Here is a 43,376-nt window from a genome sequence, read left to right as displayed (position 1 = left end):
ACTCAACGTTTAGCACAAGAAGAAGCCCAGCGCCAAGCGGAACTAAAAGCAGAGCAAGAACGTTTAGAAGCGCAACGTGCAGAGCAGGAACGTTTAGCGCAAGAAGCAGAGACTCAACGTTTAGCACAAGAAGAAGCCCAGCGCCAAGCGGAACTAAAAGCAGAGCAAGAACGTTTAGAAGCGCAACGTGCAGAGCAGGAACGTTTAGCGCAAGAAGCCGAAGCTGAACGCCTTGCGCAAGAGGAAGCCCAGCGCCAAGCGGAACTTAAAGCAGAGCAAGAACGTTTAGAAGCGCAACGTGTGGAGCAGGAACGTTTAGCGCAAGAAGAAGAAAACGAACGTCTCGCTATTGCGCAAGCAGAAGCAGAAGATATTGAATCTTTACGCGAAGAAGTGCTTGCAGATAAAGTCGTTGAGCAAGAAAAACCTAAAAAAGAAGGTTTCTTTAGCCGACTGAAAAAAGGCTTGCTAAAAACTCGCCAGAACTTAGGCTCAGGATTTCTTGGTCTATTTCGTGGTAAGAAAATTGATGATGAGCTTTTTGAAGAGTTAGAAGAGCAACTCTTAATTGCTGATGTGGGAATGGAAACCACTACAAAAATTATCACCAGCCTGACCAAACACGCAACACATAAAGATCTTAAAGATGCTGAAGCCCTTTACGGCAAATTACGTGAAGAGATGGGCGAGATCTTAACGAAAGTTGATAAACCATTAAATATTGAAGGTAAAAAACCTTTTGTTATTTTGATGGTCGGAGTTAATGGTGTGGGTAAAACAACCACAATCGGAAAATTAGCGCGACAATACCAAGCTGAAGGTAAATCTGTCATGTTAGCAGCAGGTGACACCTTCCGTGCCGCCGCTGTTGAACAGTTACAAGTTTGGGGTGAGCGCAATAATATTCCTGTTGTCGCACAACATACAGGCGCTGATCCTGCATCTGTGATTTTTGATGCAATTCAATCAGCACAGGCAAAAGGTGTCGATGTTCTTATTGCTGATACCGCAGGACGATTGCAGAATAAATCCCATTTAATGGAAGAGCTGAAAAAAATCGTTCGTGTTATGAAGAAATTAGACGAAGAAGCACCACATGAAGTGATGCTGACGTTAGATGCAAGTACCGGACAAAATGCAGTGAGCCAGGCTAAACTCTTTAATGAAACAGTTGGGCTAACTGGATTAACATTGACTAAACTCGATGGTACAGCAAAAGGGGGGGTTATTTTCTCTATTGCCGATCAGTTTAGTATACCTATCCGTTATATCGGGGTAGGTGAAGGTATTGAAGATCTACGTCCGTTTAAGGCCGACGATTTTATTGAGGCTCTGTTTGCCCGCGAGGAGTAGTTGTAATGATCCGCTTCGAACACGTCAGCAAGGCTTATTTAGGTGGAAGACAAGCATTACAGGGTGTTGATTTCCATCTTCGTCCTGGAGAAATGGCTTTTTTAACGGGTCACTCTGGTGCCGGTAAAAGTACATTGCTTAAGTTAATTTGTGGAATAGAACGTCCTAGTGATGGCGCTATTTGGTTTGCTGGACATGATATTAGCAGACTGAAAAATAGTGAGATCCCTTTTTTGCGTCGTCAAATTGGGATGATCTTCCAAGATCACCATTTATTGATGGACAGAACGGTTTACGACAATGTCTCTCTTCCATTGATTATTGCTGGCGCAAGTGAAGAGGATATTCGACGCAGAGTTTCTGCCGCTTTAGATAAAGTTGGGCTTTTGGATAAAGCTAAAAATTATCCTATCCAACTTTCTGGTGGTGAACAACAGCGTGTAGGTATTGCTCGCGCTGTTGTGAATAAGCCAACGGTTTTACTTGCGGATGAACCAACGGGTAACCTTGATGGTGAGCTTTCAGAAGGCATCATGCGTCTTTTTGAAGAGTTTAATCGTGTTGGTGTTACGGTGTTAATGGCAACACATGATATGTCTTTGATTGAACGCAGAAATTATCGCATTCTTACATTAGGGCAAGGCAGAATGGTGGGAGGACAAAATGGCTAAAGCAAAAAGTTCCCGTAAATCAATGCCAACGCCAGGTGCAAAAACCAAGGCACTAAAAGGGGGAAGACGTGAACAATGGCGTTATGCATGGCGTAATACCATGGCTGACTTTTTGCGCCAACCACTTTCTTCTTTTCTAACGGTAATGGTAGTCGCCATTTCATTAACATTACCTAGCATCTTTTATATTGTGTGGAAAAATGTTTCAACTGCGGCTGAGCAGTGGTATCCCACTCCACAATTAACCGTTTATCTTGATAAATCTCTTGATGATTCATTAGCTGAAGCCACGATCAAAAAAATAGAAGCCCTAGAGAAAGTGAGTGAGGTGAACTATCTTTCACGCCAAGACTCGCTGGTGGAATTCCGTTCTTGGTCCGGCTTTAGCAGTGCGTTAGATATGTTAGAAGAGAATCCTCTGCCTGCGGTAGCAATTGTGACTCCTGTTATGGAGCCAAGTGATCAACAATTGATGGTGAATTTGCGTGATACCGTGGCGAAAATACCCGGCGTTGATGAAGTCAGAATGGATGACAGTTGGTTTGCTCGGCTCTCAACGTTAACTTCATTAGTAGGGCAAATTGCCTTGGTGATTGGTTCATTGATGGTTGTCGCCCTGTTATTGGTGATTGGCAACAGTGTACGCCTCAATATTTTCAGTCGTCGCGATACTATTAATGTTATGAAACTTATTGGTGCAACCGATGGTTTTATTATGCGGCCTTTCTTGAATTGGGGATTAATTCTCGGGTTTATTGGCGCTGTGTTTGCCCTGATTTTTTCTGCTCTATTAGTGTGGAAACTTTCTGATGTGGTAACTCAAGCCGCAACGGTATTTGGGACTTCTTTTTCCATTTCAGGATTAGGATTTGATGAGTCAATTATTCTTATACTCGTAGCGATGACCATCGGTTGGCTTGCTGCATGGCTGACGACAATGCAGCATTTGCGTCAATTTACACCAGAATAATGAATTAGAGCACTTTTATACTTATCTTCTAAATAATGAGATAATGTTTTTTATCAGGCTGGGTTGCGTTAATATCGTCACCCAGCCATTTTATCAACGCCCCGTCTCTGGCATAATAATGCTCGCAATCTTTTCTAGGGACAAGCTAACGATCATGTTTGCTTCTGCATAGAAAAGTACAAAGATATGTAAACATAGATGCGAGATGAACCTTTAATCTTTATGCTGGTCAAATAGTCGTTATGATAAAAACACATCGTAAAAAACCTAACTGACTTCCTATTTAAGCTATATTTATAAGGCTCATCTGTTTTCCCTTACAGTAATAATCTTAATTATTTATTTGATTTTTATGAGGATTTGAATGACAAAAGAAATGCAATCCTTAGCATTGGTTCCGCAAGGCAGCATCGAAGCGTATATACGTGCAGCCAATTCCTATCCGATGTTAACCGCAGAGGAAGAAAAGGAACTCGCTGAACGGCTGCATTACGATGGTGACTTGGATGCAGCAAGAACGCTTATCCTTTCACATCTGCGCTTCGTTATTCATGTTGCTCGCAGCTATTCAGGTTATGGCTTACCACAAGCTGATCTTATCCAAGAAGGTAATATTGGTCTGATGAAAGCGGTGCGCCGTTTTAACCCAGAAGTGGGTGTCCGACTGGTCTCTTTTGCCGTACATTGGATCAAAGCAGAAATTCATGAATATGTGCTACGTAACTGGCGTATCGTGAAAGTCGCAACCACGAAATCTCAACGTAAACTGTTTTTTAATCTGCGAAAAAATAAAAAACGTTTAGGTTGGTTTAATCAAGACGAAGTGGAATTAGTCGCAAGAGAATTGGGCGTGTCAGAAAGTGATGTCCGAGAAATGGAATCACGAATGTCAGCACAAGATATGGCATTTGATATGTCAGCTGATGATAGTGATGACTCACATCCTATTGCTCCAGTACTTTTCTTAGAAGATAAGTCTTCAGACTTTGCCGACGGCATTGAAGAAGATAACTGGGATAATCATGCAACAGATAAACTGACGTCAGCAATTGAAACTCTTGATGAACGTAGCCAAGATATTATTCGTGCCCGTTGGCTAGATGATGATAACAAATCGACATTGCAAGATTTGGCGACAAAATATGGTGTATCTGCCGAGCGTGTTCGCCAATTAGAAAAAAATGCGATGAAGAAATTGCGTTTAGCGATTGAAGATTAATCACATTTCAGATCATGTACACGCTCTCATAAAGTAGAGTATGTTATAAAAGCGATATGAAAATATCGCTTTTTTATTGTCTGGAGAATATAACGTGAAAATAGTTATTGCCCCTGATTCATTTAAAGAAAGCTTAAGTGCGAAAGAAGTTGCAACAGCAATAAAACAAGGTTTTTCACGTTATTTACCCAATGCGCAATATTGTTGTATTCCTATGGCTGATGGCGGCGAAGGAACGGTGACATCGCTGGTGGATGCAACGCAAGGCCATTTTATATCGACACAAGTATGTTCACCTTTAGGTAAACAAGTGACCGCAACTTGGGGGCTTTTAGGGGATAACACCACTGCCGTGATTGAAATGGCACAAGCTTCTGGTCTTCATCTTATTCCCTCATCTCAACGCAATCCCAATTTAACGACCAGTTATGGTACGGGTGAATTAATTAATGCTGCACTTGAAATGGGCGTTAAAAAAATCATATTGGGATTAGGTGGAAGTGCTACAAATGATGCTGGTGCAGGTATGATGCAAGCACTTGGGCTTGGTCTCAAAGATAAGTTTGGTACATCTTTGCCCTTTGGTGGGCTGGCATTAGCACAACTTCACTCTATTGATATCACGACTCTTAACCCTAAACTAAAAAATATTGAAATTGAGCTTGCTTGCGATGTAACAAATCCGTTGTGTGGAGAAAAAGGAGCATCAGCTATTTTTGGTCCTCAAAAAGGAGCGACCAAAGATGATATTGCGCAACTTGATAAAGCCTTACATCATTTTGGTACTTATCTTGAGAAAATGACACAACACAATCTTATTAATATTGCTGGAAGTGGTGCGGCGGGTGGATTGGCGTTACCGTTACTTGCCTTTACGCAAGCAACGCTTTCGCCGGGAGTTGAACTGGTTGCCAAAGCGGTTGAATTAGAGAAATATTTTATTGATGCGGATTTGGTAATAACCGGTGAAGGTCGAATGGATAGCCAATCGGCACAAGGTAAAACGCCAATAGGGGTTGCTCTGCTCGCTAAAAAATATCACCTTCCTGTCATTGCCTTAGTCGGTGGCTATCTACCTGATTATGATGTTGTTCATCAGCAGGGAATTGATGCTGTTTTCTCTATTGTACCGGGTGTTTCTACACTGGATGATGCACTTCATAATGCGCAAAAGAATCTGAGTGAGACGGCTTATAATGTAGCTAGACTTTATACTACTCGTTCTCGTCATACTTCAAGTTGTAGCGTTGTTGACTAATATTCACTTGTCGCCTAGCTACAACTTGAATTATTTAGAATAAGAACGTTATCAAATATTGAGAGCATAAAGATCAGATTGTGGTGATGCACTAAATTGATGATGTGTTAAAAAAGCATGAGCAATATCATACCCGTTTTCTTCCGCTGATAAGCTTATTGCCTGCCAATGGTGAATATCAGGATAGGCAGATAAGCATTGTGTCAGTAAATAATGTCCAACACCGCGACGGCGTGTCACTTCTCTGACCATAAAATCAGAGATAACAGCTTTTTCATCCGATAGTTTAACCCAGCAAGCGGCTAATAATCGTTCGTTAAATCTTGCCACAAAGAGTACATTCTCGTTGTTGATCTCATTTGTTAGAGCTGATTGGTAACGTGTATCTTGCCAAATTTTGCCTAAATCAATATGGTCTTGTTCAGAGAGCTGTGCCAGTTTTTCAATAGTTAATTTCATGAAATATCCTGTTAGTTTGCAGTTTGTTTTTTTTCTTTTAATGAAGACATTAAGGTCTTAATGGTGAAACACAATGCCAAACTCGTTAAGATCACACAAGAATAAAAGACATACTCATAGTTATTGTCAGTCACAAAATAGACCGAAATCATAGGGCCAGCAGCCATTCCACAATAACGAATAAAGTTATAAATCCCCATTGCAGTAGCTCTCATCGAGCCAAAATAACTTGTTAATAATGTAGTGTGCGTTGGCATGGTTAAGCCTAAAGAAAGCCCATATAACACAGTTAAGCCAAGCATGATAGGTAATGAGATTTGCCAAAAGAGTGCAAATAACGTCAACATAGTCAGGTTGATACAAGAGGTAATAATCACACCATATTCAGCGCTAAATAGATGGCAAATTCTACGGTAAAGATAGCTACCTAAGATAAGTGCAATTGACATAGGCATATATAATCCACCTATTTCAGTGCTGTTAAGTTGATAGAGATGAAAGGCAATTAAGGGTAAGAAAACCAGTAGACAAAAATAGTTATAAAACACCATAAAACTCATGACAAATACAGATTTACCCTCAGGTGCCATCAGCACTTGTTGCATTGCTGATAAGCTTTTAAAGGTTTCCTTCTGTTCTGGACGTGTTTCTGGTAAATAAAAGAGATGTGTGGTCAGTAATAGGATACCGATAACAGCCAATAAAATAAAAATGCCTTGATATTGATAATGTTGCGCTAAATATCCACCTAATAAAGGGCCACAAGCTGGTGCTAGTGCTAATAGCATTTGATACGATCCCATTGCTTTTGCGCGATCGTTTCCTTGATAAAGATCGCCAAGAATAGTTGCTGCAACCACGGGAATGGCCGCAATACCGATAGCTTGGATCACACGCCAAAAAATCAATAAGCCAATAGAGTCAGACCAAACACAACCCAATGCACCCACAATAGAAATTGCTAATCCACTGAGTAAAATTGGCTTTCTTCCCCATTTATCGATCAATGAACCATAAAATAGTTGCATAACAGCCATAGCAAAAGTAAATGCAGATACCGTCAGATTAACCAGTGATAGCGTGGTATTAAATTGCTGTTGGATCAAGGGAAGTACAGGGGTATAAATATTTTGTGCTAAAGAGCCTAATAGTGCGCTAAAGCAAACGAGATAAAACAAACTGCGGATTGATAATTTCATTATATTGCCTCTCTTTATCTATTTTGTTTCCGTGGAAACAAAATAGATAATAGCGATATTTTGATTGTTGTAAATACTTTTGGTACTATTTTTTAAATATTTTTTCCAAGGAAACAAAATGACAAAAGAGAATGTAACAACACAAGACTTGCTAAAAGGGTTAAGTGATTTCTTGCATCTTAAAGATGAACATGTCAATGAGGAGCATAAAAAAGTATTAGAAGAGAAGGGATTAGAGAATTATTCACTTACAGAGTTACATGTTATTCATTGTATTGGTGAGGAGAGCATGAGAAATCTGACGACTATTAGTGAATATATGGCGATGACTCGAGGGGCTGTTTCAAAAATTTGTAGCCGCTTACAAAAAAAGGGGGCTATTGAAAAAATAAAGTTGGCAGATAATCAAAAAGAAATATTTTTTATCTTAACTGCTGAGGGAGAGCGTCTTTTTCATGCTCATGAGGTGTTGCATCAACAATCTCAAGCTAAATGGTCTGCGCTATTTGAGCAATATGATCAGCAAGAAAAGCAGGCGATTAAACGCTTTTTTACCGATGTTGTGGATAGTTTTTGTCAGTCGCAATAAATAAACCTGAAAAGAAAACCCCCATATCATGAGATATAGGGGCAAGGTCATTATTTTTTATCTGCAGCGATGCGATTACGGATATTATCAGCACGCTCTTTTGATGGTGGGTGAGAATCAAACATACTTGAATCACCACCACCTAATTTAGCGAGCTTCTCAAAACCTGTAACCAGCCCTGCTGTATTAACGCCACGTTTTGTTAGCAGATCATAAGAGAAATTATCGGCTTCAGTTTCTTGATGTTGTGAGAATTGAGCATTAATTAATTTCTGACCCATTTCAGCTAATTGTGAGCTGCTTAATTGTGCGGCAACGCCACCCGCTGATGCTGCTGCAGTACGTGCTGCAACTGTTGCGTGAGCAACTTGAATTGCTTTACGGGTATGGCCTAAAGCAACATGACCCATTTCGTGACCTAAAACGCCTTCAACTTCGTTATCAGTCATCATGTCCATTAAACCACTATAAACACGAACACAACCGTTAGCCATAGCCCATGCGTTCACATCTTTAGTCATGTAAACTTTGTAATTTACCGGAGTGCCATTAACTTCACTACCTAACGCTTTAGCGATATTATTCAAGCGTTTGGTGTAAGTGCTATTGGCTGGAGCGACTTTATTTTGGGCATCCATCTCTTTACATGCATCATTGGTGAGTGCTTTGATATCATCATCGCTTAATGTTGCAGCTTGGAAAAGTTGGGTTCCTGATTTAGTCAGCATATCGGTATTGAGGTTTTGACAACCAGAGAGTAGTGCTGCTGATACCATCACTGTAGCAAGTAATTTAATTTTCATTTTTTAATTAAGTCCTTTTCTGCTTGGCAGTTTATATAAGTGCAGATCAAATTCGAGCAGAAGAATAACAGTGCTTATCTATTGGTGCAATATAGGCATTTTATGAAAAAAATATTATCTAAATATATGTTTTTTCTTTTCTCAGTAAAAATGTATTATTATTTCTTTCCTTAACATGATGAAAAAACGGATTAATAAATTTAACTTGTTTAAAATTAAGATAATTAATTGGTAGGCTAAGTTTAAAAAGATAAGCTTTGTTGGTTAAATATTATATAAAACATTTAATTGTACTTACTTTAAGTGTAAGTGATGTTGTTTTTTATTTATTTGGAATATTATCAAAATAACACTGCATTTAGTGCGGGTTTTATTTGTTTAATTCTGACAAAGTTTATATTTTTGATATTTATTGCTTTATTTTTAATAAATAGCGATGCTCTACACATCGCTATTCAGATTAAACTGAAAATGAAAAAATGGTATCAATATTTTATGAAACCATTAATTCACTGATGATCATAAAAGGACGATTAATACGTTTTCCTGTTTGCTCATCAAAGAAATGTAGGTTTTCAGGATGAATAGTAAGACCTATTTTGTGGCCAATATTAACACCATGATCGTTCGGTGCGCGAATAACAACGGGTTGTTTTTGTTTATCACAGGTTGTGGCGTAAATTAAAACATCAGCACCTAATGCTTCAATAAATTCAACATCAACATGGAACATAGGATGCTGGCGGCTAATAAGTAAATGTTCAGGGCGTAAACCTAATTTAATTGCTTGATAAGGAAGGTGCTGAGATGAAACAGCAATGTGCCCATCAGCGATTTCAATTACACCATGATTAATGGAAGTGTCTAAAATATTCATTGCAGGAGAACCCATAAAAGTAGCAACAAATACGGAAGCAGGGCTTTCATAAATATCTAACGGTGTACCTACTTGTTCTATATTTCCTTGATTTAGCACCACCAACTTATCGGCTAATGTCATAGCTTCAACTTGATCGTGAGTAACATAGATCGAAGTCGTGGAGAGTTTTCGTTGTAGCTTTTTTATCTCAAGGCGCATTTGTACACGTAATTTTGCATCAAGGTTAGAGAGTGGCTCATCAAATAAAAAGACTTTAGGTTTACGGACAATGGCTCTGCCCATTGCCACACGTTGTCGTTGCCCACCTGATAACTCTTTAGGTTTTCTATCAAGTAAATGACTGATTTCCAGCATTTGAGCTGCATTTGTGACAAGTTCTTCAATCTTTGCTTTTGGTGTTTTTCGATTACGCAAGCCATATGCCATGTTGTTATAAACCGACATATGGGGATAAAGAGCATAGTTTTGAAAAACCATGGCGATATCACGCTCACTGGGTTCGTGTTCATTAACACGCAAATTATCAATAAGTAAATCACCTTGTGTAATGGTTTCTAATCCCGCAATCATTCGCAGTAATGTCGATTTACCACAACCGCTAGGGCCGACTAATACCACCATTTCGCCTTGCTCAATAGAAAGATTTAATTTTGAAATAGCTTGATGACCATTTGGATAACGCTTTTCTAAATCAGTAAGAGTGACGGTTGTCATGTTATTTCTCCGTATCAATAAAGCCTTTTACAAAGGCTCTTTGCATCAGAATGACGATAAAGACAGGAGGCAACATCGCAATTAATGTGGTTGCCATAATTTTATTCCATTCAATAACACCATCGGAAACCGCAACCATCTGTTTAATACCCATCACAATAGTGTAATAGTGGGTATCTGTAGTGATAAGCATTGGCCAAAGATATTGGTTCCAGCCATAAATAAATGTGATAACAAACAAGGCGGCTATATTAGTACGTGAAAGAGGAAGTAAGATGGTGAAAAAGAATCTTATCGGACCCGCGCCATCAATTTTGGCTGCTTCAATAAGCTCTGGGGTGATAGTAAGAAAAAATTGCCGAAATAAAAAAGTAGCAGTAGCGCTGGCAATTAATGGAACGGTTAGTCCTGCATAAGAGTTCAGCATATTAAGGTTAGTAACAACCTCAAATGTTGGCATAATACGAACTTCAACAGGCAGCATTAATGTAAAAAAGATAGTCCAAAAGGCAAGCATACGGCCCGGAAAGCGAAAAAATACAACAGCATAGGCTGATAAAATTGAAATTATTAATTTTCCGATAGTGATCACTAATGCCATGATTAATGAATTCAACAACATACTGTTAATTGAAATCGCACTATTTTGCGTTGTACCCGCTTGTGACAATAGGGTTTTAAAAATACTGAAACCTTCAGTGCCGAACCAAAGAGGCGATCCTGTGGCAAATTCGGTATTTTGATGTGTTGTAGCGACAAGCGCTATCCATACAGGAAATGCGACAGAAAGAATGCCAACAATGAGGATTAAGTGGCAAAAAGCGTGAAATAAAGGTCTGCGTTCAACCATCAGTAAGCCACCTTTTTTTCAACATAACGAAACTGGATCACGGTCAATATCGCGACAATAAACATTAAGATAACGGATTGTGCGGCTGAAGAGCCTAAATCTAATCCTACAAAACCATCGTTATAGACTTTATACACTAATGTTGATGTGCTACTTCCGGGGCCACCCTGTGTCATGGCATGAATAATGGCGAAAGTATCAAAAAAGGCGTAGGCAAAATTCACTACCAGTAAGAAAAAAGTGGTCGGTGAAATAAGCGGAAAGCTTATTGTGATAAAGCGTTTAATAGGCCCACTGCCATCAATAGCGGCTGCTTCTAATAGTGATTTAGGCACAGATTGCAAGGCAGCGAGAAAAAATAAAAAGTTATAACTCACTTGTTTCCATGTCGCAGTTAAAATCACCATCCACATAGCATGATGTGTATTCAGTACGGGATCCCAATTAATGCCTATTTGTTTTAATAATTGGCTTAATACGCCAATCGTAGGATCAAGCATAAATAACCAAAGAAAACCCGCGATAACTGGCGCAATGGCATAGGGTGAAATTAAGATCGTACGATAAAACAGTTTGCCTCGTAAAATTTGCTCAGCAATGCCAGCTAAAACAAGCGCAGATAACATAGAGAGAAAGACAACGCTGATACTAAAAATCAATGTGGTGATTAAACTGTCAAAATAGTAACTATTGCTAAATAAACGCTGAAAGTTTTCGAGACCAACAAACTCGCTACTCAGGCCAAACGCATCTTCTAATTGAAATGACTGAAAGAAAGCTTGCCCAGCAGGCCAAATAAAAAAGATAAGTGTGATAGCCAGTTGAGGAAAAATCAGCGCTAGAGGTAACCATTTTTGTTTAAAATAAATGGATTGAGAAGCCATACAGTATCCAGTAAATCGATAAAAACAGAAGGCGAGCTGTTAAGCTCGCCTGATAAATATGATTATTGAGTACGTTCAAAACGGCGTAATTGCTCATTTCCACGTGTGACAGCATTATCCAATGCAGCTTGAGCACTCTGTTTTCCTGACCATACTTTTTCTAATTCTTCATCAACAATTTCGCGTGTTTGTAAGAAATTACCAAAGCGTAATCCTTTAGAGTTTGCAGTCGGTTCTGAGGTTGTCATTTGTAATATTGCGGTGTCAGCCCCTGGATTTTGCTGATAAAAGCCTTGTTGTTGTGTCAATGCGTAAGCGGCTTTAGTAACAGGAAGATAACCTGTAGCTTGGTGCCAGTCAGCTTGAACTTCAGGACTTGAAAGATAGGTGAAGAATTTGGCGACGCCGTTATATTCTGCATCTGGGCGCCCTGACATAACCCATAACGAAGCTCCACCAATAATGGTATTTGCGGGTTTTTGTACAAGCGTATCGTCATAAGGCAATTGGCTAACACCAATATCAATGCCTTTCATATTCTCTTTAATACCAGCAAAACCGGCGGATGATTCCATCACCATGGCGCACTCTTGGGTATAAAATAGAGGCATTGAATCAGATTGGCGTCCGCCATATTTGAAAATACCTGATTTAGACCAATCTGCCATTTGTTGAATATGAGCAACGAAAGGGGATTTATTAAATAGAAACGTCGTATCTAAGCCATCAAAACCATTATTTTTTGTCGCAATAGGTAAATTATTGCGTGCACCAAAGTTTTCGATTTGTGTCCATGATTGCCATGTGGTGGTAAATCCGCATTTAACACCAGAATCGAGCAGTTTTTGAGATACTGCTTCCATCTCTTTCCATGTCTTTGGTGGCTGCTCTATACCTGCTTTTTTAAAGAGTGTTTTGTTGTAGTAGAGTACAGGTGTTGAACTATTAAAGGGTAATGACATCATTTTGCCGTCGCTAGTGGTGTAATAACCAGTGACAGTTGATAAATAACTATTAGGATCAAAAGGCTCGTTGGTTTTTTCCATTAATTGATAAACAGGATAAATGGCTTTTTTAGCACCCATCATGCTGGCTGTACCGACTTCAAAAACTTGCACAATAGCAGGTTGGTTTTTAGCACGAAACGAAGCTACTGCACTGGTCATAGTTTCAGCATAAGTGCCTTTATAAACAGGCTTTATCTCATATTCAGATTGGCTTGCATTAAAATCAGAAGCGATTTGATTAACTTTCTGACCAAGCGCTCCTCCCATAGCATGCCACCATTCAATTTGTGTTTTTGCGTGTGTAGGTGAAGCAAAGAGTGTCATCGCAACAGCAAGGCCCGTTATTGATTTTATCGACATGCAGTATTTCCTTTTAAATCGAGAGTTAAAGGTGCAATCTAATCTGCGAATTACCCTAAATGTTATTTATGACAAATGGGTGACAATTAAGTGAAGAGTTATTGATGGCATGACTGTCAAATTGCTGTCATAAATGATTGTCATGATGTCGGCACAAATGAAAAGGAGAGATAAATGAAGATAGCTGCTCACCGAGGTTTTTCTGGAAAAGCCCCTGAAAATACACTGGCTGCATTTAAAATGGCGATTGATTTCGGGTGCGAATGGATTGAAACGGACGTGCAATTAACCGTGGATCATGTTCCTGTGCTTATTCATGATAAAACAGTTAATCGTTGCACGAATGGGCAAGGTGCGGTGCGTTTTCATACCTTAGATGATTTACATCGCCTTGATGCAGGAAGTTGGTTTAGTTCACTTTATCAAGGTGAGAAAATTCCTTCTTTAAGACAAGGACTACAGTTAATTAAGCGTTCCGGAACAAAGCTTAATATTGAGCTGAAAACTTGGCCCGACGATGATGTTGAGCGTTTATGTTTAGCGGTTTCTGACATGATAAAAAGTGCAGATATTCCGAATGAGCAAATTCTATTTTCTTCTTTTGATACGCATGCACTTATCGTTATGAAACGATACCTACCTTTTATTCGTAGAGGCCAGTTATGGGATGAGATCCCCGATAATGCGCTAGAAACATTAAAAGCGATTGATGGTTTTAGTGTGCATTGTAATTACAAATACCTTACGCAAGCACAGGCGCAATTGTTAAAACAAGCCGGCTATGAAATTTATTGTTATACCCCGAATGATCCTGAAGAAGTGAAAGACTTTGAGCAATGGGGGGTTGATATGCTAATTACCGATATGCCTGATGTTTATCAACAAGATATTTATGATGTAGCAAAATGAAAAAGTACTAACTATCCCGCTTATTTGTACTGAATAAGGCGTTATTGATCTGTTTGATGACGCCTTTCATCTCCTCTCTTCCTTATTCTATTTACTGAAATTAAATAAGAGAAATATTGAGTAATAGGTGTTTTATTTACATTCTCTGTTATTATCCTGCGCAATTAATGAATAGATATTGTTCAATACGATAATGTTTATCTCATTAAAAAATAAAAATGGGGGAAGTGGTTAGCGATATGGTGACCTTATTAACCCAACCTCTGAGAGTAGAGGTGAATTATTTCTACTTTAATTGCCAATAATATCATTGAGAGTGAAACATGAAAGAACTCGTTGTTGTTGCCATTGGAGGCAATAGTATTATTAAAGACAATGCTAGCCAGTCTATCGCTCATCAAGAACAAGCAGTACAAGAGGTTGCAGCCCATATTAGTGATATGGTGGCTGAAGGGTATAATATTGTTCTTACTCATGGTAATGGTCCACAAGTCGGACTTGATTTACGCCGTGCGGAAGTTGCACATGTACAAGAAGGTTTACCATTAACACCATTAGCCAATTGTGTTGCTGATACACAAGGGGGTATTGGTTATTTAATACAACAAGCGTTAACTAATAAGCTTCGTGTTCAACAAAATAAACAAGCGATCACCCTTATCACACAAGTTGAAGTAGATAAAAACGATCCTAATTTTGTTTCTCCGACAAAACCTATTGGTGCATTTTTCTCTGAACAAGAGATGATGCAATTACAACAAGAAAACCCTCAATGGCATTTTGTTGAAGATTCTGGTCGTGGTTATCGTCGTGTTGTTGCTTCTCCTATTCCACAGCATGTGATTGAATCTAATGCAATTAAATCATTGTCAGAATGTGGCTATGTTGTGATTGCTGTAGGGGGCGGTGGTATTCCGGTCATTAAAAATGAGCAAGGAAATTACCAAAGTGTTGATGCCGTGATTGATAAAGATCTGTCATCAACATTGCTCGCAAAAGAATTACATGCAGATATTCTTATCATCACAACAGGTGTTGAAAAAGTCTGTATTCATTTCGGTAAACCAGAACAAAAAGCATTAGGTGAAACGTCGGTTGAAGAAATGACTCAATATATGCATGAAGGGCATTTCCCTCCGGGCAGTATGCTTCCTAAAATTGAAGCGAGTTTGTCATTTTTAGCTGCTGGTGGAAAAAGAGTGATTATCACAACGCCAGAAAAATTGGTTTCTGCTTTAAAAGGTGAAACAGGAACACATATTGTTGCTTAATCATCTCCATAAGTAATATTTGATTATCTCTTTAATAAGCGCCTTATCTGTTAAAAGTAAGGCGCTTATTTTATCTGTGTATTTTTTATAAATGATTAAATAGAGTGATTGGCGGGATAGGCTTTTGCGTAATGGCGTGGGTTTAATCGTGAAAATAATCCTATCGTAATAATCACTAAAATGGCATGAAACGCCCATGCATAAGTAAAGCTTCCATCAGGTTGGCGCAATAGTACAGCAACCAATGGTCCAAATGCGGCAATAATAAAACCGCCACCTTGCATTAATGCTGATAGTGCACCAGCTTGTGCAGGATCAGGAATATGATCGAGAGCGACAATCATCATCATGGAAAAACATCCTCCTAAGCCACAGCCTAAGAAAATACTCCAAAGATAAGGCGCACTCATGGGGATCGTCATTATTGCGCCAAATCCGATAAATTGGCTTATTAATGTCAGCATCAGCCAAAAACGCCGATCGTGATTTTTAGCCGCTAAAAATGGAATAATTAATGCTGCTGATGCTTGAAAAAGGGAAAGGATAGCGACTAGAGAGCCACTTTGGGCGCCTGGCATTCCTAGCGATTGATAGAAAGGTGCTAGCCATGTCACCACTGAAGCATATCCTGCATTAACACAACCAAACCCTAAGATAAGTAACCCTGTTCTAGGACGCCAGATTAAGGTATTTAGTGATATTTTATTGGCAGAGGTGGCGCTATTTTTAATAGAAAAAAGAATAGCAACAAATGCAAAACCAGCAGGAAGCGCAAACCATGCCAAAGCACTTTGCCAATGGCCATCGGGGGCGGTGAGAATAGGGGAAAGTTGAGCACCTAGTGCGCCTCCCCCCATTAACATGGCGGAATATAACCCCATCATAATAGGTGTTCTATTTCCAAACCATCCTTTAATAATACCAGGAAATACCGCTTGAATATAAGCGACACTTAAACCACAAAAGAGTGCTGTCAGTAATAGTTGATGACCATCAGAAACATAAGCACGAGAAAATGAGCCTATAAGTAGCATCAACATCGCCACTAACAGCCCTTTACGTACTTGGATATAAGATTGTAAAAAAGGAACGATTAATGCACCTATTCCCATTAAAAGCATGGGTAATAGCGTGAGTAATGAGACTTGGCTATAACTCATTCCTGTTGAAGCAATAATATTGTCAATAACAGGGCCTGGGCCAGTTAAGAAGGGGCGTAAGTTTATCCCAACTAAAATAATAGTAAGGACAATCTGCCATGTTTTTTTTCGTGGTAAGGCAGTCATTGTAATTCCCTGATAAACATAAATATTGTCTATTGTATAGACAATATTTGTATAAACAAATGCCTATATTGGTAATTTAAATTTTATTTACAGCGTTTTAATGTGGGGTACGCGCATTGTTAGGAGTGTCAGTAAGGGATATCAAGAAGGTCATTAATGATGGATAAAAAGGCTCATCATAAAATAAGGCAATAAACAGATTTAAAGATGTTTATTGCCTTAATAAAAAAACGAGAGAATAGCTATGTTATGAAAGACAGCTAAATTCACGAATAAGTTGTGCTATTTTTTCTGCACCTTTGTTCGATTGCGTCAATGTAATGGTATAGATTTCACTATTTTTATCAGTAATAACAATCTCTTTAGATATTTTTCCTTTGACAATCACATTCTCAATATCATCGTAAGGAAGATAAAAAGAGTCATATAATTTACTCAGAACGCAGTAAACGCCATCTTCTGTTAAGACAACACCATGATCACCTTTACCAAATACCGTTTCATCAAAATAATAGCGAATATCGTTTTTATTGAATAACGGTTCACCCAATACATTCATCGCTTTTTGATAGAAGTGTATTATTTTTTTATTATCTAAGTCGCTATGATGATAAAAATGTTGGTCTTTATTTGTTTGATATTCAGTCACTTTAGCCAGAGACATATAGGTGACTTCGGATGATGTTTTTGAGGTATTATCTTGCTGTTTAGGCGTAAGGTTTCCCGCAACAGAAGCGGTCACTGCACCAGCTCCTGGCAATATTGAAGTTGTGGTAGTGGTAATTGTTCTGGAAACTTCACGAGTGTAATTGCTGACAATTGTGTCACCACGCACATAACCTGAGACGTTTTGTGTCACTCGAATAGGAGAAGTGGTTGTACTGATCACTGTTCTAAAGGCTGAACGTACTGCTGAAACAATGGTAATAATTAAGATGGCGATAAGAGGGGCAGAGATCCACATTAATGAAAGTTTAAAGAGTTGATCTTTGGTCGATGAGGCTTGTTTTTTTAATCGATTATTGTAGTTAAATGCGACAACAACATAAATAAGACCAGCAATGATACGAGGAATATAATTAATTTCATAACGACTGGCTAATAAATCAATTAAGGGATAAGCCAAGCAAGCATAGAGAATGATACTAAAAATGGCTTCAGGAAAAAGACTTTTTATACTGTCCACGGCCTTGGCAATATTATAAATTATCCAGCCAATCAGGATAATAGGCCCAATAAAAGGAATAATGCTGGCAACAATAATGATCAAAAAGCCTTTTAGTATCCCCCAAACTATCTCTGATGCATGACCTTCAGAAATAAGGAAATAGATAAAATAGGCAACAGATGAAAACATAATAATAGGTAAAGTAAAAAAGGATAACTCCGGCACGATAAAACTAGGTGCCCCTATTAATAGCATGATATAAAAACAGATATTTTTTGATTCATTATTGGAATAGTCAATTTCTGAATTGCTAGACATCATAGTACCTAAAGGGAGAACAATAATGGCGAAGATAATACATGATATTGACTTTTAATAGATACAGTTTAATTACGCATTTTGTAAACCATGATTTAAATAATAAATATTTAATATAAACAAAATATAATTTTTGTTATTTAGGAAGTGTGGGTGAAAAATGTTTCTTAATAGTGTCGTTGAGATAAAATGTGAGATACGACTTTATGTTAATGATTATTATTGTTATATCTTATAAAAAATAATATTGTTTATAACTCACTGATAAAGATAAACATTAACTTTTAGTAAAGGAATGTTTATCTAAATAGAATATTGATACTAGTATTAGAAATAGGTAATTTTACGGTTTAGATCCACCTATATAACTCAATTTCCATTGTTTGATTTGGCTTTTAGGGTTAATTAATGTGAATTCATAGTGTTCAAAATGAGCAAGCACTTTTTTAAACTCAATCGTTGCTTTATCTAAATCCCAAGATTTAGGAAAATAAAAACCATCAAAAGAAATATTTTCTAATTTTGCAATAAACTGATGAATAAATTCATCGAAGCCCGCATAAGTCAGTGCAATTTTACCTGTCCAGTCAATATGAAAAGTATTATTTTTCTGGCGTTGAAAGGTAATTCGATGATTTGTACACTCATCATGACCTAATAAATAAAGACTAAAAGCTGGGACTTCTGCTCTTTCTTCATCCTCATCGGTATCACTATTAATTTGAGGAACAATATCAACATTAAATTGATGATGAATAAAGCTATCAAAATCGAACGGTGTATTTCCTGTGCTGAGTAAAATACCTTGATCGTCAGACCAATAAGTGGAAGAGAGAGTACAGCAGTGATAATTATCCCAAACGATTTGATCTTGCCAGTGTGCAAGACTGGTATATTCTTGTTCATCCTCTGACTCATCATCATCTATATCTGCACAATAATCCTCACCCTCACTTAAATAATAATCAGCACTTCTAAGGTGAAGATCAAACCAAAGTTGCCCATGTTTATCTAATCGTCCAGACCAGGCAAATTCTTTGATTGCATGAGGTTTAGGATAAGCACTATCAATGAAAGTAATGGTATGTGAAGGTGTTGTCATTATTATGGTCTTATTCGTGTCACATTTTTATCACGTAGCTAAAGTGATAAAAATGGACTGAGTTATGATAAAAAGAGGGTAAAGATAAAATACCATAAATTGAGCGATAAAATGGATATCAAATTAGTGAGGATAGAATGTTAACTGCGTTAAATCAGTGGTTACCAATACCTTTATGTCCGATAAATCGAGGTGAAGGTAAGGAGTGGCCACTTATTGATAATCAATACACCTTTCCTCAAGACTATATTGAATTTGTTTCACAATATGGATCAGGACAAATAGCCAATTTTATTACGTTGTTTAATCCATTTAGTGAGGATGACTATCTTAATTTCTTTCAGCAAAAAGAGGCAGTTCTTAAGGATTTTGATTCGTTAATACAGTCTGATCCTGATTATTATACTTTTCATCTGTACCCTAAAAATAATGGGCTGTTACCTATTGGCGAGACAGACAATGGTGACACACTTTTTTGGGTTGTTTCATCTAATGATAGCTGTTTATGGACAATAGCCATTATTCCATCCAGAGCCTCTGAGGTGGAATTTATTGCAGAAAATCTGTCAGGGTTTTTAGAAGGGGTTCTATCAAAACGAATATGTTGCCAGTCATTTCCGGCAGGGTTTCCATCAGAGAATATAACGTTTATTTCAGACAGTTGATGGGTTATTTGCCTATGGGTAATTGAGTTACCAGGTGTGTTGTGGCAAGCCCAGTAAGGATGGAGATGCTAAAGCTAATAAGTGTACCCAACATAACATATTCTGTTAGTTTTTTATCTTGGTCATTTTGTAACTCACCAAATCTAAATATAGATTTGGCTGCTAGTAAAAAACCAATTGCTGCAAATTGGTTTAAAAGAATGAAAGTTAAAATAAGCATTCTTTCCAAATAACCAATAGATTGACCAGCAGAAACGAGCGTTGAGCCTTCCTCTGCGACAGGTGTCCATTTTTTGAGTAACATATAAATAAGGATGGAAATCGGCTTTAAAATAATGATGTAGGCAAGAATAACAATCAAATATTTATAGTTAATGTTTTTAAAACTAAGATCATGGAATATCTGAGTATTTTGATCAATCAATATTATCCATAAAAAGGTAATTACGAATAAATGAAGAGCTTGATCAGTAATAAACCATCTTAAAGAGTTATCAGTATAGGATTTTCCAAGATCAAAAAGATAGTGTGTTATTAATACAGTTACACTGTAAATAAAAATAGAACCAAAACTTATCTCCGTTATTAAAACTAGAATAATAAAGGTTATTCCTCCTTGCAGTAGCGAGTGTAGGTAAAGTTTTTTAGATTTGTAATGTAGAGTATTTCGCGCTTCTATCCATGCTTTAGGTTGTAAATAAAAATCAAAAGCAATATGAGCAATATAGAGAGAAATAAGAAGCGCGAAATTATACATATCAATAAACCTTGTTAATTAAATAATTAAGGTATTGAATATATTCATCTATTAACTGGTAGTGGCTAGCATTTAATAATCTAGTAATATTACTTCTCGATTTTTTTAATTCATCAGCGATAGCATAGTGAGATTTATCTTTATTGACCATGTATTTAAGTAAAACTTGCGCTTGTGCTCGAGTAATTTCTTTGAGTTGTATATTTAAATACTTAGTGACTAAGGTAATATTTTGTTGAAAATCTGAGCTAGATGCCGATATTGTCAAAATTTCACCTTTCATTTTATCGAGTCCTTCGCCAGATAAAATAAAGGCCTCACCAATTGAGGTTCTTACATCATTACGCAATGAGTCAATTTTGCCAATGCCAATACTTTGACGAGCACTGATTTCTAGATTTGACGTTTTTAGTGCTAATTGGATGACAATAGCGACTTTGATAGCATCCCCTGCTTGTAAGCAAACAATCTGGAAAGAATCACCGCGGTATCGATCATATTTAATTGGTAACTGTTCTGAGAGTAATTGAACTGTCTGCTCCAAAGTGTAGAGCATAAGGTCATAGTTTGGGATGGAGATATTTTTAGAATCGATAATATCGCCTGTAATGACACTTACGATGTCTTTATTCATCTTTTGGCTCTTATGGTTTTATAGGATGAGCATCATGTTACCATATTTGGTAACATGTTGCTATGTTACTATATTTGGTAACATGCTCATTAACTTTTATAGAGAAAGTATGAAAAATAAGCAACAAAAAAGCCTTTTCTGGAAAACCAGAAAAGGCTTTTTATAAAAATAGACCTAACTGACTAGGATCAGTTCATGCCGTATTTTTTCAGTTTCTTACGCAGTGTGCCGCGGTTAATGCCCATCATTTGTGCTGCACGCGTTTGGTTGCCACGGGTGTACTGCATTACCATGTCCAACAATGGCTGTTCAACTTCAGCCAATACTAGCTCATATAAGTCATTAACATCTTGACCGTTTAATTGAGCAAAATAGTTCTTCAGTGCTTGTTTAACTGAGTCACGTAAAGGTTTTTGGGTCACCTGATCTTGTGAATTTACGGTGGCAACTGTTAGTACGTCTGAATTTACGCGTTGTTCGAACATAGTTCTGTCAGCTCTTTTATTTATTTACGCAAAAAATTTTCGAAATATGCTTCCAACGCCTCCAGCTGTTCGCTGGCATCCTCTATGGCGTTGAAGGAGCGCCGAAACTGGTCATCAGGGGCATGTTCCTTGAGATACCAAGAGACATGCTTGCGTGCAATGCGAGTTCCTTTGCCTTGACCGTAAAAGTCGTGCAACTCACGCACATGCTTTTGCATTATTTGTTGCACCTCTACAATCGGTAGAGGGGGCAACAGTTCACCTGTGTCCAGATAGTGCTGGATTTCCCGAAAGATCCAGGGTCTTCCCTGAGCAGCGCGACCGATCATCAAAGCATCGGCTCCAGTGTAGTCTAATACTGCTCTGGCTTTTAGCGGGTCTGTTATGTCTCCATTCGCAATAATGGGAATAGAAACATTCTGCTTAACTGTCCGAATGCTGTCGTATTCGGCTTCCCCTTTGAACAAACACTCGCGTGTACGCCCATGAATAGTGAGAGCCTGAATACCACAACGTTCAGCCAATTTGGCAATCTCTACACAGTTACGTTCATCAGGTGACCAGCCAGTACGGATCTTGAGAGTAACAGGTACGTCTACCGCGTTAACCACAGCAGAGAGGATCTCTGCGACAAGGTCGGGATGACGAAGTAGTGCTGAACCCGCTAGCTTTTTATTCACCTTTTTTGCAGGGCAACCCATGTTAATGTCGATAATTTGAGCGCCACTATCTGCGTTTATTTTCGCAGCAGCCGCCATATCAACGGGATCACTTCCTGCAATTTGTACGGAGCGGATCCCCAATTCATCACTATGTACCATTCGTAACCGAGACTTGTCTGTCTGCCAAACCTGAGGATTGGAAGAAAGCATTTCAGAAACTGTCATACCCGCACCCATATCATAGCAAAGCGACCGAAAAGGTCGGTCTGTAACGCCAGCCATGGGAGCCGCGATAAGGCAATTTTTTAACTGATACTGTCCGATTCGCATAGATGAAAAGAGGGCCAAACTGTGACTGCAAGGGCGCGTATATTACGCATTTTTTGCCAGATATGAAAGGACAAAGTTTAACCAAATTGCGAAAAAAAGTTACTTTTTTACACTTGATTTTTTATGAATTGATTATTTAATCAATAAAAACATAATGTTATGTGTTTTTAAAAAATTAAAATTTGATGATGTAGAATTGATAAACAAGTGGAACTAAGTAGAGTTTATCAGGCAAAAATGTGATTAATGCCTGATAAACAATAATTAAGTGAAATTTTAACGCAATGAGATTATCTCATTTTGGTTAATATTTGTTCTATGTTATTTTTTCACACCGGTAATACGACACCACTCTTCTTTCTCTGCAACAGGATCTAAGTTAAATAATCCTTCATAGGCGGCAGCGACACCTTCTGCTTGTGTCGCTAATACACCAGAAAGACCTAGATGCCCACCCTGACGAGGCAGTGTACTGATAACAGGTGCAAGTTCACGTAATGGTCCAGCTAAAATATTTGCCACAACAACATCAGCACTGAGGTTATCAGGCTGGTCTTTTGCAAGATACAGTGTAAGTGCGTCAGATACGCCATTACGTTGTGCATTATCACGGCTTGCTTGGATGGCTTGTGGGTCGATATCAATACCAATTGCTTTAGCTGCGCCTAATTTTAAGGCCGCAATTGCTAAAATCCCAGAACCACAACCAAAGTCGATAACCGTTTTACCTTCTAAATCTAAACCATCAAGCCACTGAAGACATAATGAGGTAGTAGGATGGGTACCCGTACCAAATGCAAGACCTGGGTCTAGCATGACGTTGACGGCATTAGGATCAGGCACTTCACGCCAACTTGGGCAAATCCATAAACGCTCACCAAAGCGCATTGGGTGGAAGTTATCCATCCATTCACGTTCCCAATCTTTATCTTCGAGTTGTTCAATTTTGTGCAGGAAGCCTTGACCGAGTAATGGCGTATTTTCTAACATTGCCACAACGATTTTCATGTCAGTTTCTGCATCATATAAACCGATAACGTCAGTATCACCCCACAGGCGAGTTTCACCCGGTAAAGGTTCAAATATAGGGGTATCGTGACTATCTTGGAAAGTCACTGAAACGGCACCGCTTTCAACTAACTCATCACCAATAGCTTCGGCATTGGCAGCAGTTGCATTAAGTCTTAATTGTATCCAAGGCATAATTAATCTCTTTAAAAACGAATTCACTGTAATGATGTTGATTGTGGCAGAGTATGCTCTCCAAATCGATTAGCAACAAGAAATGCCACTAAGCTCAATAACAGTGAAGGAACAATAGGGTGGAATCCGGCTATTTGGATATTAAATGTCGCAAGAGTGGCATAAAGTGTGGCGCCTGTGATCATGCCTGCAATAGCGCCATAACGGTTCGCTTTTTCCCAATAAAGGCCAAGAACTAGAGGCCATAAGAAAACAGCTTGTAGGCCACCAAAAGCGAGTAAATTAAGCCAAATAATCATTGATGGAGGGTTCCATGCAGCAAACAGCAGTAGCACACCTAAAATCAAGGTCGAAAGGCTCGATAAACGAGAGATACGTTTCTCATTAGTGATCGCATGAGGAGCGATATTGAGATAGAGATCTTTGACTAACGTTGCTGAAGATTGTAACAGTTGCGCATTAATCGTAGACATAATGGCAGCCATAGGTGCTGCAAGGAAAATACCTGCTGCAATAGGTGGTAATACTTCAACCATTAACGTTGGGATAACCTGATCAGGGACAGTCAGATCAGGAATGATGGCCCGACCTAATGCGCCAGCAAAGTGCATTCCAAACATTAATAATGACATCACAATAGTGCCAATAATAATCCCTTTATGCATGGCTTTACTGTCTTTGTAAGAGATACAACGTACTGCAGTATGTGGCAAGCCTATTACACCAAAGCAGACCAGTACCCAGAATGAAGCCATAAAAGGCCCCGTTAGAATGCCATCCGCACCTTGAGGTGAGGTTAATGCCGGATCGATGGTATTGAGTTTTTGTATCGCAATATCTAAACCACCCGCTTTATAGATAATGGCAACCAGTAGGATAAAAGTACCGAGTAGCATTACAAGGCCTTGTAATGCATCGTTTAATACGCTAGCCCTAAATCCACCAATTGCGGTGTACAGTGCAATCGAGATCCCAAAGATAAGTAAGCCAAACTCATAAGGGATGCCGGCTGCGGTTTCTAATAGACGTGCGCCGCCGATAAATTGCACTGTCATGGCGCCGACAAAAGCGACTAATAGACTTAAACTGGAAAACCAAACGAGAAAACGACTTTTGTAACGCGCATATAGCATGTCGTTTAAGGTAACGGCATTATAACGACGCGCTAAAATGGCGAATTTTTTTCCTAATACTCCAAGGGATAGCCAAATTGCGGGAAGTTGGATCATCGAAAGCAATACCCAGCCAATACCATATTTATAGGCAGCACCCGGCCCACCGATAAAGGAGCTCGCACTAACATAAGTGGCAGTGATAGTCATAGCTAACACGAAGCCCCCCATGGAGCGATTACCCAGAAAATATTCGTTAAGAAACTCGCCTTTTTCACGCTTACGATAAGCATAAGCCGACAGCAGAAAGACCAACAGAAGGTAGCCAATCAGTGGCACTATGACCTCAGTTTGCATCGTCATGCTCATCTCCTAACGGCATATCTTTGAAAAAGTAGCGCACCATCAGATAGCACAATAGAAAAAACAAAACAGGTAAGAATAAGCATGAAAGCTCAAACCAAATAGGTAAACCAGTAATGCCTAGTGTGTTATCAGGTAAATAGGCGGTAATTAACCAACCCAACAAATAAATAAAAGTTAAAATTAGGGCCCAAAGGGCTTCTTTGTGGGCCTGAACAAAACGTTTGTCCATCTGTTCTCCCAATCTTAATAGGGTTAAAAATGAATGGGAGGATTGTACGGGAAAGTGCGTGTTGATTCAGTGAAAATTAATCACAAAGTCATGAGGGAATATTAGAAACTGACTATCTTACTGTTTTAAAAGGATTGTTGTTGAGTCTCTATTTAATGGGGCAATAAAAATAGAGATGATTTTTTATATTAATTGAGAAATGAAGTGTTGAAATAATCACCATAAATAGAATGTTTAAGATAATTGAAATAGGAAAAAAGAAGAGCAGACATTGAAATAGATTGATCAAATGTGGTGCTCTTCTTTGTTTTACTCATCTCATTAATTAAAAATTAAAGGGCATTTTTTATTCTTTCTAGGCCTTCTTTGATAATGGTGCGAGGGCAAGCAAGATTAATACGAATATAGTTATCACCATTACTTACAAACATATTTCCACCTTCTAATAAAATGCCTGTTTTATTGGCAAAATAGAGTGAAAGTTGTTGGTTATCGACATTTTCAGGTAAATATTCAGTCAAATTAATCCATGCTAAATAGGTCGAATCAGGTATTTTAAAGTTTGCTTTTGGAAAATGGGCCTGAGTAAATTCTTGTACTAATTTAAAGTTATCATCGAGATAGTTTCTTAGAGCTTTTAACCATTCATCACATTGAGAATAAGCAGCTTTTGTTGCAACTAAACTTAATGGCGAAATAAAGTCATCATAAAGGCGAAGCCATTCTTTTTTTACTTCTTCATTTTTAATAAAGATATGAGACATCAGATTACCTGCAAGATTAAATGTCTTGCTTGGTGCCATACAGGTAACAATTTTCTCATAATGAGGGAAGAGTTTAGCAATAGGTGTGTGTGACACTCCATTACGCAATAAATCACAATGTATTTCATCTGATATCATCCAAATATCATTTTCAACACAGAGTTTTCCCATCTTAATGAGCTCTTCTTCAGTCCACACTTTACCTGTTGGATTTTGAGGATTACATAAAATAAAGAGCTTAATATTAAGTGATTTATCCTTAATTTTGCGTTCCATATCTGCAAAATCAATAGAGTATTCACCGTCTTTTTCTAATAAATCAGAGTAGATCACTTGGCGAGAATTATAGTCTCCCGCTTGTTTAAATGGTGTATAAGAAGGTGTTTGAATAAGGATACTTTCATCTTCTTTTATTAATAAAGGTACTAGGCGGTTTAATGCAGGAATGATACCTGGAGATAATACAATTTCATGCGGATCAATTTCCCAATCGTAATGTCTTTGGCACCAATCTTTAAATATTTGGTAATACTCATCATCATATACTTTGGTATAACCTAATATCTTTCTATCTAGGCGTGCTTTAATGGCCTCAAGAACTTCAGGCGGAGTAGAAAAATCCATATCCGCAACCCACATTCTAATAAACTCATTATCAGCAAAGGCGAATTGTGCATCTTTATCTGCCTTAAAAATATATTGGCGCCAACCATCATAATTTAAAGCATCAGTATCTTTTCTATCTATAATTTCATCAAAGTTATATTTCATGGTAAACCTTTAATACGTCTAATTTAATTAAATAAATTTTAAGAAAGGGGAAATACAAAGCAGAATGCCCGTAAAGATAATCAAATACAGTGATCCACCTTTATAACGATGCAATGAAGGTACTTTGTAAACTAAATAAGCAGGAATAAGACAACCTACAATCCCGAAAATAGGGCTGCAGATTGAAGTGAACATTAATACTGGCAAATTAAGAACAATTGCACCCCATGCAATAATTACAGTAAAAATTACAATACATAATGTGAGGATTTTCTGATTAATTTTTTCTGCGGGAATAATACGAGTAAGAGCATTCATGACTAAGCCTTGCACTGCTTCTTTAAAGCCTAGATAAACGCCAAAGAATGCAGTCATTAAAGCAAATATGTTGAGTGCAACACCAACAGGAGTGACATATTTAGCCGCATCACCTTCAATAAATTGTGCTGCAATTGCTAAGGCCGAAATATTCTGCTCATAGGCTTTAACTGCTTCGTCATGGCCGATAGCAAAGGTAAAAGAAACAGCATAGAAGAAGACAACACAAAATAGTGTACCGAAAGAGATATTCATGGCTCTTAAGGCTTTGTAACGAGCGACTTCAATTGATTTATTTTTAGCTCGATAAGAAATAACCATCGGGCTAAGAGATTGAATAAAGAGAATAGAAGTCAGTGTGAAAGGTAGCGTAATAATGGCGTTTTTAATTAATAGGCTAAAAGGCGGGAAGGTATCGATATTTTTCGACAGATCCCACATGCTTATCATCATGACACCCAGTGCAAATACAACGAGTAATTTAGATAACACCATAAAGCTTGAGATTTTAAATAATAACTCTTCACTTCGTGATGCAATTAAGACGAGAAAAGAGATAAGAATTAAGCCATAAAAAGGGTTTTCTGATAGTAATCCTTCTGTTACGCCAAAGGTGTGTAGGTAAGATGCTGTATCATTAGTCAGTGCTGTTGGATAAGCAAAAATCCAAATCACTAACATTAAGAAGTAAAGTAATCCTAAAAACATTCCCCAGTTTTTACCAAGATAACCTTCGATAACACTTGGATAGTCTTTACATTCTTTAGAATCGGCAAGGGTATTAATAAATAAGCGTTGAAAGAGATACATGGCAGGGTAGCCAATAATAGAAGAGAGTAAAAACACCCATAATCCAATTAAGCCAACTTGCACAGGTAAGAACACAATACCAGCACCAATTGCCATCCCAATACTGATAATAATCCATCCCATATCAGTATTATCGAATCGTGTTAATTTTTTCCATTCTTCTTTTGAGAGAGAGGCCCTATCAACTTTTTGTTCTAATAAGGTCATACATGTGATCCCATGTGAAAGTAAAATTTATAGTATTTGTTTTGTTAAGTTTATTTTTGGAACATGATTTCTAATCATTTTGTATTAGCTGAATAACGATACTTCAAGAATAATTTTAGCAATTAGTGTGATTAATTATTTCTCCATATTGGAAGCTAGACGAACTTATTTATTAATAAAATTCGCTAAAATTGAGTTATAAATTAATTATCTTTGATAAAAATGTTATTTTGATTAATGTCACAGAGGTGCGAATAGAATGGATCTTGACAAAACGGATATGGGGATCCTGAAGCTGTTACAAGAAGAAGGACGACTGAATAATGCTGAAATAGCTAAACGTGTGTTTTTGTCTCCGCCCGCTTGTTGGAAACGATTAAAGGCATTAGAAAAAGGAGTGATCAAGAATTATCGCGCCATCATAGATCCTAAGCACTTAGGGTTTAATTTTTATGCCTTTATGAATATTACGTTAGATTTGCATTCTGAAGATAATATGGCGCACTTTGAACAAGAGATAATGAAGATTGATAATGTGATTTCTTGCCATAATATTTCAGGTCGATATGACTATATGTTGCAATTGGTCGTTAAAGACATGGAAGATTTTCATAACGTTTCCATGATGAAAGTACGAGCAATTGGCAATATCAAAGAAATGAACACCAGTTTTAGCATTCGAGAAATAAAACCCTTTAAAGGGTTTCCTATTAAATAGATGCTTATCAGAAAATCAGCAATAAAAAAGGCATAGTGATTAAACTATGCCTTTTCTGGTTAAGTGAAAAAATTACTTCTCAGCTAAACCTAAACGTTTTTCAAGGTAGTGAATGTTGGTACCACCTTTTTGGAATTGCTCATCATTCATAATGAACTGGTGTAACTCAACATTGGTTTTGATACCGTCAATGATAAGTTCTGCCAACGCATTCTTCATGCGAGAGATCGCGATTTCGCGTGTTTCACCGTAAGTGATCAATTTACCAATCATTGAATCATAGTGAGGTGGAACAGTATAACCTGCGTAAATATGCGATTCCCAACGTACGCCAAATCCACCTGGTGAGTGGAAACGAGTAATAGTTCCCGGGCTTGGCATGAACGTTTTTGGATCTTCTGCGTTGATACGACATTCAATTGCATGACCATGAACATTAACTTGATCTTGCGTTACTGATAAAGGTAAGCCAGATGCAATGCGTAACTGTTCTTTAATTAAGTCGATGCCAGTGATCATTTCTGTTACTGGATGTTCCACCTGAATACGCGTGTTCATCTCAATAAAGTAGAATTCACCATTTTCATACAGGAATTCGAAAGTGCCCGCACCACGATAACCGATTTCAATACATGCGTTCGCACAGCGTTCGCCGATATTTTTACGGATTTCAGGGGTAATACCCGGTGCTGGTGCTTCTTCAACTACTTTTTGGTGACGACGTTGCATTGAGCAATCGCGTTCAGCCAAATAGATAGCATTACCTTGACCATCAGCCATGACTTGAATTTCAATATGGCGTGGGTTTTCAAGGTATTTTTCCATATATACCATGTCGTTGCTAAATGCCGCTTTTGCTTCCGCACGCGTCATTATAATTGATTGTTCCAGATCTTTTTCAGAACGGACAACTCGCATACCGCGTCCACCACCGCCGCCAGAAGCTTTGATGATAACTGGGTAGCCAATACGTTTAGCAATTTCAATATTTTTTGCAGTGTCGTTACCTAAAGGACCGTCTGATCCTGGTACACATGGAACACCTGCTTTTTTCATCGCTTCAATGGCTGAAACCTTGTCACCCATTAGGCGGATGGTTTCAGCTTTTGGGCCGATAAAAATAAAGCCAGAGCGTTCAACTTGCTCTGCAAAATCAGCATTTTCAGACAGGAAACCGTATCCTGGATGAATGGCTTGTGCGCCACTGATCTCAGCCGCTGCAATGATTGCAGGGATATTTAGGTAACTTTTTGCTGAAGCAGCGGGACCAATACAGATAGTCTCGTCTGCCAGCAGAACGTGTTTTAAATCACGGTCTGCTGTGGAGTGAACGGCGACTGCTTTGATCCCAAGCTCTTTACATGCTCTTAGGATACGCAGTGCTATCTCACCACGGTTGGCAATGAGGATTTTTTCTAGCATGGACCTGCCTCGTTATTCGATAACAAAGAGTGGAGCGTCAAACTCAACATTGTCGCCATCTTGGCAAAGGATAGTTTTAACAACACCCGCTTTATCAGATTCAATCTGATTCATCATTTTCATTGCTTCAACGATGCACAGAGTATCGCCGACATTGACTTGCTGACCGACTTCAACAAATTTCTTAGCTTCAGGGCTTGGTGAGCGATAGAACGTTCCGACCATTGGTGAACGAACAACGTGACCACTGATTTCTTGCGTTGGAGTCGCTGCTGGAGTTTCTGGTGCTACTGGCGCAACAGCATTTGCTAACGCAGGTTGAGGTGCCGCTGGTGCCGCAAAATATTGCTGAGGAGCCATTTGACCCTGAAGACCAGTATTACGACTGATACGTACTGACTCTTCACCTTCAGAAATTTCTAGTTCAGAAATGCCAGACTCTTCGACTAGCTCGATCAGTTTTTTAATTTTACGAATATCCATGAGTTGATTCCGTACTCTTTTTTGATGTTTTTTATTAAGACAAACGGCTGACCGCTGCCTGTAAAGCAAATCGATAACCTTCTGCACCTAATCCACAGATTACGCCTGTTGCGATATCAGAGAGATATGAGTGGTGACGGAAAGGCTCCCGACTGTAGACATTGGATAGGTGAATTTCAATAAATGGAATATTCACCCCTAATAATGCATCACGCAGTGCAACACTGGTATGCGTGAAAGCTGCAGGGTTGATTAATATGTAATCGGTATTTCCCCGCGCCGCATGAATTTTATTTATCAGCTCAAATTCAGCATTAGACTGAAAATGGCTAAGTTTCACATTTAATGCCTGAGCATCTGCTGACAAACTTTGAACGATATCATCCAGAGTTAAGTGTCCGTAGGTTTCCGGCTCTCTTGTTCCAAGCAGGTTTAGATTCGGACCATTCAGGAGCAAAATATGAAAATTTTCCGACATTATGCTTCTATCTCCGTCAATTCGTCAACGAAATGACAAAATAACCTGTGCTTTTCGTTTTGTCATCTTTTATTGTATCCAATGTTACGATACATATCACAAAGTCCGACATTATAGACATTTCACAGAAGATAACAGCAAAATACTGGTCTAATCAGGGAAGGAAGGGGGTATTTTGATGAAAAGTTAAACGTTTTTACAAGATTGTAAACGTAAGAAAGCAAAATAAACCGGCGATGAAAAAATAATCATAACATCACGTTATTTATTGATGTCACTAGAAATCTGAACTTCTTTGAGATGAATCGTTAATATATATTAAAAGTGTGATCTGCGTCACAGTTTTATCACCTATTTATATAAAAAGATGCTCATTCTGGCACTAAATGAAGTGAATTAATGCCAGAAATAAGCAGGTAAAACCGACAAATTAGAGTTTTACTAACGTTCTACCAGTCACTTGATTATCCATAATCATTTGAGCATAACGTGGAACTTCATCAAGCGTAATTTCTGTCATTGCTTGTTGATAGAATGTTTCTGGCAGTAATTTTAGTAAACGTTGCCAAACTTGGGCGCGTTTTTCCGCTGGAAAATAAACAGAATCGACACCTTGTAATCGAACATTTCGTAAAATAAAAGGCATCACGGTCGTTGGTAAAGAAAAGCTACCCGCCAACCCACAAGCTGCGACTGTTCCGTTATAGTTTGTTTGCGACAAAATATTAGAAAGAATTTGTCCACCTACAGTATCAATTGCACCCGCCCAGCGTTGTTTATCTAAAGCTCTGCCCGCAGATTCAAACTCTTCGCGAGTGATAATATTTTGGGCGCCAAGTTTGCGTAAATAGTCATGGTTGCTGGCTCTGCCACTTAATGCAGTAACTTGGTAGCCTAAAGCTGTTAGCAAACTAATGGCAGTACTTCCCACACCTCCACTGGCGCCTGTAACTAAAATATCACCACTTTTAGGCGTTACGCCACCTTGTTCTAATGCCATAACACAAAGCATAGCCGTAAAGCCTGCTGTACCAATTATCATGGCATTTTTTAAAGATAGTCCTTCAGGTACAGCAGTGAGCCAATCACCTTTTACACCTGCTTTTTGAGCAAGGCCACCCCAATGATTTTCCCCTACGCCCCAACCCGTTAATAAAACATGTTGACCAATATGAAAACGAGGATCTTCACTGTGATGAACGACACCTGAAAAGTCGATCCCTGGAACCATTGGAAGTTGGCGTAGTATTTTTCCTTTTCCAGTGATCGCTAACCCATCTTTATAATTCAGTGTAGAGTAATGAATGTCGACAATAACTTCATGAATAGGCAATATTTTTTCATCGATATCTTGCACATTGGCATTGAGTTTATCGTCGTGCTGTTCAACTAATAATGCTTTCATCTTGACCCCTTATCGATTTCTATTTGTTTCATGATAAGTGATTTTTTAGATCTCGTCGTGATTGTGCACAATATCTATTGTAATAATGAGACAAATAATCCTTTTTTAGTGTATAAACGGGGGTTCTACGTTTATTGGTACAGAGATTATTCTGAGTTTTATATCTTGGTTATTAGATAACACCGTTAATGTTTGATGATGGGATAAAAATAAGCATTTCCCTTTGTGGTTCGAAATAAAGATAATGCGTTGTTTATGAAGTATTCGAGGTGGATACTTTTATTATTTTTTCAGTCAAGTTTTGTCGGTGAAACACTATTTAATATCAATAGAGTAATTGTGCTTATTCAAATGAATAAATTTTATTTGAACTTGCAGTGATGCTTTTGAGTCACAGTTTGGCAACGAAGTCAGATTTTTCTTTATTGATAGAAGCGTTGTTTGTATTGTTACATAAGTTAAATATGAACAGCGTAGGATTGAAATTATGCGTTAATCGTTCTAATTAGCCCATTTTTATGCAGTTTTTTTCTGCTCCAATTGGGAAAAGTAACGTAGAATATTGTGCCTTTATGATTATTTACGTGTCCACTTTAATCTAAGTAGTGAATCGCGCCTTGTCGCTGCTTATTGTGGTTGATAGAGTAGACGGATTTTTCCGTCCCGGCTTGCAGGATTATCCTTTCGTATGTTTAAAAAATTTCGTGGCATGTTTTCCAACGATTTGTCTATTGACTTGGGTACCGCCAATACCCTCATTTATGTCAAAGGACAGGGTATTGTTCTCGATGAACCCTCCGTCGTCGCTATTCGTCAAGATCGCGCTGGCACATCAAAAAGTGTTGCAGCTGTAGGGCATGAAGCCAAACAGATGTTAGGGCGTACACCTGGGAATATCGCTGCTATCCGTCCAATGAAAGACGGTGTGATTGCTGATTTTTATGTAACCGAAAAAATGCTTCAGCACTTCATAAAACAGGTTCATAACAATAGCTTTATGCGTCCAAGTCCTCGTGTGTTGGTATGTGTGCCTGTTGGAGCAACTCAAGTAGAACGCAGAGCTATTCGTGAATCAGCATTAAGTGCGGGTGCGCGTGAAGTTTTCTTAATTGAAGAACCAATGTCTGCGGCAATCGGTGCCGGCTTACCTGTTTCTGAAGCAACTGGCTCAATGGTTGTGGATATCGGTGGTGGTACAACAGAAGTCGCCGTTATTTCATTAAACGGTGTGGTTTATTCATCTTCTGTCCGTATCGGTGGTGACCGTTTTGATGAGGCTATCATTAATTATGTACGTCGTAACTACGGCTCATTAATTGGTGAAGCAACCGCAGAACGTATCAAACACGATATCGGTTCCGCTTATCCTTCTGATGAAGTTAATGAAATCGAAGTTCGTGGTCGTAACCTTGCAGAAGGTGTACCTCGTAGCTTTACATTAAACTCTAATGAAATCCTTGAAGCATTACAGGAACCATTAACTGGTATCGTTAGTGCCGTTATGGTTGCGTTAGAGCAATGCCCACCAGAGTTGGCGTCTGATATTTCAGAGCGCGGTATGGTATTAACAGGCGGTGGTGCGTTATTACGTAACCTTGATCGTTTATTAATGGAAGAAACGGGTATTCCTGTAATTGTTGCTGAAGATCCACTGACCTGTGTTGCGCGTGGTGGTGGCAAAGCATTAGAAATGATCGATATGCACGGTGGCGATCTGTTTAGCGAAGATTGAGATTAATTCTAACAAGGGAGAATGGATTCCCCCTTGGTGAGAATACTAACGCCTGTTTTTTAATTTCTCCGTGTGAGTGATCTTAGAGTTTATGAAGCCAATTTTTAGTCGGGGCCCTTCCCTGCAACTAAGATTAATAATCGCCGTGGTTGTCGCTATCTCTTTATTGATTGCTGATAACCGTATTGGTGCATTTTCTAAAGTCCGCCAGTATCTTGATACTGCTGTTAGTCCCTTCTATTTTCTTGCAAATGGTCCACGTCGTTTCCTCGATCAAATTTCTGAAACGTTTGCAACGCGTGAGCGTTTACAATTTGAAAACCAAGCTTTAAGAAAAGAGTTGTTAGTTCGCAGTGGAGAAAGCCAACTACTAGAGCAATTTAAGCAAGAGAATGCCCGTTTACGAGAATTACTTGGTTCACCTCTTCGCCAAAATGAACAAATGACAGTCACACAAGTTCTGTCTGGCAATAGTACGCCTTATCGAGATCAAGTGGTTATTGATAAAGGAACTAATGATGGTGTCTATGAAGGACAGCCGGTCATTAGTGATAAAGGTGTTGTAGGTCAAGTCATTGCCGTAAGTGAGCTTACGAGCCGAGTGTTATTAATTTGTGATACCTCTCATGCGTTACCAGTGCAAGTTTTACGTAATGATATTCGCGTAATTGCCTCAGGTGCAGGTTGTGCGGATGATTTATTACTTGAAGCTTTACCCGCTAATATTGATATTCGTGTGGGAGATGTTTTAGTTACGTCAGGTCTTGGAGGGCGTTTCCCTGAGGGGTATCCAGTTGGTGTTGTTGCTTCAGTTAAGGTTGATAATCAACGAGCTTATTCTGTGATTAATGTTCGTCCTTCTGCTGAATTACAGCGTTTACGTTATTTACTTTTATTGTGGAATGCATCAGATAAAACAGGGGAGCCTCCGTTGCCTTCAGAGGTGTATCACGCAGCGAATGAGCGTCTAATGCAATTGATGCCACAAGTTTTACCTAATTATGAGCAAGCAGGGCCTCCACTTCCTCGTTCTATGTCTCAAGAGCCATTAGACAATACGCCAGAGGCAAGTAATGGAACAACTCCGCCAGCCACAACACCTGCTACACCTAGTACAACAAGAAGTAGGTAACCTCGATGAATCCTTATCAAAGTCGTGGGCGTTGGATTGTTTGGCTCTCTTTTCTTATTGCACTTGTTTTGCAGATTATGCCGTGGCCAGAACAATTAGAAGTGTATCGACCTATTTGGCCAATGTTGTTTCTGATTTATTGGATAACCGCGATCCCTCATCGTGTCAGTGTAGGAACTGCATTTGTATTGGGTATGGTTATGGACTTAGTTCAAGGAACAACCTTAGGCGTGAATGCTCTTGCTTATACGTTAGTGAGTTATGTTATTGCTTTTAAATATCAGCTTTTTTGTAATTTAGCGTTATGGCAACAAGCCTTAGTGATAATGTTTAGTGTGGTGGTTGTCGATCTTACTGTATTTTGGGCAGAATTTTTACTTTCACCAGTGACTTTTCACCCTCAAGTATTCTGGAATAGCCCAGTCAGTGGTATTCTTTGGCCATGGCTTTATTTTTTACTTCGCAAAGTCCGTCACCAGTTTTCAGTTCACTAAGTTAATTGGCTTATGGCGGTCTCTTTTGCGTTACCGTCATGAGGACATTATCTGTGACCACGCTTTATCTTGCATCCAGCTCACCAAGAAGACGTGAACTTCTCGCGTTATTAGATGTTGAGTTTAGTATTATCACCCCTGCTATTGATGAAATTTGGCAACAAGGTGAATCACCAGAAGATTATGTCCTTCGTTTGGCAAAAGAAAAATCACAAGAAGGTGTACGACAAGCACCCTATGATTATCCTGTTCTAGGCTCGGATACCATTGTGGTTCATGATGGTCATATTCTTGAAAAACCGCGTGATAAAGCCCATGCAGCACAAATTCTACGTTCACTTTCAGGTGCAACTCATCAAGTGATGACGGCAATTGCTATCTCTAATAAAACACGCACATTGAGCCAATTAGTCGTCACACACGTCACTTTTCGAAAGATGACAGAGAGTGAGATTAGCGCGTATATTGAGTCAGGAGAGCCAATGGATAAAGCTGGTGCTTACGGTATTCAAGGAAAAGGAGGCCGTTTTGTTCAACGGATTGAGGGGAGTTATCATGCTGTTGTCGGATTACCTCTTGTTGAAACCGAAGCATTGATAGCTCAATTTTTGTCTCTAGCTAATGAGAAGGAGATTTCATGACAGCAGAGTTATTAGTGAATGTGACGCCATCTGAAACTCGAGTTGCTTATATTCGTGGAGGCATACTTCAAGAAATTCATGTCGAAAGAGAAGCGAAACGAGGTATCGTCGGAAACATCTACAAAGGTCGGGTAAGTCGCGTATTACCCGGGATGCAAGCTGCATTTATTGACATCGGGCTAGATAAAGCCGCTTTTCTACATGCTTCTGATATTATGCCTCACACTGAATGTATCGCAGGTGAAGAGCAGAAAAAGTTTAATGTTCGTGATATTGCGCAATTAGTCCACCAAGGCCAAGATTTAATTGTACAAGTGGTTAAAGATCCTTTAGGAACAAAAGGCGCTCGCCTGACCACCGATATTACATTGCCTTCCCGTTATTTAGTGTTTATGCCAGGTGCATCTCATGTAGGTGTTTCTCAACGAATTGATAGCGAAGAAGAGCGCGAGCGTTTAAAGCAACTCGTTGAAGAGTATTGCGATGAAAATGGGGGATTTATTATTCGTACAGCCGCCGAAGGTGTTGGCGAGCATGAAATTAAGCAAGATGCCGCTTTTCTTAAACGCTTGTGGAATAAAATTATTGAGCGTAAGAAAAGAAATAAAACCCGCATTCAAATTTATGGTGAATTAGCTTTAGCACAGCGTATTTTACGTGATTTTGCTGGCTCTGAATTAGATAGCATACGTGTTGATTCTAAATTAACTTATAATCAATTACAGGAATTTATTGGTGAATACATTCCTGAATTAACCGCTAAACTTGAATTACACCAAGGGAATCAGCCTATTTTCGATCTCTATGGTGTTGAAAATGAAATTCAACGGGCTTTAGAGCGTAAAGTTGAATTAAAGTCAGGCGGTTACCTCATTATCGATCAAACAGAAGCAATGACGACGATTGATATTAATACGGGGGCTTTTGTTGGTCATCGAAATTTAGAAGAAACCATTTTTAATACTAATATTGAGGCAAGCCAAGCTATTGCTCGTCAATTACGGTTACGTAACTTAGGCGGTATCATTATTATTGATTTTATTGATATGAATAATGATGAACATAAACGCAGAGTATTGGCATCACTTGAACAAGCCTTAAGTAAAGATAGAGTGAAAACGACCATTAATGGTTTTTCTCAACTCGGTTTAGTGGAAATGACACGTAAAAGAACACGAGAAAGCCTTGAGCATGTACTTTGTGATGACTGCCCAACTTGCCAAGGGCGAGGTACGGTAAAATCAGTTGAAACAGTCTGCTATGAAATTTTACGTGAGATAGTGCGTGTACATAAAACGATTGATGCAGATCGATTCTTAGTTTATGCCTCTACGGCGGTTGCTGATGCGTTAAAAGGTGATGAATCCCATGCATTAGCAGAGGTTGAAATTTTCGTGGGTAAGCAAGTAAAAGTGCAAACTGAGCTACTCTATAGTCAGGAGCAATTTGATGTGGTGATGATGTAATGGAGTCGCCTTCCTAATGAATATGATGGCAGAAAGGAGACAAAAATGAAGCGGCTGCCTAAATACCTGTTAGTTATAACAGTTTTTTGCCTCATCGTTTTTGCCTTGGTGTTAAGCGGGTTTCGCTATTTTCTGCCTCGTTTAGATGATTATCGCCCTGAAATAGAAACGTATTTAACAAAACAACTTAATACCCCTGTTTCAATAACGAAAATTAATGGGGAATGGCAGAATTTTGGCCCTGATATTCAAGTCAACGGACTTAATATTAAGAATAAAGATGTAAACGTTAGCGCAGAAAAAGTGACTTTTTCTTTTGATGTGTGGCGTTCATTATTGACCCTCCGTCCTCATTTTCGTGAGCTGACTTTTGATCAATTAGATGTCAATTACCAACGGCCTATTTTTACTGGGCAAAGTGGCGATATTACGCTAACTGCACCTGATGATATTTCTTCACTTTTTCTTGAACAATTCGATCGCTTTAAGCTAGTCAAAAGCCGTTTTATTTTTCTAACCCCGTCAGGTGATACCAGTACATTACATATTCCTGAGTTGATGTGGCTGAATCAAAAAAAACGTCATCGTGCTCAAGGTGAAGTCACCCTTGATACACCGATTAATCACTATGGTGGTTTAAAAGTTCGCCTCGACCTCTATACCACGAATGAAGGCTTAATTGATAATGGTAAGGTGTTTCTTACTGCTGATGATATTGATATTTCACCTTGGCTTAGCCAGTGGGTAAAAAATAATAGTGGTTTAGGTGAAGCTAAAGCAAGCTTATCAAACTGGATTGAAATTACTAAAGGCCGTATTACGGGAAGCCAATTACAAATTCATCAAGGTGAAATGGATTGGCGTAGTGAAGGCACTTCACATGTATTAAATGTTGAAGATTTAATTTTACGCATGAGAAGACAAGAGAATGGCTGGCTTGCTGATATTCCTTATACTCGAAAAATTACTATGGATGGTGAAGAGTGGCCTGATGGTTATTTAGCTGTTCTCTATCAACCGAAAGAAAAACAACATGATGAAGCATGGCGTATTAGAGCTAAAAATATCGAGTTAGATAGGCTGTATTCACTGTTACCATTATTTTCGTTTTTAACTCCTGATTTTGTACGTCAGTGGCAGTATCGCCAATTTTCTGGTGTGGTTAACGATTTTGCCTTAGATCTCACGCCTGAACACTTCGAGCAAAGTGCGATTAATCTCTCTTGGGAAAATGTAGGTTGGAAGCGTTGGCAAGAGATCCCATCAGTGCAACATTTCAGTGGGCAATTAAAAGGGAGCATGCAAAGTGGTGAACTTAACTTTGCCCTAGCTGACAGTGAAATAGATACTGGCGAATTATTTAAAGCACCACTGAATATCGAAAAAGGAAAAGGAACACTCTATTGGCAACATTCTGGGGATAATTTGTCACTTTGGAGCCAAGGATTAGATATTCAAGCAACTTCAGCATGGGTTGCAGGAGATTTTCGTTATGAAAAGCAAGGTGAAGATCAGCAGCTTTCTATTTTATCTGGCGTAAGAGTGACTAATGCCGGAGATGCATGGCGTTATCTGCCAGAAGAGTATGTTGGTAAAGAACTTACTCAATATCTTTCAGATGCGATTATTGCGGGTAATATTGATAATGGAACATTTATCTTCCATGGTGATCCGACAGATTTTCCTTTTGATAATCACAAAGGGTGGTTCCAAGTTTATGCCCCTGTTAAACATGCTACGTTTAAATTTGATAGTGAATGGCCTGCATTATTCGATCTCGATATTAATCTAGATTTTAAAAATGATGGGTTATGGATGTCATCGTCAGAAGCGAAAGTGGGTAAAGCAACTGCTACGAACTTAAGTGCGGTGATTGAGAGCTATCGACAAGAAAAGATCTTAATTAATGCAGATATTCAAGCTACGGGTGATGAGCTGAAAGAGTATTTCTTAGATTCTCAAATGGCGAGTATTGGTCATACACTTGAAGAGCTTAAAGTGGCAGGAAAAATTAATGGCACATTGAAGCTTGATATTCCTTTTGGCGGCGATGATGTTGTTGCATCTGGCGAGATAAATTTAAAAAATAATGATGTCACATTGAATTTTATGGATACCACGTTAAAGGGTGTTAGCGGGCAATTTCGTTACCATAATGACAAACTTGAAAGTGATACATTAACAGCTAATTGGTTTGGTCAGCCACTCGCATTTTCATTTACAAGCCATAATACGGTGGATAATTATCAAGTAGATGTAGGGTTAAAAGGCCAATGGGATATTCAAAAAATTCAGGGCTTGCCTAGCGATATTCAGCAAAAATTTAGTGGTGTATTCCCATGGAATGGCAACGTTAATGTTAAGATCCCCGAAAAAGGTGATGTCGATTATCAAGTTGATTTAACAGGGAATATCAATACATTAAAAAGTAAATTAACAGTACCTGAAACTCTAGATCTAAAAAACTCTTCCCCTATTGTGATTTCAGCAAATGGTAATAGTGAAACCTTGACTGTGAATGCTAACGCTGAAAAACAGTGGAAACTTAATAGCCAATGGGGATTAGGTAAACAACTTCGTTTATTACAAGGTAACCTTGTTTCTTCTACCCTCAAGTTACCGGAGTTAAGCTCACAACAACGTTTAACCATTGCTCTTAAAGAACTAGAAGGAGATAAATGGTTACCGACATTAATTGCCTTTTCATCATTAACACCTTCTGAAAATGCAGTGAGTTTCCCTGATAATGTGCATATCAGTTTGCCCGATTTAAATTTTGCTGGGCAAAAATGGAATAATCCACAAACTGAAATTATGCGAGTTAGTGATGGTGTAAAATTAGCATTTTCAGGAAGTGAATTACGAGGTGATGTATTTATCCCTGAAACATCAGCACCTTGGAAAGTAAATATTAATTATCTCTATTTTAATGGTGCATCCACTTCTCAAGAAGAAAAACCATTAAAAATGGCCAATATTTATGATCCTAATGCATTGAAGTTTTCAGTGAAAAATATTCCTTCTATTGATTTTGAATGCCGGGAGTGTTGGATTAATGGTTTACTCTTAGGGAAAATTGAAGGTTCGTTAAAACAAAATAAAGGTGCTTTATTTTTAACTGGCGGTAAATTGGAAAATAGCAGTGGTGAGCTTCAGGTTAATGGTGTGTGGTCTGAAGGTCTAGACGGAAATAACACGACAAAAATAATCGGTAAGCTGAAAGCTGACGAAATTGATGAATTGGCCGCTTATTTTGGGTATATCGTACCCATTTTACAATCTCCGCTTTCTGCCGATTTTTCATTACAATGGCATGATACACCGTGGAATTTTAATATTGCGAACTTAAATGGTGATATTAAATCTGTTTTAGGCAAAGGACGCATAGAGAAAGTCGATGTAGGACAAGCGGGTAAATTACTACGACTAGTAAGTTTTGATGCACTTTTACGTAAATTGCAGTTTGATTTTAGAGATACTTTCAGTGAGCATTTTGAATATGATTCGATTAAAAGTGAAATTACGATTAATCAAGGTATTATGAATGCAGAGAGAGTTCATGTTGATGGTGTTATTGCTGATATTGCGATAAGTGGGAAAGTGGATTTACTTGAACGTCAAATGGATCTACAGGTTGTAGTCACCCCTGAGATTTCAGCTACAGTCGGTGTTGCCACGGCTTTCGCAATAAACCCAATTGCAGGCGCCGCAGTATTTGCGGCATCAAAGGTTCTGGGGCCACTTTGGAGTAAGATTTCAGTTATCCGTTATCATGTGACCGGAACTATGGAACAACCCAAAATTGACGAAGTACTGCGTCAGCTTAAGGAGAATCAGGCGTTATGAAAAAAGTTAATGTCGCACTTTTGCAACTTTGTAGCGGAAAAAATACAAAAAATAATCTGGCGCAAATCGAGCAACAGATTAAGCAATTACCCGATTCAGTGAAACTGGTATTAACACCTGAAAATGCGTTACTTTTTTCGAACTCTAAAGATTATCATAAACACGCTGAAATTCAGGGGGATGGGCCGTTGCAAAATGCAATTGCTAAAATGGCTCAGCGTTACAAAGTATGGATCTTAGTCGGTTCTATGCCTTTGATTAGTCGAGACTCCCCAGATCAAATTACCAGCAGTAGTTTGGTTTTCGATGATGAAGGCGTTATTCGCGCTCGTTATGATAAAATTCATATGTTTGATGTGAGTATTGATGATGAACAGGGCGAATATAATGAATCTTCTATTTATCAACGTGGTGAGCGCTTAACCGTCGTTGATACTCCCGTTGGGAAATTAGGTTTAACGATCTGTTATGACTTACGCTTCCCTGGTATTTTCCAAGCATTAAGAGAAAAAGGGGCAGAGATAATCTCTGTACCAGCGGCTTTTACCCGTTTAACAGGGAAAGCGCACTGGGAGCCTTTATTACGTGCTCGTGCGATTGAGAATCAGTGTATTATCTTAGCGCCAGCACAAGTGGGTACACATGATACGCGCCGGACTTGGGGTCATACCATGGCGATTGATGGCTGGGGAAAAGTCTTGAAAAAGAATCCTGATGCTGTCAGTGCGCTAACGCTGAATGTTGGTGTCGAAAGTTTACACGGTATGCGTGAACAGATACGGGTCGTGAAACATAACCGTTTTCGCCCGAAACTGACCCACTTAATCAAAAAAGTTAAGGATAAAGAAGAATTATGAGTTTAGCTGTTGTCAGCGAAAGTCTGTTGGAAGCAAACAAACTTAGTTTAGATGATTTAGCATCAACACTAGAGCAGCTTGCACAGCGTCAAATTGATTATGGTGATCTTTATTTTCAG

41 protein-coding genes (1 of these 41 running past the window's edge) are annotated in these 43,376 nt (G+C 38.6%); 18 read left to right on the top strand and 23 right to left on the bottom strand.

From position 1 onward, the window contains the following. The 5 genes from ftsY to GWI68_RS02030 all read left to right on the top strand — a co-directional run. Window positions 1-1,353, top strand: a 1,353-nt coding sequence (ftsY, locus tag GWI68_RS02050) for a signal recognition particle-docking protein FtsY (protein ID WP_166539229.1), incomplete at its 5' end; no start/stop codon positions are given. A gap of 5 nt (window positions 1,354-1,358) precedes the next feature. Continuing rightward, window positions 1,359-2,024, top strand: a complete 666-nt coding sequence (ftsE, locus tag GWI68_RS02045; protein ID WP_023583735.1) for a cell division ATP-binding protein FtsE — start codon at window positions 1,359-1,361, stop codon at window positions 2,022-2,024. Continuing rightward, the gene (gene ftsX, locus GWI68_RS02040) at window positions 2,017-2,994 is read left to right on the top strand and encodes a permease-like cell division protein FtsX (protein WP_109409227.1); all 978 of its coding nucleotides are present in this window, start codon (window positions 2,017-2,019) and stop codon (window positions 2,992-2,994) included. Before ftsE ends, ftsX begins: the two co-directional genes overlap by 8 nt. Window positions 2,995-3,358: 364 nt before the next feature. Then, the gene (rpoH, locus tag GWI68_RS02035; RefSeq protein ID WP_166539228.1) at window positions 3,359-4,213 is read left to right on the top strand and encodes an RNA polymerase sigma factor RpoH; all 855 of its coding nucleotides are present in this window, start codon (window positions 3,359-3,361) and stop codon (window positions 4,211-4,213) included. 94 nt (window positions 4,214-4,307) lie between these two features. Continuing rightward, the gene (locus GWI68_RS02030) at window positions 4,308-5,471 is read left to right on the top strand and encodes a glycerate kinase (protein ID WP_166539227.1); all 1,164 of its coding nucleotides are present in this window, start codon (window positions 4,308-4,310) and stop codon (window positions 5,469-5,471) included. A gap of 51 nt (window positions 5,472-5,522) precedes the next feature. Here GWI68_RS02030 and panM read toward each other — a convergent pair whose 3' ends face one another. Both panM and GWI68_RS02020 read right to left on the bottom strand, forming a co-directional pair. Next, the gene (panM, locus tag GWI68_RS02025; RefSeq protein ID WP_166539226.1) at window positions 5,523-5,930 is read right to left on the bottom strand and encodes an aspartate 1-decarboxylase autocleavage activator PanM; all 408 of its coding nucleotides are present in this window, start codon (window positions 5,928-5,930) and stop codon (window positions 5,523-5,525) included. Window positions 5,931-5,941: 11 nt separating this feature from the next. Continuing rightward, complete coding sequence (locus GWI68_RS02020; protein WP_166539225.1) at window positions 5,942-7,129, bottom strand: MFS transporter; 1,188 nt, start codon at window positions 7,127-7,129, stop codon at window positions 5,942-5,944. Between the two features lie 118 nt (window positions 7,130-7,247). Here GWI68_RS02020 and GWI68_RS02015 point away from each other — a divergent pair, with 118 nt between their 5' ends. After that, window positions 7,248-7,718 carry a MarR family transcriptional regulator gene (locus GWI68_RS02015; protein ID WP_166539224.1) on the top strand — a complete coding sequence of 157 codons (471 nt, stop codon included), beginning with the start codon at window positions 7,248-7,250 and terminating at the stop codon, window positions 7,716-7,718. 50 nt (window positions 7,719-7,768) lie between these two features. Here the strand turns inward: GWI68_RS02015 and GWI68_RS02010 are convergent, their stop codons facing one another. From GWI68_RS02010 to ugpB, 5 genes are all read right to left on the bottom strand, one after another. Next, on the bottom strand, window positions 7,769-8,521 hold the full coding sequence (locus tag GWI68_RS02010; RefSeq protein ID WP_072069806.1) for a M48 family metallopeptidase: 753 nt from the start codon (window positions 8,519-8,521) through the stop codon (window positions 7,769-7,771). Between the two features lie 493 nt (window positions 8,522-9,014). Continuing rightward, window positions 9,015-10,115 carry a sn-glycerol-3-phosphate import ATP-binding protein UgpC gene (locus GWI68_RS02005; RefSeq protein WP_109409232.1) on the bottom strand — a complete coding sequence of 367 codons (1,101 nt, stop codon included), beginning with the start codon at window positions 10,113-10,115 and terminating at the stop codon, window positions 9,015-9,017. A gap of 1 nt (window position 10,116) precedes the next feature. After that, complete coding sequence (gene ugpE / locus GWI68_RS02000; RefSeq protein WP_166539223.1) at window positions 10,117-10,965, bottom strand: sn-glycerol-3-phosphate ABC transporter permease UgpE; 849 nt, start codon at window positions 10,963-10,965, stop codon at window positions 10,117-10,119. Continuing rightward, the gene (ugpA, locus tag GWI68_RS01995; protein WP_166539222.1) at window positions 10,965-11,849 is read right to left on the bottom strand and encodes a sn-glycerol-3-phosphate ABC transporter permease UgpA; all 885 of its coding nucleotides are present in this window, start codon (window positions 11,847-11,849) and stop codon (window positions 10,965-10,967) included. Before ugpA ends, ugpE begins: the two co-directional genes overlap by 1 nt. 62 nt (window positions 11,850-11,911) lie before the next feature. Then, a complete protein-coding gene (gene ugpB / locus GWI68_RS01990) occupies window positions 11,912-13,216 on the bottom strand; it encodes a sn-glycerol-3-phosphate ABC transporter substrate-binding protein UgpB (protein ID WP_166539221.1) in 1,305 nt (434 codons plus the stop codon). Between the two features lie 174 nt (window positions 13,217-13,390). Here ugpB and GWI68_RS01985 point away from each other — a divergent pair, with 174 nt between their 5' ends. Further along, window positions 13,391-14,125 (top strand): glycerophosphodiester phosphodiesterase family protein, encoded by a 735-nt coding sequence (locus GWI68_RS01985; RefSeq protein ID WP_166539220.1) that lies wholly within the window; start codon window positions 13,391-13,393, stop codon window positions 14,123-14,125. A gap of 323 nt (window positions 14,126-14,448) precedes the next feature. Continuing rightward, on the top strand, window positions 14,449-15,396 hold the full coding sequence (locus GWI68_RS01980) for a carbamate kinase family protein (protein WP_166539219.1): 948 nt from the start codon (window positions 14,449-14,451) through the stop codon (window positions 15,394-15,396). Between the two features lie 95 nt (window positions 15,397-15,491). Here GWI68_RS01980 and GWI68_RS01975 read toward each other — a convergent pair whose 3' ends face one another. The 3 genes from GWI68_RS01975 to GWI68_RS01965 all read right to left on the bottom strand — a co-directional run bounded on the left by GWI68_RS01975 (window position 15,492) and on the right by GWI68_RS01965 (window position 19,270). Continuing rightward, on the bottom strand, window positions 15,492-16,682 hold the full coding sequence (locus GWI68_RS01975) for a cyanate transporter (RefSeq protein ID WP_166539218.1): 1,191 nt from the start codon (window positions 16,680-16,682) through the stop codon (window positions 15,492-15,494). 247 nt (window positions 16,683-16,929) lie between these two features. Continuing rightward, window positions 16,930-18,168, bottom strand: coding sequence for a hypothetical protein (locus GWI68_RS01970; protein ID WP_109409239.1), 1,239 nt, complete (start codon window positions 18,166-18,168; stop codon window positions 16,930-16,932). A 343-nt stretch (window positions 18,169-18,511) separates the two neighbouring features. Beyond that, window positions 18,512-19,270 carry a hypothetical protein gene (locus tag GWI68_RS01965; RefSeq protein WP_166539217.1) on the bottom strand — a complete coding sequence of 253 codons (759 nt, stop codon included), beginning with the start codon at window positions 19,268-19,270 and terminating at the stop codon, window positions 18,512-18,514. A gap of 137 nt (window positions 19,271-19,407) precedes the next feature. Here GWI68_RS01965 and GWI68_RS01960 point away from each other — a divergent pair, with 137 nt between their 5' ends. Continuing rightward, complete coding sequence (locus tag GWI68_RS01960) at window positions 19,408-19,935, top strand: SMI1/KNR4 family protein (RefSeq protein WP_166539216.1); 528 nt, start codon at window positions 19,408-19,410, stop codon at window positions 19,933-19,935. A 4-nt stretch (window positions 19,936-19,939) separates the two neighbouring features. Here GWI68_RS01960 and GWI68_RS01955 read toward each other — a convergent pair whose 3' ends face one another. The 9 genes from GWI68_RS01955 to GWI68_RS01915 form a co-directional block, all read right to left on the bottom strand. Continuing rightward, the gene (locus GWI68_RS01955) at window positions 19,940-20,692 is read right to left on the bottom strand and encodes a DUF3307 domain-containing protein (protein WP_166539215.1); all 753 of its coding nucleotides are present in this window, start codon (window positions 20,690-20,692) and stop codon (window positions 19,940-19,942) included. A gap of 1 nt (window position 20,693) precedes the next feature. After that, complete coding sequence (locus GWI68_RS01950) at window positions 20,694-21,326, bottom strand: hypothetical protein (RefSeq protein ID WP_166539214.1); 633 nt, start codon at window positions 21,324-21,326, stop codon at window positions 20,694-20,696. A gap of 188 nt (window positions 21,327-21,514) precedes the next feature. After that, entirely contained in the window at window positions 21,515-21,811 is a 297-nt protein-coding gene (fis, locus tag GWI68_RS01945; protein WP_004245342.1) for a DNA-binding transcriptional regulator Fis, read from the bottom strand. Between the two features lie 20 nt (window positions 21,812-21,831). Beyond that, the gene (gene dusB / locus GWI68_RS01940; RefSeq protein WP_036938696.1) at window positions 21,832-22,803 is read right to left on the bottom strand and encodes a tRNA dihydrouridine synthase DusB; all 972 of its coding nucleotides are present in this window, start codon (window positions 22,801-22,803) and stop codon (window positions 21,832-21,834) included. Window positions 22,804-23,124: 321 nt separating this feature from the next. Beyond that, the gene (gene prmA / locus GWI68_RS01935) at window positions 23,125-24,006 is read right to left on the bottom strand and encodes a 50S ribosomal protein L11 methyltransferase (RefSeq protein WP_166539213.1); all 882 of its coding nucleotides are present in this window, start codon (window positions 24,004-24,006) and stop codon (window positions 23,125-23,127) included. 23 nt (window positions 24,007-24,029) lie between these two features. Continuing rightward, complete coding sequence (gene panF, locus GWI68_RS01930) at window positions 24,030-25,475, bottom strand: sodium/pantothenate symporter (RefSeq protein ID WP_166539231.1); 1,446 nt, start codon at window positions 25,473-25,475, stop codon at window positions 24,030-24,032. Next, complete coding sequence (locus GWI68_RS01925; protein ID WP_109409245.1) at window positions 25,465-25,713, bottom strand: YhdT family protein; 249 nt, start codon at window positions 25,711-25,713, stop codon at window positions 25,465-25,467. The genes panF and GWI68_RS01925 overlap by 11 nt, the downstream gene beginning before the upstream one ends. A 332-nt stretch (window positions 25,714-26,045) precedes the next feature. Then, the gene (locus tag GWI68_RS01920) at window positions 26,046-27,248 is read right to left on the bottom strand and encodes a PatB family C-S lyase (RefSeq protein WP_166539212.1); all 1,203 of its coding nucleotides are present in this window, start codon (window positions 27,246-27,248) and stop codon (window positions 26,046-26,048) included. A 27-nt stretch (window positions 27,249-27,275) separates the two neighbouring features. Continuing rightward, window positions 27,276-28,583, bottom strand: a complete 1,308-nt coding sequence (locus GWI68_RS01915; RefSeq protein WP_166539211.1) for an aromatic amino acid transport family protein — start codon at window positions 28,581-28,583, stop codon at window positions 27,276-27,278. A 259-nt stretch (window positions 28,584-28,842) separates the two neighbouring features. Here GWI68_RS01915 and GWI68_RS01910 point away from each other — a divergent pair, with 259 nt between their 5' ends. Next, window positions 28,843-29,301 carry an Lrp/AsnC family transcriptional regulator gene (locus GWI68_RS01910; protein WP_072069791.1) on the top strand — a complete coding sequence of 153 codons (459 nt, stop codon included), beginning with the start codon at window positions 28,843-28,845 and terminating at the stop codon, window positions 29,299-29,301. A 72-nt stretch (window positions 29,302-29,373) separates the two neighbouring features. Here the strand turns inward: GWI68_RS01910 and accC are convergent, their stop codons facing one another. The 4 genes from accC to GWI68_RS01890 form a co-directional block, all read right to left on the bottom strand. Next, window positions 29,374-30,723, bottom strand: coding sequence for an acetyl-CoA carboxylase biotin carboxylase subunit (gene accC / locus GWI68_RS01905; RefSeq protein ID WP_166539210.1), 1,350 nt, complete (start codon window positions 30,721-30,723; stop codon window positions 29,374-29,376). Window positions 30,724-30,735: 12 nt separating this feature from the next. After that, window positions 30,736-31,206, bottom strand: coding sequence for an acetyl-CoA carboxylase biotin carboxyl carrier protein (accB, locus tag GWI68_RS01900; RefSeq protein ID WP_072069789.1), 471 nt, complete (start codon window positions 31,204-31,206; stop codon window positions 30,736-30,738). A 34-nt stretch (window positions 31,207-31,240) separates the two neighbouring features. Next, a complete protein-coding gene (aroQ, locus tag GWI68_RS01895) occupies window positions 31,241-31,684 on the bottom strand; it encodes a type II 3-dehydroquinate dehydratase (RefSeq protein ID WP_072069788.1) in 444 nt (147 codons plus the stop codon). 430 nt (window positions 31,685-32,114) lie between these two features. After that, window positions 32,115-33,089 carry an MDR family oxidoreductase gene (locus GWI68_RS01890; protein ID WP_166539209.1) on the bottom strand — a complete coding sequence of 325 codons (975 nt, stop codon included), beginning with the start codon at window positions 33,087-33,089 and terminating at the stop codon, window positions 32,115-32,117. 688 nt (window positions 33,090-33,777) lie between these two features. Here GWI68_RS01890 and mreB point away from each other — a divergent pair. From mreB to tldD, 8 genes are all read left to right on the top strand, one after another. After that, a complete protein-coding gene (gene mreB / locus GWI68_RS01885; RefSeq protein WP_023582893.1) occupies window positions 33,778-34,821 on the top strand; it encodes a rod shape-determining protein MreB in 1,044 nt (347 codons plus the stop codon). A gap of 91 nt (window positions 34,822-34,912) precedes the next feature. Then, a complete protein-coding gene (gene mreC / locus GWI68_RS01880) occupies window positions 34,913-35,953 on the top strand; it encodes a rod shape-determining protein MreC (RefSeq protein ID WP_109409250.1) in 1,041 nt (346 codons plus the stop codon). Window positions 35,954-35,958: 5 nt separating this feature from the next. After that, window positions 35,959-36,447, top strand: coding sequence for a rod shape-determining protein MreD (gene mreD / locus GWI68_RS01875; protein ID WP_109409251.1), 489 nt, complete (start codon window positions 35,959-35,961; stop codon window positions 36,445-36,447). Window positions 36,448-36,500: 53 nt separating this feature from the next. Further along, a complete protein-coding gene (locus GWI68_RS01870; protein WP_166539208.1) occupies window positions 36,501-37,088 on the top strand; it encodes a Maf family protein in 588 nt (195 codons plus the stop codon). Beyond that, complete coding sequence (rng, locus tag GWI68_RS01865; RefSeq protein WP_072069784.1) at window positions 37,085-38,554, top strand: ribonuclease G; 1,470 nt, start codon at window positions 37,085-37,087, stop codon at window positions 38,552-38,554. Before GWI68_RS01870 ends, rng begins: the two co-directional genes overlap by 4 nt. A gap of 45 nt (window positions 38,555-38,599) precedes the next feature. Further along, the gene (gene yhdP, locus GWI68_RS01860) at window positions 38,600-42,400 is read left to right on the top strand and encodes an AsmA2 domain-containing protein YhdP (protein WP_166539207.1); all 3,801 of its coding nucleotides are present in this window, start codon (window positions 38,600-38,602) and stop codon (window positions 42,398-42,400) included. Continuing rightward, window positions 42,397-43,257, top strand: a complete 861-nt coding sequence (nit1, locus tag GWI68_RS01855) for a deaminated glutathione amidase (RefSeq protein WP_088493815.1) — start codon at window positions 42,397-42,399, stop codon at window positions 43,255-43,257. Before yhdP ends, nit1 begins: the two co-directional genes overlap by 4 nt. Continuing rightward, window positions 43,254-43,376, top strand: the start of a protein-coding gene (gene tldD, locus GWI68_RS01850; RefSeq protein ID WP_166539206.1) for a metalloprotease TldD. Its footprint extends 1,323 nt past the window's final position; only the first 123 of its 1,446 coding nucleotides appear in the window; the start codon lies at window positions 43,254-43,256; the stop codon falls past the right edge of the window. The genes nit1 and tldD overlap by 4 nt, the downstream gene beginning before the upstream one ends.

It is taken from the genome of Proteus sp. G2669 (genome assembly GCF_009915245.1).
Lineage (GTDB): Bacteria > Pseudomonadota > Gammaproteobacteria > Enterobacterales > Enterobacteriaceae > Proteus.
This window is presented reverse-complemented; position numbering and strand designations above follow the sequence as displayed.

Excerpts from the sequence above, each read along its gene's own strand:
- ftsE (WP_023583735.1), top strand. The coding sequence starts at position 1,359 with ATGATCCGCTTCGAACACGTCAGCAAGGCTTATTTAGGTGGAAGACAA.
- ftsX (WP_109409227.1), top strand. The coding sequence starts at position 2,017 with ATGGCTAAAGCAAAAAGTTCCCGTAAATCAATGCCAACGCCAGGTGCA.
- rpoH (WP_166539228.1), top strand. The coding sequence starts at position 3,359 with ATGACAAAAGAAATGCAATCCTTAGCATTGGTTCCGCAAGGCAGCATC.
- panM (WP_166539226.1), bottom strand. The coding sequence starts at position 5,930 with ATGAAATTAACTATTGAAAAACTGGCACAGCTCTCTGAACAAGACCAT.
- GWI68_RS02020 (WP_166539225.1), bottom strand. The coding sequence starts at position 7,129 with ATGAAATTATCAATCCGCAGTTTGTTTTATCTCGTTTGCTTTAGCGCA.
- GWI68_RS02015 (WP_166539224.1), top strand. The coding sequence starts at position 7,248 with ATGACAAAAGAGAATGTAACAACACAAGACTTGCTAAAAGGGTTAAGT.
- GWI68_RS02010 (WP_072069806.1), bottom strand. The coding sequence starts at position 8,521 with ATGAAAATTAAATTACTTGCTACAGTGATGGTATCAGCAGCACTACTC.
- GWI68_RS02005 (WP_109409232.1), bottom strand. The coding sequence starts at position 10,115 with ATGACAACCGTCACTCTTACTGATTTAGAAAAGCGTTATCCAAATGGT.
- ugpE (WP_166539223.1), bottom strand. The coding sequence starts at position 10,965 with ATGGTTGAACGCAGACCTTTATTTCACGCTTTTTGCCACTTAATCCTC.
- ugpA (WP_166539222.1), bottom strand. The coding sequence starts at position 11,849 with ATGGCTTCTCAATCCATTTATTTTAAACAAAAATGGTTACCTCTAGCG.
- ugpB (WP_166539221.1), bottom strand. The coding sequence starts at position 13,216 with ATGTCGATAAAATCAATAACGGGCCTTGCTGTTGCGATGACACTCTTT.
- GWI68_RS01985 (WP_166539220.1), top strand. The coding sequence starts at position 13,391 with ATGAAGATAGCTGCTCACCGAGGTTTTTCTGGAAAAGCCCCTGAAAAT.
- GWI68_RS01980 (WP_166539219.1), top strand. The coding sequence starts at position 14,449 with ATGAAAGAACTCGTTGTTGTTGCCATTGGAGGCAATAGTATTATTAAA.
- GWI68_RS01975 (WP_166539218.1), bottom strand. The coding sequence starts at position 16,682 with ATGACTGCCTTACCACGAAAAAAAACATGGCAGATTGTCCTTACTATT.
- GWI68_RS01970 (WP_109409239.1), bottom strand. The coding sequence starts at position 18,168 with ATGTCTAGCAATTCAGAAATTGACTATTCCAATAATGAATCAAAAAAT.
- GWI68_RS01965 (WP_166539217.1), bottom strand. The coding sequence starts at position 19,270 with ATGACAACACCTTCACATACCATTACTTTCATTGATAGTGCTTATCCT.
- GWI68_RS01960 (WP_166539216.1), top strand. The coding sequence starts at position 19,408 with ATGTTAACTGCGTTAAATCAGTGGTTACCAATACCTTTATGTCCGATA.
- GWI68_RS01955 (WP_166539215.1), bottom strand. The coding sequence starts at position 20,692 with ATGTATAATTTCGCGCTTCTTATTTCTCTCTATATTGCTCATATTGCT.
- GWI68_RS01950 (WP_166539214.1), bottom strand. The coding sequence starts at position 21,326 with ATGAATAAAGACATCGTAAGTGTCATTACAGGCGATATTATCGATTCT.
- fis (WP_004245342.1), bottom strand. The coding sequence starts at position 21,811 with ATGTTCGAACAACGCGTAAATTCAGACGTACTAACAGTTGCCACCGTA.
- dusB (WP_036938696.1), bottom strand. The coding sequence starts at position 22,803 with ATGCGAATCGGACAGTATCAGTTAAAAAATTGCCTTATCGCGGCTCCC.
- prmA (WP_166539213.1), bottom strand. The coding sequence starts at position 24,006 with ATGCCTTGGATACAATTAAGACTTAATGCAACTGCTGCCAATGCCGAA.
- panF (WP_166539231.1), bottom strand. The coding sequence starts at position 25,475 with ATGCAAACTGAGGTCATAGTGCCACTGATTGGCTACCTTCTGTTGGTC.
- GWI68_RS01925 (WP_109409245.1), bottom strand. The coding sequence starts at position 25,713 with ATGGACAAACGTTTTGTTCAGGCCCACAAAGAAGCCCTTTGGGCCCTA.
- GWI68_RS01920 (WP_166539212.1), bottom strand. The coding sequence starts at position 27,248 with ATGAAATATAACTTTGATGAAATTATAGATAGAAAAGATACTGATGCT.
- GWI68_RS01915 (WP_166539211.1), bottom strand. The coding sequence starts at position 28,583 with ATGACCTTATTAGAACAAAAAGTTGATAGGGCCTCTCTCTCAAAAGAA.
- GWI68_RS01910 (WP_072069791.1), top strand. The coding sequence starts at position 28,843 with ATGGATCTTGACAAAACGGATATGGGGATCCTGAAGCTGTTACAAGAA.
- accC (WP_166539210.1), bottom strand. The coding sequence starts at position 30,723 with ATGCTAGAAAAAATCCTCATTGCCAACCGTGGTGAGATAGCACTGCGT.
- accB (WP_072069789.1), bottom strand. The coding sequence starts at position 31,206 with ATGGATATTCGTAAAATTAAAAAACTGATCGAGCTAGTCGAAGAGTCT.
- aroQ (WP_072069788.1), bottom strand. The coding sequence starts at position 31,684 with ATGTCGGAAAATTTTCATATTTTGCTCCTGAATGGTCCGAATCTAAAC.
- GWI68_RS01890 (WP_166539209.1), bottom strand. The coding sequence starts at position 33,089 with ATGAAAGCATTATTAGTTGAACAGCACGACGATAAACTCAATGCCAAT.
- mreB (WP_023582893.1), top strand. The coding sequence starts at position 33,778 with ATGTTTAAAAAATTTCGTGGCATGTTTTCCAACGATTTGTCTATTGAC.
- mreC (WP_109409250.1), top strand. The coding sequence starts at position 34,913 with ATGAAGCCAATTTTTAGTCGGGGCCCTTCCCTGCAACTAAGATTAATA.
- mreD (WP_109409251.1), top strand. The coding sequence starts at position 35,959 with ATGAATCCTTATCAAAGTCGTGGGCGTTGGATTGTTTGGCTCTCTTTT.
- rng (WP_072069784.1), top strand. The coding sequence starts at position 37,085 with ATGACAGCAGAGTTATTAGTGAATGTGACGCCATCTGAAACTCGAGTT.
- yhdP (WP_166539207.1), top strand. The coding sequence starts at position 38,600 with ATGAAGCGGCTGCCTAAATACCTGTTAGTTATAACAGTTTTTTGCCTC.
- nit1 (WP_088493815.1), top strand. The coding sequence starts at position 42,397 with ATGAAAAAAGTTAATGTCGCACTTTTGCAACTTTGTAGCGGAAAAAAT.